Origin of the sequence: Aquabacterium sp., from assembly GCF_030652515.1 — a bacterium.
Taxonomy (GTDB): Bacteria; Pseudomonadota; Gammaproteobacteria; order Burkholderiales; family Burkholderiaceae_C; genus Aquabacterium.
The window spans coordinates 1-49,264 of the sequence record NZ_JAUSAR010000066.1 but is presented as its reverse complement, the minus strand read 5'-3'; the positions used below and the strand labels follow the sequence as shown (position 1 = coordinate 49,264).

At 64.7% G+C, this 49,264-nt stretch carries 39 protein-coding genes; 17 read left to right on the top strand and 22 right to left on the bottom strand.

Annotation, left to right across the window (positions count from 1 at the left end):
* The first annotated feature begins 124 nt into the window (after positions 1-124).
* The 4 genes from Q7V20_RS07915 to Q7V20_RS07900 all read left to right on the top strand — a co-directional run bounded on the left by Q7V20_RS07915 (position 125) and on the right by Q7V20_RS07900 (position 5,747).
* The gene (locus Q7V20_RS07915) at positions 125-787 is read left to right on the top strand and encodes an ABC transporter ATP-binding protein (protein ID WP_304788919.1); all 663 of its coding nucleotides are present in this window, start codon (positions 125-127) and stop codon (positions 785-787) included.
* Positions 777-3,317: an FtsX-like permease family protein gene (locus Q7V20_RS07910; protein WP_304788917.1), complete on the top strand. Its 2,541-nt coding sequence runs from the start codon at positions 777-779 to the stop codon at positions 3,315-3,317. The genes Q7V20_RS07915 and Q7V20_RS07910 overlap by 11 nt, the downstream gene beginning before the upstream one ends.
* 160 nt (positions 3,318-3,477) lie before the next feature.
* Positions 3,478-4,635, top strand: coding sequence for a YhcG family protein (locus Q7V20_RS07905; RefSeq protein ID WP_304788915.1), 1,158 nt, complete (start codon positions 3,478-3,480; stop codon positions 4,633-4,635).
* On the top strand, positions 4,632-5,747 hold the full coding sequence (locus Q7V20_RS07900; protein WP_304788913.1) for a carotenoid 1,2-hydratase: 1,116 nt from the start codon (positions 4,632-4,634) through the stop codon (positions 5,745-5,747). The genes Q7V20_RS07905 and Q7V20_RS07900 overlap by 4 nt, the downstream gene beginning before the upstream one ends.
* Here Q7V20_RS07900 and Q7V20_RS07895 read toward each other — a convergent pair.
* Entirely contained in the window at positions 5,723-7,285 is a 1,563-nt protein-coding gene (locus tag Q7V20_RS07895) for an NAD(P)/FAD-dependent oxidoreductase (RefSeq protein WP_304788911.1), read from the bottom strand. The genes Q7V20_RS07900 and Q7V20_RS07895 overlap by 25 nt on opposite strands.
* 167 nt (positions 7,286-7,452) lie before the next feature.
* Here Q7V20_RS07895 and Q7V20_RS07890 point away from each other — a divergent pair, with 167 nt between their 5' ends.
* From Q7V20_RS07890 to Q7V20_RS07880, 3 genes are all read left to right on the top strand, one after another.
* Positions 7,453-8,511: an AraC family transcriptional regulator gene (locus Q7V20_RS07890; RefSeq protein ID WP_304788909.1), complete on the top strand. Its 1,059-nt coding sequence runs from the start codon at positions 7,453-7,455 to the stop codon at positions 8,509-8,511.
* Entirely contained in the window at positions 8,504-9,832 is a 1,329-nt protein-coding gene (locus Q7V20_RS07885; RefSeq protein WP_304788907.1) for an Hsp70 family protein, read from the top strand. Before Q7V20_RS07890 ends, Q7V20_RS07885 begins: the two co-directional genes overlap by 8 nt.
* 112 nt (positions 9,833-9,944) lie before the next feature.
* The gene (locus Q7V20_RS07880; RefSeq protein WP_304788905.1) at positions 9,945-13,190 is read left to right on the top strand and encodes a response regulator; all 3,246 of its coding nucleotides are present in this window, start codon (positions 9,945-9,947) and stop codon (positions 13,188-13,190) included.
* On the opposite strand, the gene Q7V20_RS07875 is transcribed toward Q7V20_RS07880, so the two are convergent.
* On the bottom strand, positions 13,156-13,590 hold the full coding sequence (locus Q7V20_RS07875) for an MAPEG family protein (RefSeq protein WP_304788903.1): 435 nt from the start codon (positions 13,588-13,590) through the stop codon (positions 13,156-13,158). The genes Q7V20_RS07880 and Q7V20_RS07875 overlap by 35 nt on opposite strands.
* A gap of 90 nt (positions 13,591-13,680) precedes the next feature.
* On the opposite strand from Q7V20_RS07875, the gene Q7V20_RS07870 reads away from it, so the two are divergent.
* Both Q7V20_RS07870 and Q7V20_RS07865 read left to right on the top strand, forming a co-directional pair.
* Positions 13,681-14,250 carry a Crp/Fnr family transcriptional regulator gene (locus Q7V20_RS07870; protein WP_304788901.1) on the top strand — a complete coding sequence of 190 codons (570 nt, stop codon included), beginning with the start codon at positions 13,681-13,683 and terminating at the stop codon, positions 14,248-14,250.
* A gap of 104 nt (positions 14,251-14,354) precedes the next feature.
* Positions 14,355-16,043, top strand: coding sequence for a hypothetical protein (locus Q7V20_RS07865; RefSeq protein WP_304788899.1), 1,689 nt, complete (start codon positions 14,355-14,357; stop codon positions 16,041-16,043).
* Positions 16,044-16,049: 6 nt separating this feature from the next.
* Here the strand turns inward: Q7V20_RS07865 and Q7V20_RS07860 are convergent, their stop codons facing one another.
* Both Q7V20_RS07860 and rpe read right to left on the bottom strand, forming a co-directional pair.
* Positions 16,050-17,207 carry a pyridoxal phosphate-dependent aminotransferase gene (locus Q7V20_RS07860; protein WP_304788898.1) on the bottom strand — a complete coding sequence of 386 codons (1,158 nt, stop codon included), beginning with the start codon at positions 17,205-17,207 and terminating at the stop codon, positions 16,050-16,052.
* Positions 17,208-17,265: 58 nt separating this feature from the next.
* Complete coding sequence (rpe, locus tag Q7V20_RS07855; RefSeq protein ID WP_304788896.1) at positions 17,266-17,949, bottom strand: ribulose-phosphate 3-epimerase; 684 nt, start codon at positions 17,947-17,949, stop codon at positions 17,266-17,268.
* Positions 17,950-18,214: 265 nt separating this feature from the next.
* Between rpe and Q7V20_RS07850 the strand changes: the two genes are divergently transcribed.
* Positions 18,215-21,250, top strand: coding sequence for a type VI secretion system Vgr family protein (locus Q7V20_RS07850; RefSeq protein WP_304788894.1), 3,036 nt, complete (start codon positions 18,215-18,217; stop codon positions 21,248-21,250).
* A gap of 3 nt (positions 21,251-21,253) precedes the next feature.
* Complete coding sequence (locus Q7V20_RS07845; RefSeq protein ID WP_304788892.1) at positions 21,254-23,347, top strand: hypothetical protein; 2,094 nt, start codon at positions 21,254-21,256, stop codon at positions 23,345-23,347.
* A 31-nt stretch (positions 23,348-23,378) separates the two neighbouring features.
* Here Q7V20_RS07845 and Q7V20_RS07840 read toward each other — a convergent pair whose 3' ends face one another.
* From Q7V20_RS07840 to Q7V20_RS07825, 4 genes are all read right to left on the bottom strand, one after another.
* A complete protein-coding gene (locus Q7V20_RS07840) occupies positions 23,379-24,413 on the bottom strand; it encodes an SUMF1/EgtB/PvdO family nonheme iron enzyme (protein WP_304788890.1) in 1,035 nt (344 codons plus the stop codon).
* Positions 24,414-24,792: 379 nt separating this feature from the next.
* Complete coding sequence (locus Q7V20_RS07835) at positions 24,793-25,989, bottom strand: SUMF1/EgtB/PvdO family nonheme iron enzyme (RefSeq protein WP_304788888.1); 1,197 nt, start codon at positions 25,987-25,989, stop codon at positions 24,793-24,795.
* 159 nt (positions 25,990-26,148) lie between these two features.
* Positions 26,149-26,859, bottom strand: coding sequence for a glutathione S-transferase family protein (locus Q7V20_RS07830; RefSeq protein WP_304788886.1), 711 nt, complete (start codon positions 26,857-26,859; stop codon positions 26,149-26,151).
* Complete coding sequence (locus tag Q7V20_RS07825) at positions 26,856-27,176, bottom strand: hypothetical protein (protein ID WP_304788884.1); 321 nt, start codon at positions 27,174-27,176, stop codon at positions 26,856-26,858. Before Q7V20_RS07825 ends, Q7V20_RS07830 begins: the two co-directional genes overlap by 4 nt.
* 137 nt (positions 27,177-27,313) lie before the next feature.
* Here Q7V20_RS07825 and apaG point away from each other — a divergent pair, with 137 nt between their 5' ends.
* From apaG to Q7V20_RS07805, 3 genes are all read left to right on the top strand, one after another.
* Positions 27,314-27,688 carry a Co2+/Mg2+ efflux protein ApaG gene (gene apaG / locus Q7V20_RS07820; RefSeq protein ID WP_304788882.1) on the top strand — a complete coding sequence of 125 codons (375 nt, stop codon included), beginning with the start codon at positions 27,314-27,316 and terminating at the stop codon, positions 27,686-27,688.
* A 66-nt stretch (positions 27,689-27,754) separates the two neighbouring features.
* On the top strand, positions 27,755-29,797 hold the full coding sequence (locus Q7V20_RS07815) for a site-specific recombinase (protein ID WP_304788880.1): 2,043 nt from the start codon (positions 27,755-27,757) through the stop codon (positions 29,795-29,797).
* A 103-nt stretch (positions 29,798-29,900) separates the two neighbouring features.
* Positions 29,901-31,106, top strand: coding sequence for a murein transglycosylase A (locus tag Q7V20_RS07805; protein WP_304788876.1), 1,206 nt, complete (start codon positions 29,901-29,903; stop codon positions 31,104-31,106).
* Between the two features lie 20 nt (positions 31,107-31,126).
* On the opposite strand, the gene cynS is transcribed toward Q7V20_RS07805, so the two are convergent.
* The 9 genes from cynS to Q7V20_RS07760 form a co-directional block, all read right to left on the bottom strand.
* Positions 31,127-31,570 carry a cyanase gene (cynS, locus tag Q7V20_RS07800; RefSeq protein WP_304788874.1) on the bottom strand — a complete coding sequence of 148 codons (444 nt, stop codon included), beginning with the start codon at positions 31,568-31,570 and terminating at the stop codon, positions 31,127-31,129.
* 17 nt (positions 31,571-31,587) lie between these two features.
* The gene (locus Q7V20_RS07795) at positions 31,588-32,010 is read right to left on the bottom strand and encodes a nuclear transport factor 2 family protein (RefSeq protein WP_304788872.1); all 423 of its coding nucleotides are present in this window, start codon (positions 32,008-32,010) and stop codon (positions 31,588-31,590) included.
* A complete protein-coding gene (locus Q7V20_RS07790; protein ID WP_304788870.1) occupies positions 32,007-32,855 on the bottom strand; it encodes an ABC transporter ATP-binding protein in 849 nt (282 codons plus the stop codon). The genes Q7V20_RS07795 and Q7V20_RS07790 overlap by 4 nt, the downstream gene beginning before the upstream one ends.
* Positions 32,845-33,741 (bottom strand): nitrate ABC transporter permease, encoded by an 897-nt coding sequence (gene ntrB / locus Q7V20_RS07785; RefSeq protein ID WP_304788868.1) that lies wholly within the window; start codon positions 33,739-33,741, stop codon positions 32,845-32,847. The genes Q7V20_RS07790 and ntrB overlap by 11 nt, the downstream gene beginning before the upstream one ends.
* A 9-nt stretch (positions 33,742-33,750) precedes the next feature.
* The gene (locus Q7V20_RS07780) at positions 33,751-35,151 is read right to left on the bottom strand and encodes a CmpA/NrtA family ABC transporter substrate-binding protein (protein WP_304788866.1); all 1,401 of its coding nucleotides are present in this window, start codon (positions 35,149-35,151) and stop codon (positions 33,751-33,753) included.
* A 120-nt stretch (positions 35,152-35,271) separates the two neighbouring features.
* Entirely contained in the window at positions 35,272-35,928 is a 657-nt protein-coding gene (locus Q7V20_RS07775) for a response regulator transcription factor (protein WP_304788864.1), read from the bottom strand.
* Positions 35,925-37,133 (bottom strand): PAS domain-containing sensor histidine kinase, encoded by a 1,209-nt coding sequence (locus Q7V20_RS07770; RefSeq protein ID WP_304788862.1) that lies wholly within the window; start codon positions 37,131-37,133, stop codon positions 35,925-35,927. Before Q7V20_RS07770 ends, Q7V20_RS07775 begins: the two co-directional genes overlap by 4 nt.
* Positions 37,134-37,182: 49 nt before the next feature.
* Positions 37,183-38,127 carry an alpha/beta hydrolase gene (locus Q7V20_RS07765; protein ID WP_304788860.1) on the bottom strand — a complete coding sequence of 315 codons (945 nt, stop codon included), beginning with the start codon at positions 38,125-38,127 and terminating at the stop codon, positions 37,183-37,185.
* A gap of 78 nt (positions 38,128-38,205) precedes the next feature.
* The gene (locus Q7V20_RS07760; protein ID WP_304788858.1) at positions 38,206-38,931 is read right to left on the bottom strand and encodes a hypothetical protein; all 726 of its coding nucleotides are present in this window, start codon (positions 38,929-38,931) and stop codon (positions 38,206-38,208) included.
* A 199-nt stretch (positions 38,932-39,130) separates the two neighbouring features.
* Here Q7V20_RS07760 and Q7V20_RS07755 point away from each other — a divergent pair, with 199 nt between their 5' ends.
* Positions 39,131-39,958: an HDOD domain-containing protein gene (locus tag Q7V20_RS07755; protein WP_304788857.1), complete on the top strand. Its 828-nt coding sequence runs from the start codon at positions 39,131-39,133 to the stop codon at positions 39,956-39,958.
* A 10-nt stretch (positions 39,959-39,968) separates the two neighbouring features.
* Here Q7V20_RS07755 and priA read toward each other — a convergent pair whose 3' ends face one another.
* A complete protein-coding gene (gene priA, locus Q7V20_RS07750; RefSeq protein ID WP_304788855.1) occupies positions 39,969-42,068 on the bottom strand; it encodes a primosomal protein N' in 2,100 nt (699 codons plus the stop codon).
* 948 nt (positions 42,069-43,016) lie between these two features.
* On the opposite strand from priA, the gene Q7V20_RS07745 reads away from it, so the two are divergent.
* Positions 43,017-43,229, top strand: coding sequence for a hypothetical protein (locus Q7V20_RS07745; RefSeq protein WP_304788853.1), 213 nt, complete (start codon positions 43,017-43,019; stop codon positions 43,227-43,229).
* An 83-nt stretch (positions 43,230-43,312) separates the two neighbouring features.
* Here the strand turns inward: Q7V20_RS07745 and Q7V20_RS07740 are convergent, their stop codons facing one another.
* From Q7V20_RS07740 to Q7V20_RS07725, 4 genes are all read right to left on the bottom strand, one after another.
* The gene (locus Q7V20_RS07740) at positions 43,313-44,398 is read right to left on the bottom strand and encodes a putative solute-binding protein (protein WP_304788851.1); all 1,086 of its coding nucleotides are present in this window, start codon (positions 44,396-44,398) and stop codon (positions 43,313-43,315) included.
* Positions 44,395-46,278, bottom strand: a complete 1,884-nt coding sequence (locus tag Q7V20_RS07735; RefSeq protein ID WP_304788849.1) for an ATP-binding protein — start codon at positions 46,276-46,278, stop codon at positions 44,395-44,397. The genes Q7V20_RS07740 and Q7V20_RS07735 overlap by 4 nt, the downstream gene beginning before the upstream one ends.
* Before the next feature lie 148 nt (positions 46,279-46,426).
* Positions 46,427-46,924, bottom strand: a complete 498-nt coding sequence (locus Q7V20_RS07730; RefSeq protein ID WP_304788847.1) for an SET domain-containing protein — start codon at positions 46,922-46,924, stop codon at positions 46,427-46,429.
* Between the two features lie 2 nt (positions 46,925-46,926).
* The gene (locus Q7V20_RS07725) at positions 46,927-47,541 is read right to left on the bottom strand and encodes an HD domain-containing protein (RefSeq protein ID WP_304788845.1); all 615 of its coding nucleotides are present in this window, start codon (positions 47,539-47,541) and stop codon (positions 46,927-46,929) included.
* Positions 47,542-47,612: 71 nt separating this feature from the next.
* On the opposite strand from Q7V20_RS07725, the gene Q7V20_RS07720 reads away from it, so the two are divergent.
* Positions 47,613-48,518 carry a LysR family transcriptional regulator gene (locus tag Q7V20_RS07720; RefSeq protein ID WP_304788843.1) on the top strand — a complete coding sequence of 302 codons (906 nt, stop codon included), beginning with the start codon at positions 47,613-47,615 and terminating at the stop codon, positions 48,516-48,518.
* Positions 48,519-49,264: the final 746 nt, after the last annotated feature.

Sequence of the window (49,264 nt, the reverse complement as noted above, 5' to 3'; positions counted from 1 at the left end):
CAGCGTGGCGCTTTTCAGATCGACGATGAGCGGGGTGTTCCCTTTGGAGACAACAGCCATGGGGCAGCGAGACCTCGAAAGGGATACAGTTTACCGGTTCGTTCGCTCCCGGCCCTGAATCCGCATGCTTGAAGTTCGAGGTTTGACCAAACGTTATGGCCCCGAGCCGGTGTTCGCCCACGTTGATCTGAGCGTGCAACCGGGCGAATTCATCGCCATCGTGGGCGAATCGGGCGTCGGCAAATCCACCTTGCTGAACTGCCTGGCGGGGCTGGACCGGGCCGACGAAGGTCACGTTTCGCTGAAAGGCGTGGACGTTCAGTCGCTGGACGAGACCGCGCAGGCGCACTTTCGGCGCCGCCACCTGGGCTTCGTGTTCCAGGCCTTTCACGTGCTGCCGCACTTGAGCGTGGCGCAGAACGTGGGCCTGCCTTTGATGCTGCTGGGCGAGAACAAAGGCGCCGCCTACACCCACCGCCTGGCCGAGGCTTTGACGTCGGTCGGCCTGGAGGGCCTGGGCGAACGCCTGCCACAACAGTTGTCCGGCGGACAGCTGCAGCGCGTGGCCATCGCGCGCGCCTTGATCCACCGCCCCGCGCTGCTGCTGGCCGACGAGCCCACCGGCAACCTCGACCCCGAAACGGCGGACAAGGTGATGAGCGCTTTCGTGGCGCAAATCCGCACGCATCAGACAGCCTGTGTGATGGTGACCCATTCGCCCTCGGCCGCGCAACGCGCCGACCGGGTGCTGCGGCTGACCCGGCAAGGTCTGCGCGATGCGACCTGAGCCTTCGCCCGTTGCGACCCTGCTGCGTCACTTTTCCTGGCCAGAGCTGCGGCACCACGGCTGGCGCCATGCCACCGCCGTGCTGGCCGTGTTGCTGGGCGTGGCCTTGGCGTTCTCGGTGCACCTGATCAACGAATCGGCCTTGAGCGAGTTCAGCTCGGCGGTGCGATCGGTCAATGGGCAAGCCGATTTCAGCCTGCGCGCGGCACGCGGTGGCTTCGACGAAGCGCTGTACCCGAAAGTGGCCCGGCATGCTGATGTCGCCCTGGCCAGCCCTGTGGTTGAGGTGACGACGCTGGCCATCGGCCCGCAAGGGCAAAAGCACGCCTTGAAGATCCTTGGGCTGGACCCACTGGTGGCCGCGCCTTTGTCGCCCGCCTTGATCCCGCGCCTGGCCCAGGGCGAGGACCGCCTGGTGCTGTTCGCCACCGATGCCATCTCGCTGAACGCGCAAGCACGCCAGAAGCTGGGCGTGGCGGCGGGCGACACCATCGAGGTGCAGTCGGGCCTGGCCTTGAAGAAGCTGCGCGTGGTGGGCACGGTGATCGCCGGTGGCGAGGCCTTGGGCGTGATGGACATCGCGGGTGCCCAAGCGATGCTGGGCACGCTGGGGCAGCTCAGCCGCATCGACGTCAAGCTGGTGGGCGGCGCTCAAGCGGCCCTGGTGCTGAAGGCATTGCAGTTGCCCGATGGCGTCGTCAGCGATTCGGGCGATGAGTCCACGCAGCGGGTGTCCAACGTGTCGCGCGCCTATCGGGTGAACCTGACGGTGCTGGCATTGGTGGCGCTGTTCACTGGTGCCTTCCTGGTGTTCTCGATCCTGTCGCTGTCGGTGGCCAAGCGGCAGCAGTCTTTGGCGCTGTTGGGCGTGCTGGGCTTGAGCGCGCGTGAGCGGCTGTCGCTGGTGCTGTGCGAATCAGCCGCCATCGGGCTGCTGGGCTCGGTGCTGGGCATCGCTGCGGGCACGGGCCTGGCCTACACGGCACTCAAGCTCTTGGCCGGTGACCTGGGGGGCGGCTACTTCCCAGGCATTGCGCCCACCTTGCAGTGGTCACCCTGGGCGGCCGCGCTGTATGGCGGCCTGGGCGTGCTGGCCGCCATGTTGGGGGGCTGGTTGCCGGCCCGGGCTGCGCAAGACTTGCCGCCCGCCCAGGCCTTGAAGGGATTGGGCGACACGCACCACGCCTCGCGCCTGCCCTGGTTGGGCCCCGTCCTGTTGCTGCTGGGCGTGGCGCTGGCCATGCTGCCGCCCGTGGCCGGTGTGCCGCTGTGGGCTTACCTCAGCGTGGCTTGTCTGTTGATGGGGGGCATCGCCTGTGTGCCCGGCACGGTGGGCCTGCTGCTGAGCCTGTGGCCAACGCCGCAACGGCCCGCTCCCCTGCTCGCGTTTGAACGCGCGCGGCGCATGCGGCACACCGCCACGGTGGCCATCGCGGGCGTGGTGGCCAGCCTGAGCTTGTCGGTCGCCTTGACGGTGATGGTGGCCAGCTTCCGGGGCTCGGTCACGGCCTGGCTGGACGTGGTCCTGCCCGCCGACCTGTATGCCCGCGCCACCAGCGGCGCAGGCAGCGACACCTTGAACCTGGGCCAGGACCTGCTCGATGACGTGCGGCAAGTGCCCGGCGTGCAGCGCGCCGTGGGCATCCGCGTAACCTCGCTGAGCTTGAACCCATCACTCGGCGACGTGGCCTTGCTGTCGCGCCCCGTGGGCCAGGCCGACCGCAGCCTGCCCCTGGTGGGCGAGCTGCTGCCGCCCAAGCCCGGCCAGGTGGCGGTCTACGTGAGCGAGGCGATGGTGGACCTGCATGGCGCCGCACCTGGCCGCGCTTTGGCGCTGCCTTTGCGCGCGGGGCAGCCGCCCGTTCAAGCTTTCGTTCGCGGCGTGTGGCGCGACTACGCACGCCAGCAAGGCGCCATCGTGATCGACCAGGCCGACTACCAAGGCCTGACCGGCGACCACGGCATCAACGACCTGGCCTTGTGGCTGGCCCCCGAAGCGCGCACGCCCGATGTGCAAAGCGCCATCCGCCGCGCAGCCGAAGCGCGTGGCCTGGCCGGTGGCCTGATCGAGTTCGCCGAGCCGCGGCAGATCCGCGAGACCACCCTGCGCATCTTCGACCGCAGCTTCGCCGTCACCTACTGGTTGCAGGCCGTGGCCATCGGCATCGGCCTGTTCGGCACGGCGGCCAGCTTCTCGGCGCAGGTGCTGGCGCGCCGCAAGGAGTTCGGCCTGCTCAGCCACCTGGGCTTCACGCCCCGGCAGGTGCTGGGCATCGTCGGGGGTGAAGGTCTGGTGTTGACGGGCATCGGCGCCTTGATGGGCCTGGGCTTGGGCCTGGCGGTCAGCGTGGTGCTGGTCGAGGTGGTCAACCCGCAGAGCTTCCACTGGACCATGGAGCTGCTGGCGCCCTGGGACCGATTGGGCCTGCTGTGCCTGGGCGTGGTGCTGGCCGGCACGGTGACGGCCTTGATCGCTGGCCGACAAGCCATCGGGCGCGATGCCGTGATGGCCGTGAAGGAAGACTGGTGACACACGCCAGAAATGCCAGTGCGCGTGGCTCACGTTCTTACAATCAGCCACTCGACAGGCAAACAATTGGAGGGCTGGTGATGCGTGATGGTGTGAGTACTGCAGCAAATGCCTGCCGGGCATTGTTGACCTCTCGTGGGGTAGCTGCGAACGAGGTGGCATGGTGACCAAGCCCTTGGCGCCCACTCAGGACTACGACCGCATTCAAGGCGACATCGTTGCGCTGCTCAAGGCCGCCCGTGCCGCCGCCGCACGCAGTGTCAACGCCTTGATGACAGCCACCTACTGGGAAATCGGCCGCCGCATCGTCGAGCTTGACCAGGGCGGCAGCACCCGCGCCGACTATGGCAAGGCTTTGCTTCAGCGACTATCAGGTGACCTGAACCAGCGCTTCGGGCGTGGTTTCAGCGTGGACAACCTGGAACAGATGCGGCTTTTTTACCTGGCATACCCGGCGGCACAGATTGCCGAGACGCTGTCTCGGAATTCAGCCCCACTTGTTGCCCATGAAAAAACCGAGACAGCGTCTCGGATATCCAAGCCCGAGCAACTGGCTGCGGCTTTCCCCTTGTCCTGGTCACACTATGTGCACTTGACGCGGCGCACTCGCTCTGCAGAGGAACGAGCATTCTACGAAGCAGAGGCCCTGCGCGGAGGATGGAGCGTGCGCCAACTCGACCGCCAGATCGGCAGCCAGTTCTACACCAGGGCCTTGCTGTCGAAAAGCAAGCGCAACATGCTGGAAAAAGGCAGCCAGCCCCAGCCCGGTGATCTGATCACACCGGAAGAAGCCATCAAAGACCCGTATGTGCTGGAGTTTCTGGCCCTCAAGGACGAATACTCGGAGTCCGAGCTGGAAGACGCGCTGATCCACCGCCTGGAGGATTTTTTGCTGGAACTGGGCAGCGACTTTACCTTTGTAGGGCGCCAGCGCCGTCTGCGAATTGGCGAAAGCTGGTTCCGAGTGGACTTGCTGTTTTTCCACCGTCGATTGCGCTGCCTGGTCATCATCGACCTGAAGCTGACCGAGCTGAACCACGCTGATGTGGGACAGATGCACATGTACTGCAACTATGCCCGCGAACATTGGACCCTGCCCGACGAGAACCCTCCTGTGGGTTTGATCCTGTGCGCTCGGACCAATGCAGCCGTGGCGCGATACGCCCTGGATGGCCTGCCCAACAAGGTGCTGGCCGCCGAGTACCAGACCATGCTGCCCGATGAAGCTGTGTTGGTCGATGCGCTGAATCGGACCAGACGGGAGCTTGAAGCCAAGCGATGGCCAGGGGCAGCAGACCCTGTGCAAGGCGACGCATGAGCAATGGCTTGCCGCCATTCGACCGACGCCAGTGTCTCGCCCTGCTGGGCATGGGCACGCTGGGCGCCCATGCCAGCTGGGTCGCGCCCGCCGCCGCCCACCCCGAAGTCAAACCCGGTGATGCCCTGCGCTTCCCGCGGGACTTCGGCGCCCACCCCGAGTTTCGAACCGAGTGGTGGTACATCACCGGCCGCCTGCGCACGGCGGATCGCCAAACACTGGGCTTCCAGGTCACCTTCTTCCGATCGCGCGTGGACACGGCCCAAGACAACCCCAGCCAATTCGCCGCCAAGCAATTGATCCTGGCGCACGCCGCCCTCACCGATGCGGCGGGCCGCCAGTTGCTGCACGACCAGCGCATCGCCCGCGAAGGCCTGGGCCTGGCTGGTGCCAGCACGGCCGACACGCACGTGTACCTGAAAGACTGGTCCCTGCAACGCAGCGGCAGCACCACGCAAAGCCTTTACCAGGCGCAAGTCAAGGCCCAGGCCTTCAGCTTCCAACTGGGCATGCGCAGCACACAAGCACCCTTGGTGCAGGGCCAGGCGGGCTATTCGCGCAAAGGCCCGCTGCCCAGCCAGGCCAGCCGCTATTACTCGCAACCGCAGCTGGCGGTCACCGGCCAGGTCACCTTGAAAGGCCAGACGCAAGCTGTCACCGGCCAGGCCTGGATGGACCACGAGTGCGGCGAGGGCCTGCTGGCCCCCGACGCCGTGGGCTGGGACTGGATCGGCATGAACCTGCGCGATGGCAGCGCCCTGATGGCCTTCCGCGTGCGCCGGGCCGATGGCTCGACCTCATGGTCTGGCGGCAGCTTCCGCGCACCTGGCCAAGCCACCCACATCTTCAAACCTGAAGAGGTTCGCTTCACCCCAGGTCGCACCTGGCAAAGCCCCGCCACGCACGCCACCTACCCGGTCGAATGGCAGGTGATCACGCCCGTCGGCCGCTTCACCGTGCACGCCTTGCTCGATGCTCAGGAACTGGCCGGGCAGCAAAGCACCGGCACCGTCTACTGGGAAGGCTTGAGCGAATTGCGCGACGCCGACCAGCGCGTGGTCGGCGAGGGCTACCTGGAGATGACCGGCTACGCCAAGCCCATGGTGCTCTGAGAGCCGCCCACTTCCAACTGCTCCGTGGAACTCTTGGCCACACACTTCACGAACTCGTAGTCCGACTCGTTGATGCTGCGCGTTTGCAGCCAGTACTTCCACGTCGAGTTGGGCCAGATCGCGAAGTTGATGCCCTCCGCCGTCTGGTACCAGCTCTTGCAGCCCGATGACCACACCGTGCCCTTGAGCGCCTGTGTCACCTCGTTCAGGAAGCGCGTCATGGCAGCAGGCTTGACGTCCAGGTAGTCCACGCCCTTGGCCTTGACCAGCTGGATGCACTTGACGATGTAGTCCACCTGCGCCTCGATCATGAAGATGATGGAGTTGTGGCCCAGGCCGGTGTGCGGCCCCACCAATTGGTACATGTTGGGGTAGTTGGCGGTGGTGATGCCCAGGTAGGACGTTGGGCTAACCTTCCAGTCCTCTTGCAAGGTGTGACCATGGCGGCCGCGCATCTCGAAGTTCTTCATGTAGATGCGCGGGTCCACGATGAAACCGGTGCCCAGGATCAGGCAGTCCATGGGCCGCTCCACCCCATCCTTGGTGACGATGCTGTGCTCGCGGATTTCCTGGATGCCGTTGGTCACCAGCTCCACGTTCTGCCGGTTGAAGGTGGGGTACCACTTGTTGGAGATGAGGATGCGCTTGCAGCCCAGGGTGTAGTCGGGCGTGAGCTTCTTGACCAGGGCCGGATCCTTCACCTGGTGCGAGATGAACTTCTTGATCGCCGCGCCACCAATGCGCGCCATCCATGGGTTGAAGATGGGCCACACGCGCGACTCGTTGGTCCAGTAACAACGCCAGCGGTGCAGCGTGCGCGTGATGGGCAGGGCCGCGAACAGCTTCTTGCGGAACTCGGAATACTGGCGCGTGTCGCGCGGAATCACCCAGGCTGGCGTGCGCTGGAACACGTGCAGTTTCTTGACCAGGGGTGCGATCTCCGGCACGTACTGGATGGCGCTGCCGCCGCTGCCCAAAGACACCACCGTCTTGCCACGCAGATCGTAGCCGTGGTCCCACTGGGCCGAGTGCATCACCTTGCCCTCGAAGGTGTCCAGCCCCTTGATGTCAGGAAACGCCGGCACGTGCAGCGGGCCTGAAGCCAGCACCCAGTGGCGCGCGCTGATGACCTCGCCACCGGCGGTCTTGATGGTCCAGCGCCCCGTGCCTTCGTTGAACACCGCGCTGATCACCTCCTGGTTGAAATGGATGTGCGGGCGGATGCCGTACTTTTTGGTCACGTCCAGGATGTACTGCTGGATCTCGTCCCAAGGGGCATAGCGCTTGGTCCAATCCGGCTTGGTCTCGAACGAGTACGAGTACATGTGCGACTGCACATCGCACTCGGCGCCCGGGTAGGTGTTGTCGCGCCAGGTGCCGCCTACCTCGCTGGCTTTCTCCAGGATCACGAAGTCGTCAATGCCCGCCATCTTGAGCTTGACCGCCATGCACAAGCCGCCAAAGCCGACACCGGCGATCGCCACTTCAACCTGGCGGGGGCGGGGGGAGGAGGAAATGGTCGTGTTCTGTGAAGTCATGCGGCACCTTGTTGATTTGTCTCCGAACGCCAGGCCATGGTGCGTGCGCGGTGCGCTTGCCGCCATGCTAGATTCGCCCGTCAGATTGATTATTTCGGCCAAGCTGGCGGCGCCCAAGCCCCACAAGGCGCGTTCTTGACGCAGATCAAACCAAGCAAGCACCACCCATGGGTACCCGTCCCGTCCTGGGCCTCATCTACATGCTGCAAGGCCTGCAGCAACTGGGCGAAGACCCCACCCCCGTGCTGACCCGGCACGGCCTTGTCTTGGAACAGCTGAACCCCAGCACCCCCATCGACCGCGCCCGCGAGTTGCGGATCTACGCCGACCTGGCCCAGTACCTGCACGACCCCACCATCGGCCTGCGGCTGGGGCAGTTCTACAACCTGGCGGGCTACGGCCCACTGGTGATGCTGCTGCTGACCTGCGCCAATGCCTACGAAGCCTTTCAGATGGGCATCCGCTACCAGCGCCTGACCTACAACTACGGCACCCTGCGCTTCGAGCCCGGCGAACAGCTCAGCGCCCTGGTGCTGGAGCCCTTGCCCATGCCCCCCAAGGTGTTTCGCTTCCGGGTGGATGGCGAGGTCTCGGGCACCTACAAGATGATGCGTGACCTGCAGGCCTCGCTGGGCCTGGACCTGCGAGCCGAAAGCATCGACATGCCCTACCCGCGTCCGCCGGAAGCCGCCGTCTACGAAGCCCACTTCGGCTGCCCCGTGCGCTTTGGCGAGCCCGTGGCCCGCCTGTGGATGCGCAACGAGTACCTGCAACTGCGTTTTGCCTCGGCCGATCCGGCCGCCCATGGCATGTACCGGTCCATGTGCGAGCAACAACTGGTGGCGCAGAACGTGTCGCTGAGCACCTTGAGCGATCGGGTGCAGGCTCACCTGGCGATGTTCACGCAGGGTTACCCCAGCGCAGAGGAGGTGGCCCGCTCCTTCCAGTTGTCCGAGCGCAGCCTGCGGCGCCAGTTGAGCGAGGAAGGCCACAATTTTCGCGAGCTGTTGAGCCAGGTGCGTTACGACAAGGCGCGGCACTTGCTTCACCACACCCAGTTGTCGATCGAAGCGATTGCCCAGGAGCTGGGCTATGCTGAGTCCGCCGCCTTCATCCACGCCTTTCAACGCTGGAGCGGCAAAACGCCCGCCGCTTTTCGAAGCCACCCCCTGACTGATACAGTGTGCGCCCCGTCCGTCCCGCCAGAGAACCCGCCCCTTGAGTAGTTATTGCGCCATCGACTTCGGCACCTCCAATTCGGCCATCGCCATTCCCACTGACCAGGGGATGCGACTGGTGCCGCTGGAGGGCGACAGCCTCACCATGCCCACGGCGGTGTTCTACTGCACCGACAGCGATGACCTGCCCATCGCTTTTGAAAAAGCAACCGGCCGCGCTGGCGCCGAATTGCCCCGCACCTTTGGCCGCGCCGCCGTGCAGGCCTACATCGAAGGCTACGAAGGCCGCCTGATGCGCTCCATGAAGAGCATCCTGGGCAGCCCGCTGGTGGAGCAGACCACCGACCTGGGCCACGGCTTTGGCGTCAAGTACATCGACATCATCACCGGCTATTTGCACCACCTGCGCAGCCGCGCCGAGCGTGCCAGCGGCCAGGTGCTCAGCCACGTGGTGCTGGGCCGCCCCGTGTTTTTCGTGGACGACGACCCCGAGCGCGACGCGCAAGCCCAAGCCTCGCTGGCAGCCGCCGCCCACGCCGTGGGCTTCAAGGACGTGGCTTTCCAGTACGAACCGATCGCGGCTGCTTTTGACTACGAGCAACAGGCCACGCGCGAAGAACTCGCGCTGGTGGCCGACATCGGCGGTGGCACCTCCGACTTCTCGGTGGTGCGCGTGGGCCCGCAGCGCGCCGCCCTGCTCGACCGCCGCAGCGACATCCTGGCCAGCCACGGCGTGCACGTGGCGGGCACCGATTTCGACCGCCGCGTGTCCCTGTCCTGCGTGATGCCACCTTTGGGCCACGGCGGCATGGGCCCCAGCATTGGCGGCCAGCCGCCACGCCCCATTCCCAGCCGCGTCTATTTCGATCTGGCCACCTGGCACCTGATCAACAACATCTACCAGGCCCCGCGCGTGGCCGAGCTGAAAAGCATGAACGGCTTCTACGCCGACCAGACCCAGTTCAAGCGCCTGATGAAGGTGGTGAACGACCGCCTGGGCCACGCCCTGGTGGGCAGCGCCGAAGCCGCCAAGATCGCCGTGGCGGCCGGGGGCGATTTCGACATCGACCTGTCCATCATCGAAGCCGGCCTGCACGCCCCTTTGAAGGAAGCGCAAGCCGAGCAGGCCTTCCGCGAAGACCTGGCCCGCATCACCGCCTGCGCGCTCGATACCGTGCGCATGGCCGGCTTGCAGCCCTCTGACATCCACGCGCTGTATTTCACGGGCGGCTCCACCGGCCTGAAACTGCTGACCGACCAGCTGGAAGCGGCCTTCCCGCGGACCCGCGCGGTGCGTGGTGACCGCCTGGCCTCGGTGGCCACCGGCTTGGGCCTGCACGCCGGGCGCTTGTTCGGACGAGGGCCGTAAGCGACACTACAGGGCGCCATCAACGCAGGTGTGGGGAGATTTTGTGCCGTTGACCCGCTGGTTTCTTGCATCGCCCAAAGCAGCCAGGGCGCTCTTGACGGCGTGGCTGTGCATGCTGGCGTGGTCGGCCTCTGCCACCCCCACCGCGATCCGCGTCGCCACCGACGACGCCTTCCCGCCCTACACCTTCCGCGACGTGGAGGGACGCCCCGCTGGCTACCTGCTGGAGCTGTGGCAGTTGTGGGAGACCAAGACCGGCGTCAAGGTCCAGTTCATCGCCACCCACTGGGGCGAGGCCCGCCGCCTGATCGACGCGGGCGAGGCCGATGTCATCGACATGATGTACCGCACCCCGGAACGCGAGGCCCTGTACGATTTCTCACCGCCTTACGAGGTCGCGCCGGTCACCGTCTTTCGGCACGCCTCGGTCAACGGCATCGACAACGTGGCGGCGCTGCGCGGGTTTCAGATCGGCGTGCAGGAAGGTGACGTCTGCATCGACAAGCTGCGCCAAGGCGGCGTGACCAATCTGCGCATCTTCAAGGGCCATGCCGACGTCATCAAGGCCGCCGCTGCCCAGGACATCAAACTGTTCTGCCTGAACGAGCGCACGGCCAACTACCACCTGGCCAGACAAGACCTGCACCAGGCGTTCCGCAAGGCTTTCGAGATTTACCAAGGGCAGTTCCACCGGGCCACACGCAAGGGTGACGCTGCCACCATGAAGCTGGTGGAAGACGGCATGGCCGCCATCACCGCAGATGAGCTGACCAACCTGCACCAGAAATGGATGGACGAGCCCATCAACCTGGCGCCCTATGCGCAGCAGCTGGGCATCGGCGTGCTCATCCTGCTGGGCACGGGCATCCTGCTGCTGGGCTGGATCACCAGCCTGCGCCGCATCGTGCGGCGGCGCACCGCCGAAGCCCTGCTGCAAAAGGCGCAGTTGCAAACCCTGGTGAAGAACATCCCCGACCTGGTCTGGCTCAAAAGCGTGGGCGGCGTCTACATGGCCTGCAACCCCGGTGTTGAACGCCTGTACGGGGCCAGCGAGGCCGAGATCGTCGGCAAGACCGACCACGACTTCGCCGACAAGGCCCAGGCGGACATGTTCCGCGAACAGGACCACCTGGCCCTGGCCTCCGGTGGGCCACGAGCCAATGAGGAATGGTTAAAGTTCCCCGGCGAGACCGAAGCCCGTTTGTTCGAAACATTGAAGGCCCCGGTCTTTGACGCGCAAGGCCAGCCCATCGGCGTGCTCGGCGTGGCGCGCGACATCACCGAACGCAAGGTCGCCGCCCAAGAGCTGGAAGGCCTGCGCCATCACCTGCAGGAACTGGTGGACGAGCGCACCGCGCAACTGGCTGAAGTGGCCGATGCACTGCGCAAGGCCAACGTCGAACAGCAGGCCTTGTTTGACGCGGCCACGGTGGGCATCGGCTTGCTGCGGGGCCGCGTGATCCTGCGCTGCAACCGGCGCATGGAAGAAATCCTGGGCTACGCACCCGGCCAGTTGGCAGGGCAGGCCACCCGCGTCTTCTACCCCAATGAGGAGGCCTACCTCGCCGCCGGGGACAAGGTCTACGCGCAGATGATGACGGGCGAAACGCACGTGCGCGAAGAGCAGCTCATCAAGCACGATGGCAGCCGGTTCTGGGGCCGGATCAGCGCCCGCCTGATCGACAAGGACCACCCGGAGCGCGGCACGCTGGGCATCATCGAAGACATCACCACCGAACGTGAAGCCATGCAGGCCCTGCGCCAGGCCAAGGAGGCGGCCGAAGCTGCTGCGCGCATCAAATCCGATTTTTTGGCCAACATGAGCCACGAGATCCGCACCCCGATGAACGCCGTCATCGGCCTGACGCACCTGGCCTTGAAAACCGACCTGAAGCCCCAGCAGCGCGACTACCTGCAAAAAATCGCCGGGGCCAGCGACCACCTGATGGGCATCATCACCGACATCCTGGACCTCACCAAGATCGAGGCCAGCAAGCTGGACATCGAGCACCGCAGTTTCGAGCTCGAGCAGTTGCTGGTCAACATCTGCGCCCAACTGGTCGAGATGGCCAGCAGCAAGCACCTGGAGCTGATCCTGGATGTGGCGCCCGACGTGCCGGCTCAACTCGTGGGCGATGCCTTGCGCATCGGGCAGGTGCTGCTCAACTACGGCTCCAACGCGATCAAGTTCACCGAGCACGGCGAGATCGGGATCATCGTGCGCGTCCACCAGCGCCAGGCTCGGCAAGTGCAATTGCACTTCGCGGTGCGCGACACCGGCATCGGCCTGAGTGCGGAGCAGCAGGCGCGGCTCTTCCAGAGCTTCCAGCAGGCTGATACCTCGATCACCCGCAAATATGGGGGCACCGGGCTGGGCCTGGTCATCTCCAGGCACCTGGCCGAGCAGATGGGTGGCGAGGTGGGGGTGGACAGCACCCCCGGTGCCGGCAGCACCTTCTGGTTCACCGTGGCGCTGGAGGCCGAACCGCACGAAGCTCGTGTGCCCAAGCCCTCATCGCACCGCCAGCGCGCGCTGGTGGTGGACGACAACGACCGCGCCCGCCAGGTGCTGCACGGCATGCTCGATCACCTGGGTTTCATCGTCAGCGATGCCGCCACGGGCGAGCAGGCCGTGGCCGCCGTCGAGCAGGCCGCCACCTCAGGCCAGCCCTTCGCGCTGGTGCTGCTCGATGCGCAGATGCCCGGCCTGGATGGCGTGGACACGGCCCGCCAGATCCGCGCGCTGGGCTTGCACACACCGCCCCACCTGGCCTTGCTGTCCGCCTATGGCCACGACCAGGCCATGGAGCAGGCTCGCCTTGAAGGCATCGAGCATGTGCTGATCAAACCGGTGCACGCCTCGATGCTGCAAGACCTCGCCGCCCTGGTGCAGGGCGGCCAACGCCCGCAGCCCACGGCCGCCGCCCTGCCTTCCGAGGCCGAGCTGGCCTTGAAGCGCAAGGCCCAGGGCGCACGCATCCTGGTCGTGGAAGACACGGCCTTGAACCAGATGCTGATGAACGAGATCCTGGTGAGCCTGGGTTTTGCCGTGGACTTCGCCGAGAACGGCGCGATCGGCGTGCAGAAGGTTTTGTCCACGCACTACGACCTCGTGCTGATGGACATGCAGATGCCGGTGATGGACGGCATCACCGCGACCACCGAGATCCGCCAGCATCCCGCCCTGGCCCAGTTGCCCATCATCGCCATGACGGCCAACGCCATGCGCGAAGACAGCGAGCGCTGCCTGGCCTGCGGCATGAACGACTACATCGCCAAGCCAATCCGGCTGCCGCAGCTGTGGTCTTTGCTGAACCGCTGGCTCAGCAAAGACGCATCACCACCCGGCCCAGCATGAACCACAGCGCCAGGCTGGCACCCAGGTAGGCGATGAAGCGCAGCATCACGATATTGATGGTGCAATGCACGGCGCTGTGCACCGCGCGCAGGCCCACGAAAACCCAGGCGGCCGTCACGTCGGTGTGGGTGGCCCAGCCCAACTGGATCAGGACCAGGCACACGGCGTAGAACAGCACCGGCAACTCGAACAGGTTCTTCAGGTTGTTGGAGGCGAACTCCACGCCCTCGGGCAGGGCCTGCGTCATCTTCTGCGGCGTGTTCACCGTTTGCGCGTCAATGCCATGGCGGGTCATGTAGCCCAGGCGGCGCGCGTACATGAACAACCAGACCACGCCGGTCAACACCATCATGGCCACCATGGGGCGCAGCATCGGCGGGATCAGCTCTTGGGGTGTCATCTCGAAGGTCTCCTGTCGGTTTGCGGTTAATCTCGGCGCGCATCGTCGCTCCAAACCACCCCGCTGTCATTAACGATGGATAAGCAATCCTTGCTGAGCTGGCCCCTGCTGTGCAAACTGGCGGGCGATGAGGTGGCTCTGCCCGATGACCTGGCCCAGCACCTGCGCATCGTGTGCTTGCCCAAAGGCCAGACCTTGTTCGAAGCAGGCCAGGTGCACCCCTACTTGTACGTGGTCCGACGCGGTTGCTTGAAGCTGGTGTATCGCGCCTTGAATGGTGACGACTGGGTGCAGGAGCTGGTGTCCGAGGGCGACTTCTTCTGCAGCCTGACCGCCCTTCACGGCCAGGGCGTGACCAGCTTTGCCTGCGAGGCCCTGGAAGCCTGCGAACTGGAATGCATCGACTACGTCTGGATGGAGGAGATCGCCGCCCAACACGCGCTGTGGCAACGCGCCTTGCTGCGGGGCTGGCAAGCATTCGCCGCGCGCAAGGAGTTGCGTGAACGCGATCTGCTGACCTTGTCGCCCACGCAGCGTTATCAGGCCTTTGTCGATGGCCATCCCGGCCTGGCACAGCGCGTGCCGCAGAAAGACCTGGCGCGGTTTCTGGGCATCACGCCCGTGTCGCTCAGCCGCATCCGCGGCCGACTCAAAGATTGAGGCCTGGCATGGTCCCCCTTGATCGCGGTGGGTGCGGCCGCCAAGTGAAGCCTCTAGGGTGACAATGCTCCCGTTGTTCAAAAAAAACTCAGGGAGAAGCCGCCATGGCTCAGCAGTACTTGTCTTGGTTCCAGTCCATGCGTTGGGCACCCTTGCTCGGCGTTGCCTTTCTGGCCGCTTGCGGCGGTGGCAGCAACGATGACAAGCGGCAGCCCGTTTCAGATCGTGAAGTGACGCCCCTTGCCGCCAACCCGTCCACCATCAGTATCCGCTACGCCGTCGCCGACCTTCACCAAGGAGTCCCGGGCAATTACACCCGTCAACTGGCCGTCGTCGACAGCCTCACCGGCGCGGTGGTCTGGCAAACCACATTGGGCTCCGGGGACGCCGACTACCCCGGCTGGCTCGTGAGCGATGCCTACCAACAGCCTCCCGGCGCCGCAGGCCTGCAGTACCAAGGGCCCCAGTTGCTCTATTACGTGCGCAATGGCCAAGTCTTCCAGGTCGATATCGGTGGCAGCGTGACGCCCACGCCCCAACGCATCTCTTCGCTGGTCAATGCCTGCGGCCTGAGCCCCGGATTCTTCGCCACGGAAGCCGATGGCCGGCACGACTGGTTCGTGGTGCGCACGCCTGGCCCGGACGGCGATTGCGATCAACCCTCCGACAACGGCCAGGTACTCGTGTCCACAGGCATGTCCACGGCCTTGGTCGGGCCCAGCGCGCCTGCCGGTCAGGCCGTCATCCTGAGCCGTCTGATCAATGCCCTGGGCCAGACACGCGGCCTGCTCACGCTGGATGCAGGTTCACGCCGCATCGTCGTCCGCTCCACCGATCTGACGCAGATCCTGCACACCTTGCCGGGTGACGTCGCGCCCGACCTCATCGTTCGCGTTGTGGCGCCCCTGCCAGACCAGGCCACGCAATGGTTGATCCAGATCGGCACACAGATCCACCAACTGAACTGGACCGGTGCCACGCCAGTCCTGGGCCCTGCCCTGGCCACATTGGTGAACGCCTCCGCGCCCCTTGTCTTCAACCTGGACAACAAGGCCTTGTACCTGGCCAATGGTCAACAGATCCTGTCCATCAACACCACGGGGGCCGTGTCGACGCTGAGCACGCTGCCTGCCGAAGGCGGCAACATCACGGGGCTTTGGCTGAGCAGCACCTCGGTCCTGGCCACGCAGGCCGCCACGTACAGCAGCCCGGCGCCCTGGAGCGGTGAAGTCCTGTGGTCCATCAACCGGAGCAGCACCGCCAGGCAGGCTTTGGTGCGTGGCCAAAGCAATCTGCCTTGGGCCGTCAACGACATCAACGTGTTCCACGTCGAAAACGGTTTGGTCTACTACACCCGGACCGCAGACGACAACACGGAGGATATTTACAGCATCCGCGATAACGGCAACAGCCAGACACTGCTAGCCAGTGGCATCAACCTGGTCAACAAGGTCCTGCACCCCCTGTTCAACCCCGACAGCGTGTCGCAGAAGGGCCTGGTGTGGTGCGAACCCGCGCCGAACCGGACGGACTGCGACGGCGGCAGGCTGGTGAGCTACGACGTTGACACGCGCGCCAAAATCACCCTGGGCACCCTGCCCACCCATGGCGATTACTTCAGCATGGCGCGGATGCTCAACCAGGCCTGGGCCGGCGCACAGAACCCGCTGTACGTTCACCACTGGACGGAAGTCCTGAACGGCAACACGTCCACCTTCCACATCGACACCACGCTGTGGTTGTTCAACGCCGACACTCCCAACTCGCTCAGGTCGGTGCCGCTGGTGCCCTGATCGCTTTCACAGCCTGATCAAGCGATCCAGGGCCTTTTCGAGCGTGGCCGCCGATTTGGCAAAGCAAAAGCGGATCACGCCAAAGTCGGCCTGGTCCTGGTAGAAGGCCGACACGGGGATCGCGGCCACGCCATGCTCTACCGTCAGGCGCTCGACAAAGGCACGGTCGCCTTCATCGGAGATGGCGCCGTACTTCACGCATTGAAAGTAGGTGCCCTGGCAAGGCATCAACTCGAAGCGCGAGCCCGAGATCGCTTGCCGGAAGATGTCGCGCTTGCCTTGGTACAGGGCGTTCAGCTCGGCATACCACTCGCGCTTCTTCATGAAGTCGGCCAGCGCGTATTGCGAAGGCCCATGCACCGTGAACACGATGAACTGGTGCGCCTTGCGGAACTCGGCCATCAGCTCGCGCGGGGCCAGGCAGTAAGCCACCTTCCAACCTGTGACGTGGTAGGTCTTGCCAAAGCTGGACACCACGAAGCTGCGCTCGGCCAGGCCGGGGTAGTGCATCACGCTTTCATGGCGCACGCCATCGAACACCATGTGCTCGTAGACCTCGTCGCTGAGCACCACGATGTTGGTGTCCTTGACCAAGGCCTGCAGCGCCAGCATGTCATCGCTGGAGAACACCGCGCCAGTCGGGTTGTGCGGTGAGTTGATGATGATCATGCGCGTGCGCTTGTTGATCAGCTTCTTGACCTGCGCCCAGTCGGGCTTGTAATCGGACAGGGCCAGGCGCGCGTACACCGGCTTGCCGCCATTCAATTCGATCGCGGGGCCATAGCTGTCGTACACCGGCTCGAAGACGATGACCTCGTCGCCGCGCCGCACCATGCTCGCCACCGCGGTGAAGATGGCCTGCGTGGCACCCGCCGTGACGGTGACCTCGGTGTCAGGGTCATAAGTGGCGCCGTACAAGGACTGGGCCTTGGCCGCGATGGCCTCTCGCAGCACAGGCACGCCCGCCATGGGCGCGTACTGGTTGTGGCCTGCGCGGGCGTGCTGGTCGAGCAGGTCCAGCAGCTCGCGCGGTGCGTCGAAATCAGGAAAGCCCTGCGACAGGTTGATGGCCCCATGCTGCTGGGCCAGGGCCGACATGACCGAGAAGATGGTGGTGCCGACTTGCGGCAGGCGGGACGTGATCTGAACAGGCGTGGAAGGCATGCGCCGAGGATAGCCTCAACGCATCAGCGCACGTGTGCAGCCGTTACAAGCCGCGCGCTCAAGCCGCCAATTGCTGCCGCATCGCGTCGATCACCGCCTTGTAGTCTGGCTGGCCAAAAATCGCGCTGCCCGCGACGAAGGTGTCGGCGCCGCTGTCGGCCACGCGGCGGATGTTGTCCACCTTCACGCCACCGTCGATCTCCAGGCGGATGTCGCGGCCCGACGCATCAATGATCTTGCGCACCTTCTCGGCCTTGCGCAGCGTGCTGTCGATGAAGCTCTGCCCGCCAAAGCCGGGGTTCACGCTCATCAGCAGCACCACATCGACCTTGTCGAGCACCCACTCCAGCACGTCCAGCGGCGCGGCAGGGTTGAACACCAGGCCGGCCTGGCACCCTTCAGCCTTGATCAGCTGCAAGGTGCGGTCCACGTGCGCGCTGGCATCGGGGTGGAAGGTGATGATGTCGGCGCCCGCCTTGGCGAAAGCCTGGGCCAGTGCGTCGACCGGCTGCACCATCAAATGCACATCGATGGGCACCCTGGTGCCATCAGCCTTGACCGAGTGCTTGCGCAGCGCCTGGCAGATCATCGGCCCGAAGGTCAGGTTGGGCACGTAATGGTTGTCCATCACGTCGAAGTGGATCCAGTCGGCGCCCGCGTCGATCACGTGGCGGACCTCCTCGCCCAGGCGGGCAAAGTCGGCGGACAAGAGGCTGGGGGCGATGCGGAAAGTGCGCGACATGGCTTGGGACCTCGTCAAAGGCCGGTTAAAGGTCAGGCCTGCATTTTATGGACGCTGGCCCGCCCGGTCATGACGCCCCCCTTGAACTTGTGCGGGACATCGCCCCTGCTTGCTGAATCCGCAACATTTGCTTTCACTTTTGCGCCATCTGACAGGCCCCCATGCGGGGGTTGGCCCCGATTCCCGGACTGGTTTTGCGATAACTTCCCGACTCTGCGCCAGGGCCTCGCTGCACTGGGCGCCACAAGAATTCAGGGACACCCGCATGACCGACCTTTCCGCCCTGCCAAGCTCCTTGGCCAGCGCCGCGCACGACCTGTTCGATTCACTGTTGGCCGACCTGTCGTCCCTGGGCGCGCGCCAGCACACGCGCCTGTTGCGCCTGCACACGCCCTTGGGCCCCGACGTGTTGATGGCCGAGCGCGCCGAGATCACGCAAGCCATCGGCCCGGTTGGCAGCGGCGCGCCTGACCGGATAGAGATGCTGGCCCTGAGCCGCAACGCCCACCTTCAAGCGCCCGACCTGCTCGGCCAGCCGGTGCTGCTGGAGTTGCTCACCGCGCAAAGCCGCACCGCGCTGCGCCCCTTTCACGGCCACGTCACCGAGTTCCGCCTGCTGGGCTCAGACGGCGGACTGGCCCGCTACCAGCTCGTCATCGAGCCCTGGCTGGCCTTCCTGCGCGCGCGGGTCGATTCGTGGACGTTTCAAAACCTGAGCGTGCTCGGCATCCTGGAATCCGTGTTCGCCGACTACGTGGGCCAAGGTACCCTGACCGCGGCCCACCGCCTGGAAATCGCCGACCCGGCGGTCTACCCGGTGCTGTCCACCCTGAGCCAGTTCAACGAATCCGACCTGGATTTCGTGACCCGCCTGCTGGCGGACAACGGCCTGTTCTGCTGGTGGGAACACACCGGCAACCCGGGCGATGCGGCCACGCTGGGCAGCCACACCCTGGTCATCGCCGACCACAACGGCGCACTGCAAGCCAACACGCAGCCCAGCATCCGCTTCACGCAGCCCGGCGCGGTGATGAAGGAAGACAGCATCACCCGATGGCATGGCCACCGCCGCGTGGGCACCTCCAGCCTGAGCCTGGCCAGTTGGGACTACCGCAGCGTGGACAGCCACCAGGGCACGGCCCAGGTCGACGCCGCTCACGGGCAAGCTTTCGCGCTGGCACACCACGATCAACCCGGCGTCTACGCCTTTGAGACGCCCGCCGAAGCGCAACGGCTGGCCACGGCCCACCTGCAAGCGCTGGAAGCTCGCCGCAAGCAGTTCCATGGGCGTGGCACCGTGCGCACCCTGGCCCCGGCCACCACCTTTGTTCTGCGTGAGCACAGCGACCACGACCTTTCAGCGGGTGAAGACGCCGCGCGATTCGTCGTGCGGAGCGTGACGCACAAAGCGCGCAACAACCTCAGCGCCGACTCGCAGGCCGGGTTGCAGCACCTGCTGGGCCACGTTGCGCCCTTGTTGTCCAAGCAGCCTCAGGCCAATGGCAGCGACGAACCTTTGTACGAAGCTCGCTTCACTGCGCAACGTGCCAGCGTCCCCGTGCGTCCTTTGCTGGTGAATGAGCATGGCAGCCGACTGCACCCGCGCCCCTCGGCGGACGGCACACAGACCGCCCTGGTCGTGGGCCTGGACGCACCTGTTCACACCGACCGAGATGGCCGCATCAAGGTGCAGTTCCATTGGCAACGTGGCGCCAGCAGCAGCCACCGCCTGGGCCACAACTCGCCCACGCCTGATGCCGACAATGCACCGGCCTCCGACGCCTCGGGCACCTGGGTGCGCGTGGCGCAAGGCTGGGCGGGCGCCAACTGGGGCAGTGGCTTCATCCCCCGCCTGGGCCAGGAGGTGGTCGTCGCCTTTCTGGAAGGTGACATCGACCGGCCGGTGGTGATTGGCGCGGCCTACAACGGGCAAGGTTCTGGCAATGCGCAAGGCAACGAGGTGAACGCCGGGGCGGCTCAGGCCACGGGCAACGCACCGGCGTGGTTCCCGGGCGACCAGCGCCAGGGCGAGCAGGAAGGCCATGCACACACCGCCACCTTGAGTGGGTTCAAAAGCCAAAGCCTGGACACCAGCCAGAGCGGCGGTGGCGGCCACAACCAACTGGTGTTCGACGACACCCCCGGCCAAGGCCGCGTGTTGGCCCACACCACGCAAAGCCAGACCTGGCTGCAGATGGGCCACCTGCTGCAACAAAACGACAACCAGCGCCTGGCCAGACGAGGCCATGGCCTGGAGCTGCACACGCAGGCGCAGGGTGCGGTGCGTGCGGGCAGCGGCCTGCACATCAGCACCTTTGCGCGCCATGGTGGCACCAGCACGGCGCAAGGCCAGCCCACCAACACACGCGAAGCGCAAAGGCAGTTGCAAAGCCATGCCGAGCTGCTCAAGTCTTTGAGCGAGAACGCGCAGACGCATCTGGCCAAGCTGCCCAACGAGCCTGCGCCCGATCAGCTCAATGCGCAGAAAGCCTTGCAGGCCACGCTGGCCAGCTTGAAGGGCACGCGGTCGTCCGACGGCCAGGCCGCTGATGTGTTGGTGGAGAAGGGCGAGGTCATCGCCATTGATGGCGGCCACGGCAGCATCCCCATCACCGCGCGCCCCGACCTGGTCCTGAGCGCTGCGGCAGACATCAGCAGCGCCACGCCCGCCCACACCGTCATCAGCGCCGGGCAGAACGCCACCATCACCACGGGGCAGGACGCCAACCTGCTGAGCCAGCGGCATGCGGCCTGGGCCGTCAAGGATGGCATCAGCCTGTTCACGCGGGGCGAGACCAAGGATGGCCAGCGCGCGGTGCAAGACATCGGTTTGAAGCTGCACGCGGCCAGCGGCAATGTGAACACGCAGGCGCAGAGTGACCGCTTCAGCTTGACGGCGGAGAAGGGCATTGACCTTCAGAGCACCGCAGGCAGCATCGTCATCAGCGCGCCCAACAAGATTGTGCTGAATGGGGGGGGCAGCTACATCAAGATCGAGGGTGGGGACATTGAAGTGGGGACCAGTGGCACTGCGGCGTTCAAGGGGGCGATGAAGGAGTTGACGGGGGGGAGTTCGGCGTCGGCAAGTGATGTCAACTTGGCCAAGAGCAAGCAGTTGTTCGACGAGCAGTTCCGGGTGCTGGACCAGGACACTGGCCAGCCCATGGGCTACTACAAGTACCGCATCGAGAACAGCAAGGGCGAGGTGCTTGCTCGGGGCATCACCGACCAGGATGGGCGCACGACACGTGTGCACACACCAGGCTCACAACAGATCCGCATTGTGGCGGACGAGGAATAAAACATGTCGGGAGATACCGCCGTTCTGGGCAGCGCGAGCACCAACGTGACACGGGGCTCGTCAACAGATGCCAAGGCCACCTACGATGCAGACCTGCTCTTGTTTGATCCCAAGAACGAAGCCGTTCTGGTCGTGCCCAAAGAGAAGGCAAAGGAGTTTTTGCAAGAGGCCAACCAGATGGAAGCTTTGTGCAAGGCTCTGATTGATGCCAAGGAGCGACTGATCACGCTGGAAGAAAAGCTGGCCAAGGCGGAGACCGCGCGATGGCCAACCCTGAATGAAGTCAACCATTTGACTGGCGAGCTGAAGAAGGCCCAGAAGAAATACGACGAGGCCTATGCAGCCGTCAAAGTGGAGTTGGGCGACAAGGGCTACCTGGCCACTTCGGGCAACGGCAAGGAGATGCTGGAACTGATCCCACTTTCCAAACGCAAGGCAGGCGGCAAACCACAGGTGTGGGGGCGCAAGTGGACATACGTTCGATCTGACAAAGTTAGAAGCCACTACCGTAGCTACCAGCTCAGCACCAAGGACAAGAAGGCGCAAACAGCCAGCTTCATCAAAAACGGCAAGATTGACACCAAGACGCTCAAGGAGCAGTTCGGCAAGCTGGAGCCCAAGTTCAAGGCTGAATGGGAAGATCACACAGCGGGTTTCATGTTGCCCAACTTGCAGGCCTGGGCCGACGACTTGAACAGGAAGTCAGAGGGCAAGCACATCAGCTTTGCATATGGCGTTCAGTTGTTCCGGTACTTTGCTGGGTGCAGTGCGGGCGTTGAATGGAACCCCAAGGGCGGCAAGATCGCGGGCAAGCTCAATGGCAAGGCCGAGCTGATGGTGGCTCAGGGCGAAGCCTCCGCCGAAGGCTATTTGCCCAACAGCGATGGTTGGGCTTGGGCGCTGACTGGGATGAAGTCAGGCAAGGAGTTTCACATCGGCGCACTGCGATTCATGGCGCAGGTCAAGCTCACCGCCGCAGCGGGGGCTAGCGCGGCGGCCGAGCTGGGCCTGGAAGTGGACTACAGCCAGTTGACCAAGGCTGGGGTCAAGGGTGCGGGCCGACCCAAGGGCACGGATCCCAATGCCAAGAAAGCTTCACTGGAAAAAGTAGGCGCCGAAGCAGGCCTGGGAGCTGATTTGTTCGCAGGAGCCAAAGCGGGCGGGGAATTCACCGGCGCACTGGAGTACAAAAGCCCCAAAACCGTCAATGAAAAATTCAAAGCCATGGCCAGCGTCGGCCCCAAGGTCGAAGTGCAGTTTGGCGCAGGGGCTGCTGCTTGCCTGATGGTGCATTACGACAAAGGCAAGTTCAGGCTGAAAGCCAAGGCTGGCCTTTGCTTTGGCGCCGGGGCCAAAGGCGAGATTGGCCTTGAGGTGGACGCCTTGCACATCGCCGAGTTCATGGAATGGCTGTTCAGGGCGCTGCTCAATGCCAACTTTGAGATGTTGCAGATATTGACGTCCGAGTGCTACAGGTCTGCTGTGCGGTTGCAGGTGATGATGCTGAATGGAGTCGGCGATGCTTATCGGAATGTTGACCAAGAATGGAGCGACTTCCAAAAAAAGCTGGATCTAGAGGATCAGCGCGTCAAACTAATGGAGCGGGTCTTGACAGATCCTGCCGAATTGCGTCTGTGCGTGCCAGAGGCGCATGGCATCTTGCTGCATCAACTCACCCGCCATGGCAGTTTGACAGCAGCCCACCCAGCCAACTCAGGCTGGACAACCAATTCATTCTGGGACGGTTTTGAGTTCCTGGGGCAGCGCAAGAAGGCCGTGATGCAAGTGTGCCAGTGGGCTCAAAGTAAGCGGCAGTTTGAGAACATGGTCCAGCACATGAATGCGAAGGGCAGCAAGGGCGGTTTCAGAGGAAACTACGATGGCTTGCTGCGCTTCATGGAAGTGGGTCCGCTGGACAGCAACTACGACGATGCATTACGGGTCTTGTACGCCCGGCTTCCAGATGAGCCTGCGCGAGGCTTCCCTCTGGCCATGAACAACACCGTCGATTTCAGCATGCAAGCTCGGATGAAGGGCTCTCCCCAGTACATGGCATTGTTGAATGGGCAAGGAACGCGCTTGAGTACCATGGCCTGAACGAGGTCGGCGAGCCGCTGCCCTCGTCCGTTCACTTGCGTGGATCAACAGGAGGCTTGTTCACCGCGCAACGAAAACTCTCTCGGGTAAAGGGGAATCGCCGCTCCCCATCATGGGACTTAGACACTGCGGGATCGCTGTGATACCTAGTCAAGTGAGGGAAGGCACTGAAGTCTTCGTTGGTGGGCTTTCCTCTCAATACTTTCTCTGTGCCCGTCGCTGGGCCTTGAGGATTCTTGATCGGTCCTTGTTGATACACACCTGGTGCATACCAGTCATCCATCCATTCGTAGCCATTGCCCACGAGGTCATGCAGGCCCAAAGGCGATCCGGCATACCGACCCACCGGATAAAGCGCGCCATTGCCAATGAGATCTTCCTTCTGCTTGAAGGTTGGATGCGTGCGCCCCTCTTCCAACAACCCTGTATCGGTTGGAAAAGGATGGCGATAGCTGTTGGTGCGATTGCTGGCCGCGTACTCCCACTGAGCTTCGGTGGGCAGATCGAACGGCAGCCCAGTCACTTTGCCCAGCCACTGACAGTAGCCCTTGGCTTGCTTCCAGATCACGCCGGCAGGCACGTCGTCAGCGGTTCGGGAGTCTCGCCATATCTTCAGAAATACCTCGTCGCCCTTTGGCGGATGCGCCGGCAACGCATTGGCCGCCACATACACATCAAAGTCCCCATACGTGACCTTGTATTGCTGAATCGAAAACCCATCCAACTCAACCCACTTAGGCGGCTTGTTGTCTTCATCAATCGTGAACGCCAAGTTCTCGCCGGGTTTGGCATCGGGCCCTGGTGCGATATTGTTCTGCTTGGCGTGGTCGTCCATCAACACGCCAAAGTCGCCCAACCAGAATCCACCGCCTTGAACCGGGCTGAGTTGCTTCAAGCTCTTGTCCACCAAAGCCCTGATCTTGGCCTGCGTTTCGGGCGCCTGCGCCAGCTTGTCAGCCTGCCTTTGCGCCCACCACTCGCACCCCGTCAGCCCCATGCTCAACAGCATGAGGGGAAGCAACTTCAGCACCCGCTGCTTGTCGATGACATTGATGGTCAACCGCATCCGCCCTGTTTGCATAAATCACTCGTTGAGATCGCTGTAATCGCAGACTTCAATTGTAGATGTCGGGGCCTGGTAACCCAGGATGAATTGGCGTTCACTTGTGACAACCGGGCGCCCAGTGCCGCCGCGCAAGTCGGCACCGACATTTGCTGGGTCATATTGCACCGCTAGGCCAATCGCAGCTACGGGCTCTTGTGCGAAGCACGCCTCACCGCAACGTGACAGCAATCGTCGGTGTTGTCTGACCGGGCGTTCGGGCGCAGTGACCTGGACGCCTTCATTGACTCATTCTCGGAAGGTTGGCTGGACCCGATCGTCACTGGCCTGGCCAGCCCCCTCGGCAGCGCAAGCGTCGCACACACCGCACGCTTTGACCCCTTCAGCGCCAACCTTGCTTTGCATTGAGCACACACCGGAATTGGTTGCCCCGTGTCTCCTCATGGCCGTACCGGTGCAGCACGCTGTTGGCCCAGTTGCCCGCCACGGCGCGGACCGATCTCAGCGACCCGGATGCGGCACCCACCGGGTTCTTGAGCAGCTTTTGTCCAAAGCGCGGGTCATCGGCATACCAATCACCGGTCCACTCCACTTCGTCGCCCCCGACCACTCCTTGCATGCCGATGCGGTTCTCGCCCGTCAGGCTGGGAGGCTGTGGTCGGATGAACGTCGTCGGCTCCCCTGCCAGTTTTTTGACGGTGGCGATGCCATCGTCCACCGATTGGGTGGTCGGAACGAAAGGATTGCCCCACTGGATGCCAGGAAGGTGGTGTACAGGGTGTGAAATGAACTTGCCGCCTTCGCGGGCCGCGTACTCCCACTGCGCCTCCGTCGGCAAAGCGAACGGCTGGCCCGTCAGGTCCTTCAGCCAAAGGCAGAAGCCGTTGGCATCCCGCCAATTGACGGGCCAAGCCACATAGCCGGGCCGGTGTGCAAGAGCTCCGACGATGGGCGCTTTCTCATGTCCTTCAATGATCCAGCTCAGCACGCTCCGTCCTTGGGCACGCAGATAGAGGTCGAACGCTGCGAAGGTGACAGGCCCTTTCATGATCGCATAAGCGCTCAACTCCACCGGATGGGCCCGGTTGTTGGCCTGGCCTGTGATGGTCAAACCATCCTTGAGCTTCATCGGACCAAAGTCCCCCATGATGAAGCGACCACCTTTCAGCGGGATCAACTGCGCTTTCGCCTTCAACACAGCCTGCAATTCGTTCAGTTCGGCTGCGCCAGGTTTGTCCTGATTCCGGTAGAGATCGAGCAACACGGCATCGTTCTGACGCAGGGGGTGTTGCCTCGGAAAATCTCGTCCGGTGAGATGCTCGATGCGCAAACGCTCTGCATGGCTGGGCAAAGGAATCCGCGCCAGTCGGATCAACTCCTCACGCTGGGCCTGAGCATCGGTCGGCAGAGAAGCCAGGATGGCCCGCTGCCGGGCATCGGGCTCCCAGGTATCGGGTGCCCCCTGCTTAACAGCCGGAAGCGGAACCGGCGCAACCTGCTGCTGAGCCATGCAACCATTCACCCCGGACAGCAACATCAAGATCAAGCCCCACCTCACGGTCCCGGTCACCTGGTTCATTCGAAACATCTCCACGCATTGTTTTGTATTCGTGCGGATCAGGCGATCAAATCCCAGCCTGAGGGCGCCCCGAAAATAGCACGACACAGGCCAGATCCTTCTGTAACTGATGGCTACAAGGTGAGATGCGCAAGGCAGCCAGAAACAGGGTGGTCATGGTCAAGCGAGGATGTCATCCCCAAAGAACCTCGCCCTCATCCTTGCCTCATACGCCACCAGATTGGCATGCCGCTTCACCTCGTCCTTCATCGGCGTTTCAAAGTGCGCGCACAGCGCCGAGGTCAAGATGGCGAACATCATGGCGTCGGTGCCACAAGGTTGTTCGCCCATCAGAAAGGGCTTGTCGCCCAGCAAGGTGGCCAGCGTTTTCAAGCCCTGGTTGCCAATGGCCTGCATCTCAGCTTCAGCATGGCGCCCCATGCCATGCCCATGCAAACTGTTGCGCACACGCCGCCTGACGAAAGCCACCACCGGCCCGCGCACCAGCCACGGTACAGGCTTGAAGAACACCTCGGCCACCTTGGCAAAGTTGGCGTCGTTCACCCAGCGCCAATGCACGCCAATCCAGTACAGGTTGTCTTCCAGCATCTTCTCAACCGCCCAGGCCGTGGCGCGCTGTTCGGCGTTCAGGCCCTGGTCAAAATCGATGCCGTACTTGCGCTCCAGGTGCCAGCGGATGAAGGTGGAATCGGCCACCACGGTGCCATCGTCGTCCAGGTAGGGCAGCTTGCCCTTCGGCGCTTTGAACATTCCCTTGGTGTTGACCTGATAAGGCTGGCCGGACATTTTCAAAAGGATCTCGGCCTTCATGACGAAGGGGCTGGCATCGGGCAGGCCAAAGGCCGCCCCGAACGCGTAGAAGGTGATCACGTGGCAGGGCCCTCCAGCACGATGGGCGCCCACCCCAGCAGTTCGGCCAGGCGCGTCACCACCCAACCGGCCTCGGCCAGCGACACGCCCGACTCGGGCGACACCAGCCCCCGGTGGCAGCGCACCAGCACTTCGTCTTCGGCCACGCCGATGTCGCGGTGCACGCCCTGGCAGTGCTCCACCATGTGGCTGGCCAGGTCCTCACACACCTCGTAACGCTCACGCACCAACGCCATGGGCACCGTCAAACGGTGGCGCGCGTCGGTGTGCAGGTCGTAGAAGGATGGGGGGATCTCGATCTGGTACTCGTCGCTCATGCGACGTTGTACCTCAAAGTCCCGGCGGTATTTCGTGCCAACATGTCGGTCCGGTTGAACGGCATCCCCAGCGCCATCGAGGGTTATTCAAACGCCGTTTCACCAAGATTGCTCTTCCACTTCCTAGAATGGGCCGAATGAGTCATCCCCAATTCACCTGTGCGGTGGTACCGCAGTTCCTTGAAGAACAAAGCAACCCTGCTCAGCAAGAGTATGCGTTTTCGTACACGGTCACCATCGTCAACAGTGGCGAGGTGGCCGCGCAGTTGATCGGCCGCCATTGGGTCATCACCGATGCCACCGGCCATGTCGAGGAAGTACGCGGCCTGGGCGTGGTGGGCCACCAGCCCATGCTCAAGCCGGGCGAGAAGTTCGAGTACACCAGCTGGACGCGCTTGAGCACGCCGCATGGCCTGATGCAGGGCACCTTCTTTTGCATGACCGACGAAGCCCATCCTTTTGACGCGCCCATCGAGCCGTTCTCGCTGGCGCGATCACAGTCTTTGCATTGATTTGATGATGACGAGGGTTCGCGTTTGACTCAGGACACGACGATCCGCACAACCAAGCGGCGATGGTTGCCGCAACCCGGCGGTCCGGTGGACATCAGCCAGTTGCTGGATTCGGCCAGCGGCGATCTGCCTTTGGCCGAGCGCCACCTGTGGCTGGTGCAGTTGATGGACTGGATCCGATCGGGGGAGCCGATCTCGGGCGTGAAGTACATCGTGCGGCAACTGGCACCGCCCTCCGAGCGCCGCGCCGGGGTCGTGGCCCTGCTGTCGGCTTTCTGGCGCGACATCGATGTGGCCGCCTTGCTGGCCGACTACGGCTTTGCAGCGCGAACCTCGTTCGGCGACGAGCTGGGCGAGCGCCTGCGAGGGCGCCTGTTGCCCATGAGCCCGGCCACCACCGACCTGGCCAGCCTGTTCAATTTGCTGTTCAGCGACCCCAAAGACGCTGACTGGCTGGTTCAACTGGACGACGCGGTGCTGGCCGAGCTGGCCTCGCTGTGGCGCGAAGCCATTGACGCGATAGAGTCCGAGCCCCTGGGGTGGCACGAGCCTTTCTACGACGCGATCATGTTCCTGTCCAGCCAGGTGCGGGCCGAAGGCTTCTCGCGCGAGTTGCGCGGGCGCATGGGCATGCGGGTCGATGTGGACTTTGATGGCGTGGAGACAGGGGCCGAAGTGGCCGCACCCACGCCCACGCGGCAAGCCTTCCGGCAACTGGTGCACGTGGCCGAGAACCTGCACGTCCTGGCGCTGCAAGGCGCGGTCGGGCCTTCGCCCGTTGAACAGGCCAAGAGCACTTTGCTTCAAGAGGCGCAGTACCTGCGCGCCTTGCTGGACACCTGCGTCAAGGCTGCGCAGGGCATCCACAACCACCTGGAGTCCAACGGGGTGTCGATCGACATCGTGTTCCAGATCGACCAGTTGAGCGAGCGTTGCCGGCGCATCGAACAGTTGCTGGATTGCGTGCTGTCAAGCCACCCCACCTCGGACCTGCGCGCCTTGATCGTGGACTTGATCCAGGTAGGAGCCAGGCGAAGCGGTGTGCGCGCGCTGTTCACGCAGCACTATTCGCTGCTTGCACGCAAGGTGGCCGAGCGCAGTGCCGAAACCGGCGAGCACTACATCACCCGCGATCGGGCCGAGTACCTCACCATGCTGCGGCGCGCCTCAGGTGGCGGTGCGGTGCTGGCGGGCACCACGTTCTTGAAGTTCGCAGTGCTGGCCCTGGGCCTGTCGCCCTTCTGGAGTGGGCTGGCCGCGGGCACCAACTACGCGTTGAGCTTTGTGATCGTGCAGTTGCTGCATTTCACGGTGGCCACCAAGCAACCGGCCATGACGGCCCCCGCCATGGCGGCCAAGCTGGCCGACACGCGCAGCGACGAGGCCGTCGAAGGTTTCGTGGACGAGGTGGCCCATCTGTTCAGATCGCAGATGGCCGGCATCCTGGGCAACCTGATGGTGGTGGCACCAGTGGTGTTGGCCGCGCAGGCGCTGTCGTGGTGGGTGTTCAAGCAGCCCTTGATCGATGTGCACTCGGCCAACCACGTGCTGGACTCGCTCACCTTCCTGGGGCCCTCGCTGTGGTACGCGGCCTTCACCGGCGTGCTGCTGTTCGTGTCCAGCCTGTTCGCGGGTTGGCTTGAGAACTGGTTCGTGCTGCACCGCCTGGACAGCGCCCTGCGCTGGAACCCGCGCATCCGCGCCACGCTGGGGCCAGAGCGCGCGGTGCGCTGGGCGGCCTGGTGGCGCCAGAACATTTCGAGCCTGGGCTCGAATGTGTCGCTGGGCCTGATGCTGGGCCTGGTGCCGGTCATCGCCGGGTTCTTTGCGCTGCCGCTGGACGTGCGGCACGTGACCTTGTCCACCGGCCAGTTGGCCGCGGCGGCAGGCACCCTGGGGCCCGCCGTGCTGAACCACCCTCAGTTCTGGTGGTGCGTGGCGGCCATCCCGCTGACGGGGCTGCTGAACGTGGGCGTGAGCTTCGTGCTGGCCCTGCGCGTGGCCATGCGTTCACGCGGCGTGCGCATCAAGGACCGGGCGCGTCTGCAGGCGGCTTTGTGGCGTCGGCTGCGGCGTCATCCTTTGAGCTTTCTGCTGCCGCCTCGCTGAGCTCGGTCAGCTCGCCCTTGGCGCGCCCCGAGAACATCGTCCACCACATGAGAAACAGGAAGAGGGCCAAGGCCCCCACGGCTTCCAGCACAATCAGCCACATATGACGGTTTACCAGTTTTACAAGCGGGCCACGGCGGCCCTGGTGGTGTGCAGCCTCGCAGCGTGCAGCAGCGGCCCTTCAGGGCGTTCCACAGCGCCCATTGTGGCGCGTGCGCCGGTCGTGGCGCCGGGCACCGTGTTGCCCCAGCCCGATGGGCGTGGCGACCTGGTGCGGCCCAGGGCCTTGTGGACACCGGCCCAATACACCGACCTGCCCGGCTGGTCGCAAGACCGCGTGAGCGAATCCTGGCCCGCCTTGTGGCAAAGCTGCCAGCGGCCCGGGCCCGGCTGGGCCACGGTGTGCGCCGAGGTGCGCGAACTGGGCGTGGCATGGGGCCGCCAGGTGGCCGATGATTTCGTGCGTCAATGGCTGGAAGGGCACTTGCGCCCCTGGCGCCTGAACACCCTGGATGGCCAGACCACAGGTCTGCTAACCGGTTATTTCGAACCCCTGCTGGACGCGCGCCGCAAGCCCGATGCGCGCTTTCAGTACCCGCTTTACCGCGCCCCGGCCGACCTGGGCGTGCGCAAGCCGCACTACACCCGGGCGGAACTGGATACCTTGCCCGAAGCGCGCGCCTCGGTCGCGGGTCGCGAGGTGGTCTACCTGGCCGATCCGCTGGACGCCTTGCTGATCCAGGTGCAGGGCTCGGGCCGTGTGCGCGTTCAGGATGAGTTGACGGCGCAGGGCCAGCCCCGCACGGTGCGTCTGGCCTTCGCCGGCCACAACGACCAGCCCTATCAATCGGTGGCGCGTTGGCTGGTGGACCAAGGCGCCTTCACGCTGGAGCAGGCCTCCTGGCCCGCGATCCGCACCTGGGCCGTGCAGAACCCGCAGCGCGTGCCCGAAATGCTGCGTGCCAATCCCCGCATGGTGTTCTTCAAGGAAGAGGCTTTGCTTGATCCTCAGGTCGGGCCAGTGGGCGCACAAGGCGTGCCACTGATCCCTGGCCGTTCGGTGGCCGTGGACCGCGAGGCCGTGCCACTGGGCACGCCCATGTGGCTGGACAGCACGGTGCCACAGCCCTGGAGCCCAACCCCGCCCGCGCCGCAGTCCCTGCAACGCCTGGTGGTGGCGCAAGACACGGGCGGGGCCATCATTGGCGGCGTGCGGGCCGACTATTTCTGGGGCTGGGGCGACGAGGCCCTGGCACAAGCGGGACGCACCAAGCAAGCCATGTCGGCCTGGGTGCTGTGGCCGCGCTGAGGTGGCGTGAGCCTTGAAGCTCAGTAAGTCTTGTAGGGCAGGAACTTGCCCGACATGACGATGCTGACGCGATCACCCATCGGGTTGGCTTCGCGCTTCAGGTCCATCTTGAAGTCGATGGCGCTCATGATGCCGTCGCCGAACTCTTCGTGGATCAGCGCCTTGAAGGTGGTGCCGTACACGCTGATGAGTTCGTAGAAGCGGTAGATCAGCGGGTCGGTGGGCACCGAGGTGGGCAGCGACCCCTTGTAGGGCACCTCCTGCAGCCACAGCTTGGCCTCGTCGGGCAGGCCGAAGATTTCGGCGACGGTGGCGGCCTGCTCAGGCGTGAAGGTCATCTGGCCCAGGCAACCGGCCGTGACCCATTCCTTGCTCAGGCCCACCTTGCTGGCCACGTCGGCCCATTTCAAGCCCTTCTTGACTTTGGCTTCGATGATGAGGTCGGTGACGTCTTCGCGGTTCATGGTGTGTGCCCTTTCTTTCAAAGTTGGCGTTCAGATTCAAGGATGGCCACATCGTTGATGGAGGCCTCGCGGCGGGCCATCAGGCCTCGCTCGTCAAAAGTCCAGTTCTCGTTCCCGTAGGCGCGCCACCATTGCCCGGCGTCATCGTGATACTCGTATTCAAAGCACACGGCGATGCGGTTGCCGGTGAAGGCGAACAGGCGCTTCTTGAGCTTGTACTGGTGTTCTTTGGCCCACTTGCGCGTCAGGAAGGCAACGATGGCGTCGCGCCCTTGCAGGAACTCGCTGCGGTTGCGCCACCATGAATCGGCCGTGTAGGCGGCGGCGCAGCGCTGCGGGTCTTTGGAGTTCCAGGCGTCTTCGGCCATCTGCACCTTCAGGCGCGCCGACTCTTCGGTGAAGGGCGGCAGGGGTGGGCGGCTCGGTGTGTTGTCGGTCATGAAAGGCTCCTCAATCCGGGGCGCACCTCGGGCGGCACCTGCGGCGCGCGCCCATGGCTCAGGTCCTTGGCGCGGTCCACCAGGAAGTCCACCAGGTGGTTGCGCAAGGGGTAGAACTGCGGGTCGTGGTGCAGGCCCGCGCGGGTGCGGTTCCTGGGCAGGGTGTTGACCACGATCTCGGCAATGCGTGCGCGTGGCCCGTTGCTCATCAGCAGGATCTTGTCCGCCAGCAAGATGGCTTCGTCCACATCGTGCGTGATCATGAACACGGTCTGCTGGGTGTCGGCGCAGATGCGCAGCAACTCGTCCTGGATGGTGCCGCGCGTGAGCGCGTCCAGCGCGCCAAAGGGCTCGTCCAGCAAGAGCATGCGCGGCTCGATGGCAAAGGCACGGGCAATGCCCACCCGCTGCTTCATGCCGCCCGACAACTGCGACGGTTTTTTGTCCAGCGCCTGGCTCAGGCTCACCATCTGCACATAACGTTCAACCTGGGCGGCCACCTGGGTGCGCGACCAATCTGTCCAGCGTGAGCGCACGGCAAAGGCGATGTTCTGGCGCACGGTGAGCCAGGGCATCAGCGCATGCCCCTGGAAGACCACGCCACGCTCCAGGCCCGGTGCCACCACCTCGCGACCATCCATGAAAACATGGCCTTCGCTGGCGTGCTCCAGGCCGGCCAGGGTATTGAGGATGGTGGTCTTGCCGCAGCCTGAGTGGCCGATGATGCAGATGAACTCGCCCCGCTGGATCTGGAAGTTCACGCCCTCGAACACCGCTTCGCTGGCACCCGGGTAGGTCTTGCCCAGGCCTTGCACCTGCAGACAGGTTCGCGCGTCAGTCGACATAGGTCACCGCCTTTTGCAAGCGCGCAAACAGGGTGTCCAGCACCATGCCCACCAGGCCGATCATCAAGATGGCGAAGATCACATTGGGCAGCGAGAGGTTGTTCCACTCGTTCCACACGAAGTAACCGATGCCCGTGCCACCCACCAGCATCTCGGCGGCCACGATCACCAGCCACGCGATGCCCATGCTGATGCGCATGCCCGTGAGGATGGTGGGCGCGGCGGCAGGCAGGATCACCTCGAAGGCCGTGCGCCAGGGCGAGACCTCCAGCGTGCGGGCCACATTGAGCCAGTCGCGCCGCACACCGGCCACGCCAAAGGCCGTGTTGATCAGCATGGGCCAGATCGAGCAAATGAAGATCACAAAGATGCCGGACAGGGCCGCGTCCTTGATGGTGTAGAGCGCCAGTGGCATCCAGGCCAGCGGCGAGATGGGCTTGAGCACCTGGATGAACGGGTCGAGCGCCCGGTACACCAGCGGCGACATGCCGATGGCAAAGCCCAGCGGGATGGCCAGCAAGGCGGCCAGCAGGTAGCCCGCGCCCACCCGGCCCAGGGAGTGCATCAGCTGCAGGCCCACGCCCTTGTCATTGGGGCCCTTGTCATAGAAGGGCTGGCTGAGGTGCTCGCGCACGGTGCGGCCCATCTGGAGCAGGGTCGGGAAGCCCGAGGTGCCCGTGCCCGCGTCAGCTTGCACGCCCGGGTCCTTGCCCATGAGTTTCAGGTACTCGATCTGCTCGGGCGTGAGCGCCGGGCCGCTGCTGGCCACGGCCGCCTTGGGCAGCGTGGCCAAGTGCCACACGCCCAAGATCACGGCCAGAATCAACAGCGAGAGCAGGCCTGCTCGCACCCGCTCGGTGCGCCACCAGGGAAGGGCTGGTTTCATCAGGCTGGCTCAGGTGCGCTTGATGGCAAAGCTGTTCACATAGGCATCGGGCTTGGCGGGATCGAACGCCTTGCCCATCACCTTGAAGCCCGGGTAGGCGCCTTCAGGTGCGGTCTCGCCCAAGGCCTTCATGTGCTTCTTGGCCTCGGTCAGCAGGAAGACTTTCTCAGCCAGTTGCTTGTAGTTGACGTCGCCCTTCACATAGCCCCAGCGCTTCATCTGCGTGAGCATCCACACCGCCATCGACTGCCAGGGGATGGGGTTGAAGTCGGCGCGGTCCGGCACGTTGCGCACATTGCCCAGGCCATCGGCAAAGCGGCCGGTGAGCACCTGGGCGACCACGGCTTCGGGCTGGTTGAGGTATTCCTTGGGCGCGATGACCTTGGCGATCAGCTCGCGGTTCTTGGCCTGGCGGGCCATGGCCGCCGAGGTCAGCACCGCGCGGTACAGGGCCGCGAAGGTGTTGGGGTTCTGGGCGATGAACTCGGCGCTGGTGCCGAAGGCGCAGCATGGGTGGCCCTCCCAGATCTCTTTGGTGAGCAGGTGGATGAAGCCGACCTCTTCGAACACCGCGCGCTGGTTGAAGGGGTCGGGGCCCAGGTAGCCGTCGATGTTGCCCGCGCGCAGATTGGCCACCATCTCGGGTGGCGGCACCACGCGGATCTGGATGTCCTTGTCAGGGTCCAGCCCATGTTCGGCCACGTAGTAACGCAGCAGGAAGTTGTGCATCGAGTACTCGAAGGGCACGGCGAACTTGAAGCCCTTCCAGTCCTTGGGATCGCGCTTGTCCTTGTGCTTCATGGCCAGCGTGATGGCCTGGCCATTGGTGTTCTGGATGGTGGCCACGTGCATGGGCTTGGCGGTGGAACCCAGCCCCATGCTGATCGACAAAGGCATGGGCGACAGGAAATGCGTGGCGTCGTATTCCTTGTTGATCATCTTGTCGCGGATCAGGGCCCAGCCCGCCGTCTTGACCACGCTCACATCCAGGCCCTGCTTCTTGTAGAAGCCCAGGGGGTGGGCCATGATCAGCGGCGTGGCACAGGTGATGGGGATGAAGCCGATCTTGAGCTCCTTCTTTTCCAGTGGCGCGGCTTCTTCGGCCATGGCCTGCAGGCTCATGGTGGGCAGCACGCTGCCGATGGCAGCCAGGGCCGTGCCCTTGCCCACGGCGCGCAGGAAGCGGCGGCGCACCGCGTCCTGCGGGAACAAGGCCTTGACCAGGCTGGCTTCGATGAACTCGCGCGAGTAGCTGGCAAAGTCCTCGGACTCGCTGCGCTGGGTCAGCTCGTGCACCGCCGCATCGCGGGACAGGGCCGCATCATGCTCGTGAGGTGCGTGGTCCTGACCGCAAGCGCAGCTCAGGCGCAGAGGGCGGTCGGCATCGTAAGGGTCGAAGTAGCTGGACATCCGGGACTCCTTGGCACCACCGAGAGGTGGCCATCAACTGGTGTCCCACTGTAGAAAAGCAGCGAGCCCCACGCCATCACGGCATTTGTGATTCGCTTGTAGGGCGGGCACTACAACCGCTCACACCGCCACCACCTGCTGCCGCACGGCGTACAGCGCCAGCTCCACATCATTGCGGGTGCCGGTCTTTTCAAGGATGCGGGCCCGGTAGGTGGACACGGTGTTGGACGACAGGCTCAAGGCCGCGGCGATCTGGCCCACGCTCTGCCCCTCGGCCAGCAGGCGAAAGACCTGGCTCTCGCGCTGCGACAAGCTCTCGTGCGCGGGCTTGTCGCGCACCTCGCTGAGGGAGGTGGCCAGCAACTCGGCCACGCTGGGCGTGAGGTACACGCCGCCCGACACGGCCTTGCGCAGGCCGGCCGCCATGTCATCGGGGTCGGCGCTTTTGTTGAGGTAGCCCGCCGCCCCGGCCCGCAGGCAGCGCACGGCAAACTGGCGATCGGGGTAGGTGCTGAGCATGAGCACCGGCAGGCGCGGGTACTCGGCCTTGATCTGTTTGAGCACCTCCAGGCCATCGCGGCCCGGCATGGCGATGTCGAGCAGGACCACGTCAACACCCGGCCCTTCTTTGGCCGCCATCAACTGGCGCACCAGTTGCATCGCCTGCACGCCATCGGCCGCGTCGGCGACCACGGCCAGGTCGTCCACATCGCCCAGCACCTGGCGCAGGCCTTGGCGCACAATGAGGTGGTCGTCCACCAGCATGACTTTGATCATGCCGCGCGCTCCTGGGAGTGTCGCGTCTGAGCCTGAGCCGCGACCTGGTACATCGGCATGCTCAGGATGATCTGCGTGCCTTTGTCCAGCTGGCTGTCGATGTGCAACCAGCCGCCGAAGTGGCCGGCCCGCTCGCGCATGCCCATCACGCCATAGGCGTTGGGGCTGTTGAACACGCTGGGCGGGGCGCCCCGGCCGTTGTCCCTGACGCGCACGGTCAGGTCGCTGGGCATGGCGCAGATGCGGATGTCCACCTCGGTGGCCTGCGCATGGCGCGCCACGTTGCTGAGCATCTCCTGAAAGATGCGGAACACGGCGGTGGCCAGCGGGCCTTCCGGTGCGTTCAGGCCCGGCGCGATCTCCATGCTCCAGTGGCAGCGCATCTCGCTGCTGTCCATGAAGTCCTGCGCCTGCCATTCCAGCGTGGGCCACAGGCCCTGGTGGTCGAGGATGGAGGGGCGCAGGTCGGTGATGATGCGGCCCACGTTGTCCACGGCGCCATCGATCAGGCCGCGCATGTCCTGGCATTTGCAGCGCAGGGCGGGCTGGTCGGCCACGCGTTTTTCCAGCCAGCTCACGTCCATCTTCAGGCCCACCAGCAGGCTGCCCAGTTCGTCATGGATCTCGCGGGCGATGCGTTGGCGCTCGGTCTCGCGCACGCCGTCGATGTGGGCTTGCAACTCGCGCAACTGGCTCACGGCCTGGCTGAGGGCCTGCGTGCGCTCGGCCACGCGGTGCTCCAGCTCGTCGTGCGCCTGGCGCAGTTTGGTTTCCTGCTCGCGGCGGTCACTGATGTCGACGAAGGTGACCACGGCGCCCAGCACCTGCCCGCCATCCAGGATGGGGTAGGAGGAGTACTCGGACGCGAAGGAAGTGCCATCGGCCCGCCACAAGACCTCGCTGTCGATCCGGCAAGGCACCCCGGCGCGGAAGGCGTTGTAGATGGGGCAGCAATCGACCGGGTAGTGGCCGCCATCGGCATCGGTGTGGTGCATCAGCTCGTGCATGTTGCGGCCGAGCACCTCTTCGGGTTCGTGGCCCAGCATGTGCGCCCCCGCCCGGTTGATGAAGGTGCACAGGCCGTCCATGTCGATGCCGTACACGCCTTCGCCGGTGGACTCCAGCAAGAGGCTCAGGCGGTCGCGCCAGACGGCCGCTGCGCGGGAGGCCTGGACGCCGCTGGGAACATGGGATGAGGTGGACATGGACTCAGCGCGTGCAAGGCCCATGCCACCCGCTTTCATGGCGCGGAAGTCACAAACCGAAAGCGACCTTCAGGGCCTGGGCCACCGCCGTGTGCGCCTGGTAGGCCTCGGGGATGAAGCGCCCCATGTTGATGAAGTCGTGAACCACCCCCGGCCACACCGTCAGTTGCACGGGCACGCCCGCCTCCTGCAAGACCTTGGCGTATTTTCGGCCTTCATCGGCCAGCGGGTCGCATTCGGCCAGGCCGATCCAGGCCGGGGCCACGCCCTGGTGGCTGGCGGCCAGCATGGGTTCGCGGTGCCAGTCGGATTGGAAGCCCTGGCCTCGGGCCTGGCTTTCGAACCAGCGCATCAGGTTCTCGTCAAGCATCAGGTTCTTGGAGAAGGCCTTGTAGGACTCCGTGGTCGCCGAGGGCTCGACCGAGGGGTAGAACAGCACCTGCAGCGCCAGGGTCAGGCCCGCGTCGCGCGCCATCAGGGCCAAGGTGGCGCTGAGCGTGCCGCCCGCGCTGTCGCCGCCCACCGCGATGCGGCTGGGATCCAGGCCCTGAGAGACGCCTTCGGTGCCCAGCCATTGCAGGGCCGCGAAGGCATCGTCCAGCCCCGCAGGAAACGGGTGCTCGGGCGCCAGGCGGTAGTCGATGGCAACCACGGCCGCACCGCTTTGCTCGGCAATGCGGCGGCACATGCCTTCACAGGTGTCGATGCCACCGACCACAAAGCCGCCACCGTGCAGGTACAGCAGCACGGGCAGGCAGGCGTCGTGGCTGGGCGCCCACAGGCGCGCGGGAATGCTGCCTGCCGGGCCCGGGATGCTGAAGTTGTCGACCCGGGCCACCTCGACCCGTTCGCCCTCCATGGCGCCCACGCCCATGCTGTAAGACAGGCGGGCTTGCGCCACGGGTTGCTGGTGCAGGGGCGGCAGGCCCGCGCGCTCCACCTTTTCAAGCATCTTGCGGGTCATCTCGGTCAGGAAACTGGCGGCGTTGGCCATGGGGGGGGTGCCTTTCTTGTTCAGCAGTCCAGGCCAGCGCGGCCTGCCCCCCATTGTTGCGGAGAAGTTGCGGCCGGGTCAGGGCGCGGAGACGCGCATCTCGAGCACTTCTTGCTCATCCCGGCTGCTGTCTTCGGTGGACAGCAGGCCGCGTCGGCTTTGCTGCACCTGTCCGCCGCGCTGCGCCACCGCCGTCCAGCTGCCCAGGGGCACCTGCACGGTGGTCATGACCTCGGTGGATTCGGTCTGGCCATCGGGCCCGTAGGCCGCCTGCTGGGCCACACGCGCTTCCAGCTCGACGGTGACCACTTGGCCGCCCGTCCAGCGGGGCCGCACGGTGATGCCGCGGCCGGTGTCCACCAGGGTGGTTGACGACCAGGCCTGCCAGCCGGGCGTGGGCGCACCATTACCGCCGTTGCCCGCCGCCGGATTGACCAGCTGAGTGCCCCCAGGCCCCCCCACCCCGAACTGCCATTGCGTCACCGGCCGGCTGCTGCCCAGGTAGATCCGCGCCTGGCCGCCATTGAGCACCTGCAATTGCTGCAGGCCGGTCTGGCTGCTGGACCGAGTCGTCGAGGTGACCACGGCACCGGCGCGGCCCTGTACCCCGCGCCGGCTGTCCACGATGATTTCGCCGGTGCGCAGCCCCACGGCTTGGCGCTGCTGCTCGCTGGACGAGTTCATGCGCCACTCCACCAGCAGGTTGCGCTGGGGCAGTGATGAAGGCTGCGCCTGCGCGCTGAAGGCGGCCCAGGCCACCGCCACCCATGCTGTTTTCTTGCCCACCATGTCAGCTGTCTCCACAGAAAATTCGCTTGTCCATCATGGCCCTGCCCACCAATACCGGCAAGTGCGGGGTTGCACCCGCGCTTTTCCACCGCTTGAAAAGCCTGCTTTGCCCGATGCTCAAGTCTTGACCTCAACAGGTCGATAAGCAGACTGAGCTGTCATCCCGCTTCTGGGGGCAGTGTCCACATGGTTTCAATCGAGATGGAGGCTGGCGATGCAGCTCGAAGCACTTTTCAAACAACCCCAGGCCCTGCCGGCCGTGCCCAAGATCGTTCATGAACTGATCGATAGTTTCAACAACGACGACATTTCCATCGACGTCATCGTCAACAAGATTGCAGCCGACCCCGTCTTGTCGGCCCGCTTGCTGCGCCTGGGCAACTCGGCCTACTACCATGTGTCGCGCAGCATTGGCACCGTCAATGACGCCGTGGCCATGCTGGGTTTCGTCACCGTGCGCACCCTGGTGATCAGCTCCGGCCTGACGGGCGGCTACAAATCCATGCCAGGCATGGACCTGAACAAGTTCTGGCGCTACAGCATGCAGACCGCTGCGGTGGCGCGCTGGGTGGCCAAAGCGGCCCACCAGAACGTGGACCTGGCCTTCACCGTGGGCCTGATGCACGGCATCGGCCAACTGGTGATGCACGCTGGCATGCCCGAGCAGATGCTGCACCTGGACAAGCTGGCCACGCCGCTGGACCCACGACGCATCGACATGGAGCGCACTTCGTTTGGCTACAGCTTTGCCAACGTGGGAGCCGAACTGGCCCGCCAGTGGAAGTTCCCACCCGCCTTCAGCGAAGCCATCGCCAACTTCCCCGACCCCATGGCGCACGCCCCCTTTGACGCCGTCGCGGGGGTGCTGCACCTGTCCGCCTGGCGCGCCCGTGCCGAGCACAACGGCCTGGAAGGCGAGGAGTTGATCGCCACCATCCCCACCGAGGTCTGCATCAAGCTGGGCCTCAAGCCCGAGACGCTGCTGACCGAGATGCCGCCTTTGTCGGAACTGTGCGAAGGCATGGAAGCCTTGCTGGGCTGAAGCTTTCGCCTCAGATCGACAAGGGGTCGACATCAACCGCCCAACGGACCAGTCCGTTGCGGCGGTTTTTCTGCGCCGTGTCCAGCCACAGCGGCTGGCTGTCGGTCAGGAAGCGCTGCAATGCGGCCCGGTTGGGTGATTCGATCATCATCTGCGCCCGCTCGATGTTGGCCACGCGCTGCACGGGCGTGGGCACGGCTGGGTACAAAGTGACGCAGCCCAAAGCGTCGGCCGAGGGTTTGGCTGCGTCTGCCGCATCGCGCAGGAAGGCTTGTGCCGCCTCTTGCGTCTTGCCCTCGGCGCGCAGGATGGCCAGGCTGGCGTAGGGCGGCAGGCCCGCCATCTGGCGCTCTTCCAGTTGCCTGGCCGCGAAGGTGGGGTAGTCATAAGCCCGCAGTGACTGGTACAGCGGGTGCGTGGGGTGCCAGGTCTGCACCCACATCTCGCTGCGGCCGGCGGCTTCGGCATCGCGCCCGGCGCGCCCGGCGGCTTGCAACAACAGAGAGAACTGGCGCTCGGCCGCGCGGAAATCGCTGGCGAACAAGGCCGCGTCGGGGTTCACGGCCGCCACCAGCGTGATGCGGCGGAAATCGTGCCCCTTGGCCACCATCTGCGTGCCCACCAGCACATCGATCTCCCCGGCGTGCACGCTGGCCAGCTGTTCTTCCAGCGCGCCTTTCAGGCGGGTCACGTCGGCGTCGATGCGGCCGATGCGCGCTGTGGGCATGGCGGCGGCCAGTTGCTCTTCCAGGCGCTCGGTGCCCCGGCCCACGGGCTGGATGTCAGTGTTGCCGCAATCGGGGCAGGCGCGCGGCACACGTTCGGTGAAACCGCAGTGGTGGCAGCGCAGGGTGCGGTCCTGCTTGTGGAAGACGCGCCAGGCGCTGCAATGCGGGCAACCGCTCTTCCAACCGCAGTCGCTGCAATGCAGCACGGGCGCGTAGCCGCGGCGGTTGAGCAGCACCAGGCTTTGCTCACCGCGCGCGGTGCGCTCCTCGATCGCGTGCAACAGTTCTTGCGCCACGGGCGGCGGCTCCTGGCCCATGGTGGGCTTGAGCACTTTGGAGAGGTCCAGCACGCGCACGCGGGGCATCACGCCATCGCCCACGCGGGCGGGCATGGCCAGGCGCTGGTAGCGACCGGCGCCACCCTCGCTGGCAGGCAGGGCGTTGAACCAGCTCTCCAGGCTGGGCGTGGCCGAGCCCAGGATCACCGGCACTTTCTCAAGCCGGGCACGGTAAACGGCCAGATCGCGCGCTGAGTAGCGGGCGCCGTCCTGCTGCTTGTAGCTGGGGTCGTGTTCTTCATCGACCACGATCAGCCCCAGGCGCGGCAGGGGCGTGAACACCGACAGGCGCGTGCCCAGGATCACGTCGGCCTGGCCCAGGTGGGCCATCAGCCAATGGCGCAGGCGCTGGGCGGGCGTCAGGGCGCTGTGCAGGGACACGATGCGCCGCCCCGTGAAGCGCTCGGCCACGCGGGCTTCCAGCTGCGGCGTGAGGTTGATCTCGGGGACCATGATCAGCACCTGCTTGCCGTCGTCGAGCGCGCGTTGGGTCTGGCGCAGGTAGACCTCGGTCTTGCCGCTGCCGGTGCTGCCCCACAGCAGGTAGGGCTGCTCGCCAGGGTGGGCCAGGGCGTCCAGGGCCTGGGCCTGTTGCTCGGTCAATTCAGGCAACGCCGGTGAGGTCGCTGCTGGCAGGGGCGCCAGCAAGGCCTTGTCCAGGCGTTTGCGGCGCCGTTGCCACTGCAGCGCGTCGAGCTGGCGCAACTCGGGCGGCAGCACCATCAGGGCCATTTCGCCCAAGCTGCGCTGGTAATACGCGGCGGCAAAGGCCACCAGTTGGCGCCAAGCCTTCGGCAAGGGGGCCAGGCCCGACAGCACCTCGGCCACCTCTTTCAGATCGGCATCGGCACAGGGGGAGACTTCGCCCTCGGGCGCTTCGTCCCACACCACCCCGGTCACCACCCGGCGGCCCAGCGGCACGCGCACCAGTTCACCGGGCAGCAAGGCCGCCTCGCTGAGGTAGTCCAGCGCGCCCCACAGCCCACTGTGCTGAGGCGCCTCCACCACCACGCGAACCCGCTGGCGCACCGCGTCGGTCGTCAAAGCGGGCTCCAAAGTGGGCGGTGAAGAGTGGCGGGCCAGGGCAATCGTGTCTCCGAACTTCTGACAAGGTGTGAAAGGATGCACGCAAGTGCTTGATTTCAGGGGGTCTAACCCTTATCCACGGGGTCTGTGGATAACTTTGTGGGAAACCCACCCAGATGTGCGCTAAATGCTTGTCACACGGTGGTTTGGCTTAAATTGCCTCAAGATGAGGCAACCAGGGTCTTTCTATATGAATCAAGGACTTAGCGGCTTGGCACCGACAGGGTTCACAGGGGTGGGGTGATGCCCCATGCTTGTGCATGAGCTTGGCCAGGAATGGGGATAACTGATTTTCTCCAGCGTCAAACCAAGGGTTTAACCTAGTTGCTCAGAATCCTACAAACGTTGTCATCCTTTTGAAATCTGCAGGGCGGCGTTGGGCGCATTGTTCCATGAGGCTGCGTCCTGAAAACCGAAGGCTCCGTCATGTCCGCGCTCCGTTTTTTGGACCTTGCTGCCATCTCTCAAAGTTGATCTGCAAAAGATGCCGCTAAGTCCTTGATTCACATGGGCCAAGCCTTGTCCACCAAAGCTGTGGATAACTTTGTGGGAAACCTCTGCACACCCGCGCTAACTCTTTGTCAGCAGAGGGTTTCCCCTGTTCTGCCCAAACTTGAGGCATGGGCAAAGAATTCAATCAAATCAATGACTTAGCACATGTACACGGCGTCTGCGAGGTGCTGATTACAAAATGCAACAGGCCCTTTGACGGTGCATTCATTTTGGGGATAAGTGGGCCGCACTTATCACAAAACCTTCCGAGGATCAGCGCTGGATGACGGCGTTTTTTGTGCTATGCAGCACTGCACAAGGAAAACCCGGCCGGGTGGTAAACAAGCGTTTGAAGCGGGTATGCTTACGCCTTCACCTTCCCACCTTCTTCCATCTTTGTTGAGAGACATTGCAATGAGCTTCTCGATCGAATCCAAACTCGGCGATCTGCTGGACAACGAAACCACCAAGGCCATCCTGGAAAAGCACTTGCCCGGCATCTCCACCCACCCGCAAATCGCGATGGGCAAGGGCTTCGCGCTGTCCATGGTCGCCAAGTTCTCCGGTGGCCTGATCACCGACGACCTGCTGGCCAAGGTCAACACCGAGCTGCAAGCTCTGGGCTGATCCACGGATCGCCCGCTGGCCTGACGGCCAACAAAAAGCCCGCGAAGTTCGCGGGCTTTTTTCATTCATGAACCTTGCAGGGATCACCAGTTTTCGCTGGCCTCGGAGCAATCGGGCGCCGAGGGGTTCACGTCGCAGCGGATGCGCTTGATGATCTTCAGGCCCTTCTTGTCGTAGAAGCCTTTTTCGGCCATGTCGATGCGGCCATCGCGCATCAGCACGGTGTAGCGGTCGGTGTCGGCAGGGGTGGGGTCCATCCACAGCTTGGCGGGGATCGAGGCGTCGGAGCGCTTGACGATGTCCAGTGCGTAGTCGAAACGGCTCAGCCACACTTCGCGCGACTTCTGGCCAAAGCCTTCGGGGAAGCGATCACGCTTGATGATCATCTGGTAGGTCAGGATGGTCATGGGGTAGCGCGACACAGCACCCTTGGTGCCCACGCCCTTGGCCAGCTCCAGCGGCTTGAAAGCGATGGACGGCGCGATGAGCACGTCCACGCTGCCGTTGTTGAACATGGCGCCGAAGTTGGTCACGTCGGCGGCCACGGGGCGGGCACCCACGCGCTGGATCAACTGGGCCTGGGCCTTATCATGGTCAAAGGCGGCGATGCGCTTGCCGGAGGCCGCTTCCAGCGTGCTGATCTGGCGGTCGTTCACAAAAGCGTAGGCGGCGCCCAGGGGGATGATGCCGCCCACTTCAAACTGGCCGTTCACCATCAGCGCGGCGGCCTTGGGCGAGGCGAAGGTCTGGATGGTTTTGTGGACCACTTCGTAGCTGGCGGCCATGTCGACCTTGCCATTGCGCACGATGGTGGACACGCCGGCCGAGTCGATCGCGGCCGACAGGGCGTTGAAGCTACGCGTGCGCAGGGCGGTGGCCATCACGGCATCGCATTGGCCGGTGCGGAAGTCTTCCACGGCCACGCGCTCATCCACATAAGCCTTGAGCTCCATGTCGACGCCCGTTTTTTGCATCTCGAGGGCGTAGTCCTTGGCGGCGTTGAAACCGTCGCCACTGGTGCCCAGGATGTCAAAGATGCAGACTTTCTGCTTGGCGGCCAGGGCTGGCTGGGCCAGGGCAGCACCAGCCATAGCCAGTGCGAGTAGGGATTTTTTCATGAATGGGTTGGGCCGGAAAGTGGCCCCCTTGATAGAGTCGGCGGCGATCATGCCATGCGCTGCATGACGGTCGGCTCGTCTGTCACCATTGCTGACAACCGATGCCCGCGGGGCAGGTGTTGGGTCAGCAGATGGGCCAGGTCGTTGCGGTGAAAAGGTTTGGGCAGGTGGTCGTCCATGCCCGCGTCCAGGCAGCGCTGGCGTTCTTCGGGCAGCACATTGGCCGTCAGGGCCACGATGGGCACGCGTGCCCGCGCCTGTTGGCGCTCCAGGGTCCGGATGTGCTGCGTGGTATCAAAGCCGTCCATGCCAGGCATCTGGCAGTCCATCAGCACCAGGTCGGGCTGGTGATCCTGCAACCAGCGCAAAGCCTTGTGCCCATCTTCGGCCAGCACCACCGACAGGCCAAACTGCTTGAGTGCCGCGTCGGCCACCAGGGCGTTGATGGGGTTGTCTTCGACCAGCAGGACCACGCCGCGTCCGCCGCTCTCGGCGCGCGACATGAACCTGGCTTCGTCAGCCTCGCCACGGGCCTGAGTGGCCACCGGTTGGTTGGCACGCGCCACCACCGGCAAGCCAAAGCTGGCCACGAAGACCGAGCCCCGACCAGGCGCGCTGGTGCAACGCAGGTCGCCGCCCATGGCGCGGCACAGCTTTTGGGAGATGGTCAGGCCCAGCCCAGCCCCGCCATGGCGGCGTTCCATCGAGCTTTCGACCTGGTGGAAGGCCTCGAAGATGAAAGGCAACTCGTCACTGGGGATGCCAATGCCCGAGTCTTCGACCGCCAGGGTCACCGTGTCATGCCCCACCACGCGTGACACCCGCACGGTGATGCGCCCCTGGTCGGTGAACTTGACAGCGTTGCCCAGCAGGTTATGCAGCACCTGGCGCACCCGGGCCGCGTCGCCCGTCACCTCGTGGATGGCGGGCAAGGTGGACTCCAGCAGCAGTTGCAGGCCCTTGGCCTGCGCGTTGACCGTGGAGACGGCCACCACGTCGTGGATGACCGTGCTCAGGTCGAAAGGACGCCGCTCCACATGCACATGACCGGCTTCGATCTTGGAGGTGTCCAGCACATCGTTGATGACCGACAGCAGGTGCTCGCCAGAGCGCTCGACCAGGTCCAGGCGCTGCTGGGCTTGCGGGCGCAACTCCTCGTCGCGCAGCATGCGGGTCAGGCCCAGCATGCCGTGCAGGGGCGTGCGCATCTCGTGGCTCATGGTGGCCAGGAAACGGCTCTTGGCCTCGCTGTGGTGCTGGGCCAGGGCCAGGGCCTTGGCGCGCTCCTGCGCGACTTCCTCGGTGGTGTAGCGCAGGAAGAGCAACTCCTCGATGCGGTTCTGCCCCCAGCGGGTCTCCATGAACAGCAAGCCCACGAAGGCCAGCACCGAGGCCCCGCCAAACAGGCCGAATGAGTCCTGGCGCGCCAGGTAGAACACCGCGTTGGGCACCAGCATCGGGATGATGAAGGCGCGCGCCGAGCCCGCGTCGGGGTTGAGCATGAAGGTGCCCATGGAGGCCACGCCCAGCAGACAGGCCAGCGTCACGGCCAACAGGTCCAGGCGCACCAGCGGCGTCATCCACCAGCCCACCGAGCCCCACACCAGGCCATCGATCGCCAGCAGGATCAGAAAGCCCCGGTACCACTTGGGGTGCACCGGGTCGGCGCTGTGGCTGAACAGCCGCGACTGGCTGAACAGCAGGACGGCGATGATGCCTTTCAGGGCCAGCCAAGCCCACACACGCTGACCGCCCATGGTGGGGAGCAGCAAGCAGGCCAGCAAGCTGGAAAAGCCGGTGGCGACCAGGCAGGCGGCGGGCATGTGCGCGAACAGCATGCGGATGCGCGCTTGAAGCACTTTGAACTGCACATCGCCCAAGGGGACCGGCTTGCCGGCCCGCCAAAAGCGGCCATTCACTGAGGCATTCATGGGAAGGGACTCCTGACGAATACAGTATTCGTGAAGTCGCTGGCGCGCGGGGCGTGTTGTGAGGCGATCAGGGGCCGACAAGGTGCCGTTGTACCGCTGAAAGCCCCCTCGCTTCAGGGGGAGCCCAGGGTTGGCGTATCAGGGTTTTCTACAAACGGCCTGCACAGCCGGGTGCACCGCAGCGGCAGGCCAGGCGCCCGGCATGGTGGGTGGGGCCGTAGGCCACGGTGAGTTCTTCGCCCGCCGCGATGTCGCGCAAGGCGTAGAACGCCACGCGGCCTTGCTGCACCTTGAGCACCATGTTGGGCGCGCAGGAGTGGTTGGCAAAGCGCAGCGGGTCGGTCGACTGGGTGGCATCCAACGAGCGCGCGTTCGACACGGCGATCATGAAGACGCGGCCCGTGCTTTTCTCTAGCGCCTTGGCCCGCTTGAAGGCTTCGGCCGTGCTGACAGATTCACCCCGAATCTCGCCGATCTTGCGCCGGGCGGGCACCGCCTGCAGCGCGAAAACCCCCTGGCCATCGATGGCACTGGGTTTGATGTCAACCGGGATTTTTTGAGGATCGGCGACCTGGCCTTTGGCGGTGGCGGGGGCCTTTTCCCGCTGGGGATCGGGCGCGGCAGGCAGAGGTCGAAGCGTGGGCATGGTCAGGATTCTGGCACCGACTCCCTGGCCACGATCTTGGCGTACAGACTTTGCTTGGGAACGGCCAGCACACGGCGCAGCATGGGCTCGAAGAAGTCCAGCGGCAGGGTCTCGCGCTGGGCGTCGAAAGCGGCCGCGTCGTAGCGCTCGCAGAACTCGGCGGTGCGCTGGTACAGCTCGGTTTGCGGCTGGAACTGGTTGCGCAGGTCGCGGTCCATGCCCAGGTGGTGGAAGAAGTAGTAGCCCTGGAAGATGCCGTGGTGGGCCACCATCCAGTGGTTCTCTTCGCTCACGAAAGGCTTGAGGATGGCCGCCGCGATGTCGGCGTGGTTGTAGCTGCCCAGGGTGTCGCCGATGTCGTGCAACAGGGCGCAAACCACGTACTCCTCGTCGCGGCCATCCTGGTGGGCGAGGGTGGCGGTTTGCAGGCAGTGGCTCAAGCGGTCGATGGGGAAGCCGCCGCAATCGCCCTTCAGCAGGTTCAGGTGGTCCAGCACCCGGTCGGGCAACTGGCGGGCATAGGGAGCGAACTCGCGGGCGATGGCGGCCCAATCCTCGGGCGTGCCATCTCGCATGTGGCTGAAGGTGGCGTGGTTCTGCGGCTGGTGACTGCTCATGCACGTCAGTTTGGGCGGCTTGGGCCATGAAAGCAAATAACCGCGATTGCCTTTGTCCATTACCATTGGTCATGGCCACCCTGGATCCGGACATCCACTATTTCATCGCCGCCGCCACCGAGGGCAGCCTGGTGCGGGCCGCTCAAAGCCTGGGGCTGACCCAGCCGGCGCTGAGCAAATCCATCAAGCGCCTGGAGAAGCACCTGGGCGTGGTGTTGTTCAACCGCACGCCGCGTGGCTCGGAACTGACCGAGGCGGGCCGGGCTTTTTATGGCCGGGTGCGCACCTTGTCCAATGCCATGGACGACGCGGTGATGGAGGCTCGCGACCTGGGCGGCGGCCACGCCGGCCTGCTGCGCCTGGGCATCACCCCGGCGGTGTCGCACTTTGTGCTGAGCGCGCTGTTCCCCACGCTGACCACCGAGCGGCCCGCTGCCCACGTGAAAGTGACGACCGCCTTCAACCACGTGCTGCTGGGCGCCATCGATCGCAAGGAGCTGGGCCTGGCCGTGTGCCCCTTGCCGGACGACTTGCCAGCGGGTGTGGAGGTGGATGAGCTGTACGACGACCCTTTCAGCGCGATCATGAACGACCGCCACCCCCTGGCCCAGCGCGAGCGCCTGTCCATGAGCGATCTGATCGGCTGCCAGTGGGTGGGCTCGGGCAAGCAGGAGGTGGCGCGGCGCAGCCTGGAGCAGGCGGCGGCCCGGCATGGCCTGCCGCGTTTGAGCGTGCCGGTAGAGGTGAATTCGCTGGAGTCGCTGTACACGGTGGTGTCGCGCACGCAGATGGTCAGCCTGTTCAACGCCCGCTTTGGCTCGCCATCGGCCTTGCCGAGCAACGTGGTGGTGGTGCCGCTCGATTTGCCTGGGGTGCACCGGCGCATCGGCATTCTGCGGCGGCGCGGCTACCTGTCGCCGATTGCGCAGCGGGCGCGGGAAATCCTGCTGGATGCCAGTGCGGTGATTGGCGCTTGATGTTGCGGCTGCGGCTGCGGCGGCTGCTGCTGCTGCTGCTGCGGTGCCAGGGTAGGTTGTTTTATCTTTGCAGCGCGGGGCGCGGGCTGGGTGGGCATCCGTCAGGGCTTCATGTTGGTGGTCCCGCTGAAAGCGGGACTGCCTTGCGATGCTCATGCCGAGGTGGGGCCGTGGAACTCACTGCGCGGATTGCATCCGCTTCGTTCAAACAACCACGGCCAGTCAGATGACGATGCACGCTGCGCGTGCCCACCTCGGCATTCCGCTTCTCAGCACCAACAAGGCGCCCCGCCAGATGCCCGCCCAGCCCTTTTTTCGCCCCGCTGGTGGCCCGCCACGGCTGCAATCGGTGGCTGACCAACCGCCGCGCCAACGGGCACCAACCGCAGACGGCTGCTAACGCGACACTGATCGCCACGCCACAGCCCCAAACCGTGCCACGCCACCAGCGGGGCGATCAGGGATGAGGCGGAGGCGGGCGGGGCGACTTCGGGGGCGGCGAGGCGCGCAGGCCACGGCGGGTTGCCCCTCGCGCAGCGAGGGGTCGGCGAGGACTGTTTGAGCTGGCCGCAGGCCAGCGAGTTCCGCAGCCGCCCGCCGTGGCCGAGCACCAAGCGCAGTCCGCCGCGTCGCGGCGGACCGCCCCCATAGGAGCCCCGCCCCCCGCCGCCTCATCCCCGCCCCGCCCGGCAAAGACCAAGCAAGCCCCCCAACCCCAGCCCCCACCACCACCCCAAAGCCCCCCC

What these genes read in the sequence shown, in the direction of transcription:
- Q7V20_RS07915 (WP_304788919.1), top strand. Translation starts at nt 125, where the DNA reads ATGCTTGAAGTTCGAGGTTTGACCAAACGTTATGGCCCCGAGCCGGTG.
- Q7V20_RS07910 (WP_304788917.1), top strand. Translation starts at nt 777, where the DNA reads ATGCGACCTGAGCCTTCGCCCGTTGCGACCCTGCTGCGTCACTTTTCC.
- Q7V20_RS07905 (WP_304788915.1), top strand. Translation starts at nt 3,478, where the DNA reads ATGGTGACCAAGCCCTTGGCGCCCACTCAGGACTACGACCGCATTCAA.
- Q7V20_RS07900 (WP_304788913.1), top strand. Translation starts at nt 4,632, where the DNA reads ATGAGCAATGGCTTGCCGCCATTCGACCGACGCCAGTGTCTCGCCCTG.
- Q7V20_RS07895 (WP_304788911.1), bottom strand. Translation starts at nt 7,285, where the DNA reads ATGACTTCACAGAACACGACCATTTCCTCCTCCCCCCGCCCCCGCCAG.
- Q7V20_RS07890 (WP_304788909.1), top strand. Translation starts at nt 7,453, where the DNA reads ATGGGTACCCGTCCCGTCCTGGGCCTCATCTACATGCTGCAAGGCCTG.
- Q7V20_RS07880 (WP_304788905.1), top strand. Translation starts at nt 9,945, where the DNA reads ATGCTGGCGTGGTCGGCCTCTGCCACCCCCACCGCGATCCGCGTCGCC.
- Q7V20_RS07875 (WP_304788903.1), bottom strand. Translation starts at nt 13,590, where the DNA reads ATGACACCCCAAGAGCTGATCCCGCCGATGCTGCGCCCCATGGTGGCC.
- Q7V20_RS07865 (WP_304788899.1), top strand. Translation starts at nt 14,355, where the DNA reads ATGGCTCAGCAGTACTTGTCTTGGTTCCAGTCCATGCGTTGGGCACCC.
- Q7V20_RS07860 (WP_304788898.1), bottom strand. Translation starts at nt 17,207, where the DNA reads ATGCCTTCCACGCCTGTTCAGATCACGTCCCGCCTGCCGCAAGTCGGC.
- rpe (WP_304788896.1), bottom strand. Translation starts at nt 17,949, where the DNA reads ATGTCGCGCACTTTCCGCATCGCCCCCAGCCTCTTGTCCGCCGACTTT.
- Q7V20_RS07850 (WP_304788894.1), top strand. Translation starts at nt 18,215, where the DNA reads ATGACCGACCTTTCCGCCCTGCCAAGCTCCTTGGCCAGCGCCGCGCAC.
- Q7V20_RS07845 (WP_304788892.1), top strand. Translation starts at nt 21,254, where the DNA reads ATGTCGGGAGATACCGCCGTTCTGGGCAGCGCGAGCACCAACGTGACA.
- Q7V20_RS07840 (WP_304788890.1), bottom strand. Translation starts at nt 24,413, where the DNA reads ATGCGGTTGACCATCAATGTCATCGACAAGCAGCGGGTGCTGAAGTTG.
- Q7V20_RS07835 (WP_304788888.1), bottom strand. Translation starts at nt 25,989, where the DNA reads ATGAACCAGGTGACCGGGACCGTGAGGTGGGGCTTGATCTTGATGTTG.
- Q7V20_RS07825 (WP_304788884.1), bottom strand. Translation starts at nt 27,176, where the DNA reads ATGAGCGACGAGTACCAGATCGAGATCCCCCCATCCTTCTACGACCTG.
- apaG (WP_304788882.1), top strand. Translation starts at nt 27,314, where the DNA reads ATGAGTCATCCCCAATTCACCTGTGCGGTGGTACCGCAGTTCCTTGAA.
- Q7V20_RS07805 (WP_304788876.1), top strand. Translation starts at nt 29,901, where the DNA reads ATGACGGTTTACCAGTTTTACAAGCGGGCCACGGCGGCCCTGGTGGTG.
- cynS (WP_304788874.1), bottom strand. Translation starts at nt 31,570, where the DNA reads ATGAACCGCGAAGACGTCACCGACCTCATCATCGAAGCCAAAGTCAAG.
- Q7V20_RS07795 (WP_304788872.1), bottom strand. Translation starts at nt 32,010, where the DNA reads ATGACCGACAACACACCGAGCCGCCCACCCCTGCCGCCCTTCACCGAA.
- Q7V20_RS07790 (WP_304788870.1), bottom strand. Translation starts at nt 32,855, where the DNA reads ATGTCGACTGACGCGCGAACCTGTCTGCAGGTGCAAGGCCTGGGCAAG.
- ntrB (WP_304788868.1), bottom strand. Translation starts at nt 33,741, where the DNA reads ATGAAACCAGCCCTTCCCTGGTGGCGCACCGAGCGGGTGCGAGCAGGC.
- Q7V20_RS07780 (WP_304788866.1), bottom strand. Translation starts at nt 35,151, where the DNA reads ATGTCCAGCTACTTCGACCCTTACGATGCCGACCGCCCTCTGCGCCTG.
- Q7V20_RS07775 (WP_304788864.1), bottom strand. Translation starts at nt 35,928, where the DNA reads ATGATCAAAGTCATGCTGGTGGACGACCACCTCATTGTGCGCCAAGGC.
- Q7V20_RS07770 (WP_304788862.1), bottom strand. Translation starts at nt 37,133, where the DNA reads ATGTCCACCTCATCCCATGTTCCCAGCGGCGTCCAGGCCTCCCGCGCA.
- Q7V20_RS07765 (WP_304788860.1), bottom strand. Translation starts at nt 38,127, where the DNA reads ATGGCCAACGCCGCCAGTTTCCTGACCGAGATGACCCGCAAGATGCTT.
- Q7V20_RS07755 (WP_304788857.1), top strand. Translation starts at nt 39,131, where the DNA reads ATGCAGCTCGAAGCACTTTTCAAACAACCCCAGGCCCTGCCGGCCGTG.
- Q7V20_RS07745 (WP_304788853.1), top strand. Translation starts at nt 43,017, where the DNA reads ATGAGCTTCTCGATCGAATCCAAACTCGGCGATCTGCTGGACAACGAA.
- Q7V20_RS07740 (WP_304788851.1), bottom strand. Translation starts at nt 44,398, where the DNA reads ATGATCGCCGCCGACTCTATCAAGGGGGCCACTTTCCGGCCCAACCCA.
- Q7V20_RS07735 (WP_304788849.1), bottom strand. Translation starts at nt 46,278, where the DNA reads ATGAATGCCTCAGTGAATGGCCGCTTTTGGCGGGCCGGCAAGCCGGTC.
- Q7V20_RS07730 (WP_304788847.1), bottom strand. Translation starts at nt 46,924, where the DNA reads ATGCCCACGCTTCGACCTCTGCCTGCCGCGCCCGATCCCCAGCGGGAA.
- Q7V20_RS07725 (WP_304788845.1), bottom strand. Translation starts at nt 47,541, where the DNA reads ATGAGCAGTCACCAGCCGCAGAACCACGCCACCTTCAGCCACATGCGA.
- Q7V20_RS07720 (WP_304788843.1), top strand. Translation starts at nt 47,613, where the DNA reads ATGGCCACCCTGGATCCGGACATCCACTATTTCATCGCCGCCGCCACC.